General features: G+C 62.9%; 46 protein-coding genes and 1 pseudogene (1 of these 47 only partly in view). 24 read left to right on the top strand and 23 right to left on the bottom strand.

The features are described from left to right. The coding region (locus FSO04_RS47225) for a hypothetical protein (protein WP_206753077.1) at positions 1-195 on the bottom strand (195 nt) is incomplete at its 3' end. 119 nt (positions 196-314) lie between these two features. Between FSO04_RS47225 and aepX the strand changes: the two genes are divergently transcribed. The 3 genes from aepX to FSO04_RS12965 are packed head-to-tail and all read left to right on the top strand — an operon-like array spanning position 315 to position 4,279. Next, positions 315-2,036 (top strand): phosphoenolpyruvate mutase, encoded by a 1,722-nt coding sequence (gene aepX, locus FSO04_RS12975; RefSeq protein WP_154560064.1) that lies wholly within the window; start codon positions 315-317, stop codon positions 2,034-2,036. Beyond that, positions 2,033-3,199 (top strand): phosphonopyruvate decarboxylase, encoded by a 1,167-nt coding sequence (gene aepY, locus FSO04_RS12970; RefSeq protein ID WP_154560063.1) that lies wholly within the window; start codon positions 2,033-2,035, stop codon positions 3,197-3,199. The genes aepX and aepY overlap by 4 nt, the downstream gene beginning before the upstream one ends. A 12-nt stretch (positions 3,200-3,211) precedes the next feature. Then, complete coding sequence (locus FSO04_RS12965; RefSeq protein WP_154560062.1) at positions 3,212-4,279, top strand: 2-aminoethylphosphonate aminotransferase; 1,068 nt, start codon at positions 3,212-3,214, stop codon at positions 4,277-4,279. A gap of 66 nt (positions 4,280-4,345) precedes the next feature. Here FSO04_RS12965 and FSO04_RS46325 read toward each other — a convergent pair whose 3' ends face one another. From FSO04_RS46325 to FSO04_RS47470, 4 genes and pseudogenes are all read right to left on the bottom strand, one after another. Beyond that, the gene (locus tag FSO04_RS46325) at positions 4,346-4,498 is read right to left on the bottom strand and encodes a hypothetical protein (RefSeq protein WP_166618176.1); all 153 of its coding nucleotides are present in this window, start codon (positions 4,496-4,498) and stop codon (positions 4,346-4,348) included. A 122-nt stretch (positions 4,499-4,620) separates the two neighbouring features. Continuing rightward, positions 4,621-5,325 carry a PIG-L family deacetylase gene (locus FSO04_RS12960; RefSeq protein WP_154560061.1) on the bottom strand — a complete coding sequence of 235 codons (705 nt, stop codon included), beginning with the start codon at positions 5,323-5,325 and terminating at the stop codon, positions 4,621-4,623. 185 nt (positions 5,326-5,510) lie between these two features. Next, positions 5,511-7,022 (bottom strand): UdgX family uracil-DNA binding protein, encoded by a 1,512-nt coding sequence (locus tag FSO04_RS12955; protein WP_154560060.1) that lies wholly within the window; start codon positions 7,020-7,022, stop codon positions 5,511-5,513. 198 nt (positions 7,023-7,220) lie between these two features. Then, positions 7,221-7,397 (bottom strand): annotated as a pseudogene (locus FSO04_RS47470) (3-oxoacyl-ACP reductase); the annotation flags it as partial. Between the two features lie 23 nt (positions 7,398-7,420). Between FSO04_RS47470 and FSO04_RS12945 the strand changes: the two are divergent. Then, positions 7,421-7,879: a LysR substrate-binding domain-containing protein gene (locus tag FSO04_RS12945; protein ID WP_199203027.1), complete on the top strand. Its 459-nt coding sequence runs from the start codon at positions 7,421-7,423 to the stop codon at positions 7,877-7,879. 70 nt (positions 7,880-7,949) lie between these two features. Here the strand turns inward: FSO04_RS12945 and FSO04_RS12940 are convergent, their stop codons facing one another. The 8 genes from FSO04_RS12940 to FSO04_RS12905 form a co-directional block, all read right to left on the bottom strand. Continuing rightward, positions 7,950-8,537: a nucleotidyltransferase family protein gene (locus FSO04_RS12940; protein ID WP_154560059.1), complete on the bottom strand. Its 588-nt coding sequence runs from the start codon at positions 8,535-8,537 to the stop codon at positions 7,950-7,952. Between the two features lie 77 nt (positions 8,538-8,614). Continuing rightward, positions 8,615-10,837: a xanthine dehydrogenase family protein molybdopterin-binding subunit gene (locus FSO04_RS12935; protein WP_154560058.1), complete on the bottom strand. Its 2,223-nt coding sequence runs from the start codon at positions 10,835-10,837 to the stop codon at positions 8,615-8,617. Continuing rightward, positions 10,834-11,847 (bottom strand): FAD binding domain-containing protein, encoded by a 1,014-nt coding sequence (locus tag FSO04_RS12930; RefSeq protein WP_154560057.1) that lies wholly within the window; start codon positions 11,845-11,847, stop codon positions 10,834-10,836. The genes FSO04_RS12935 and FSO04_RS12930 overlap by 4 nt, the downstream gene beginning before the upstream one ends. Positions 11,848-11,860: 13 nt before the next feature. Further along, complete coding sequence (locus tag FSO04_RS12925; protein ID WP_154560056.1) at positions 11,861-12,631, bottom strand: (2Fe-2S)-binding protein; 771 nt, start codon at positions 12,629-12,631, stop codon at positions 11,861-11,863. A 370-nt stretch (positions 12,632-13,001) separates the two neighbouring features. Beyond that, the gene (locus FSO04_RS12920; RefSeq protein WP_154560055.1) at positions 13,002-13,685 is read right to left on the bottom strand and encodes a Fe2+-dependent dioxygenase; all 684 of its coding nucleotides are present in this window, start codon (positions 13,683-13,685) and stop codon (positions 13,002-13,004) included. Further along, positions 13,682-14,443, bottom strand: coding sequence for a tetratricopeptide repeat protein (locus tag FSO04_RS12915; protein WP_154560054.1), 762 nt, complete (start codon positions 14,441-14,443; stop codon positions 13,682-13,684). The genes FSO04_RS12920 and FSO04_RS12915 overlap by 4 nt, the downstream gene beginning before the upstream one ends. Positions 14,444-14,451: 8 nt before the next feature. Then, complete coding sequence (locus tag FSO04_RS12910) at positions 14,452-16,701, bottom strand: TonB-dependent receptor (protein WP_154560053.1); 2,250 nt, start codon at positions 16,699-16,701, stop codon at positions 14,452-14,454. Between the two features lie 334 nt (positions 16,702-17,035). Beyond that, the gene (locus tag FSO04_RS12905; RefSeq protein ID WP_154560052.1) at positions 17,036-17,947 is read right to left on the bottom strand and encodes a LysR family transcriptional regulator; all 912 of its coding nucleotides are present in this window, start codon (positions 17,945-17,947) and stop codon (positions 17,036-17,038) included. A 90-nt stretch (positions 17,948-18,037) separates the two neighbouring features. Between FSO04_RS12905 and FSO04_RS12900 the strand changes: the two genes are divergently transcribed. Continuing rightward, entirely contained in the window at positions 18,038-19,126 is a 1,089-nt protein-coding gene (locus tag FSO04_RS12900; protein WP_154560051.1) for a zinc-binding dehydrogenase, read from the top strand. 138 nt (positions 19,127-19,264) lie between these two features. Here the strand turns inward: FSO04_RS12900 and FSO04_RS12895 are convergent, their stop codons facing one another. Together FSO04_RS12895 and FSO04_RS12890 are read right to left on the bottom strand one after the other, a co-directional pair. Next, the gene (locus FSO04_RS12895; protein ID WP_154560050.1) at positions 19,265-20,728 is read right to left on the bottom strand and encodes an amino acid permease; all 1,464 of its coding nucleotides are present in this window, start codon (positions 20,726-20,728) and stop codon (positions 19,265-19,267) included. Positions 20,729-20,965: 237 nt separating this feature from the next. Continuing rightward, a complete protein-coding gene (locus FSO04_RS12890; protein ID WP_054038849.1) occupies positions 20,966-22,258 on the bottom strand; it encodes an aspartate carbamoyltransferase in 1,293 nt (430 codons plus the stop codon). Between the two features lie 409 nt (positions 22,259-22,667). On the opposite strand from FSO04_RS12890, the gene dapA reads away from it, so the two are divergent. The 4 genes from dapA (at position 22,668) to FSO04_RS12870 (ending at position 25,836) form a co-directional block, all read left to right on the top strand. Then, complete coding sequence (dapA, locus tag FSO04_RS12885) at positions 22,668-23,597, top strand: 4-hydroxy-tetrahydrodipicolinate synthase (RefSeq protein ID WP_154560049.1); 930 nt, start codon at positions 22,668-22,670, stop codon at positions 23,595-23,597. Positions 23,598-23,858: 261 nt separating this feature from the next. After that, complete coding sequence (locus FSO04_RS12880; protein ID WP_154560048.1) at positions 23,859-24,833, top strand: M23 family metallopeptidase; 975 nt, start codon at positions 23,859-23,861, stop codon at positions 24,831-24,833. Then, positions 24,826-25,224: a hypothetical protein gene (locus tag FSO04_RS12875; RefSeq protein ID WP_154560047.1), complete on the top strand. Its 399-nt coding sequence runs from the start codon at positions 24,826-24,828 to the stop codon at positions 25,222-25,224. Before FSO04_RS12880 ends, FSO04_RS12875 begins: the two co-directional genes overlap by 8 nt. 177 nt (positions 25,225-25,401) lie before the next feature. Next, positions 25,402-25,836: a bactofilin family protein gene (locus FSO04_RS12870; RefSeq protein WP_154560046.1), complete on the top strand. Its 435-nt coding sequence runs from the start codon at positions 25,402-25,404 to the stop codon at positions 25,834-25,836. A gap of 16 nt (positions 25,837-25,852) precedes the next feature. Here FSO04_RS12870 and FSO04_RS12865 read toward each other — a convergent pair whose 3' ends face one another. The 3 genes from FSO04_RS12865 to FSO04_RS12855 form a co-directional block, all read right to left on the bottom strand. Then, entirely contained in the window at positions 25,853-26,659 is an 807-nt protein-coding gene (locus FSO04_RS12865; RefSeq protein ID WP_154560045.1) for a hypothetical protein, read from the bottom strand. Positions 26,660-26,781: 122 nt separating this feature from the next. Then, entirely contained in the window at positions 26,782-28,851 is a 2,070-nt protein-coding gene (locus tag FSO04_RS12860; RefSeq protein WP_154560044.1) for a putative bifunctional diguanylate cyclase/phosphodiesterase, read from the bottom strand. Positions 28,852-28,951: 100 nt separating this feature from the next. Beyond that, a complete protein-coding gene (locus tag FSO04_RS12855; RefSeq protein WP_154560043.1) occupies positions 28,952-29,383 on the bottom strand; it encodes a rhodanese-like domain-containing protein in 432 nt (143 codons plus the stop codon). 123 nt (positions 29,384-29,506) lie between these two features. Between FSO04_RS12855 and ftrA the strand changes: the two genes are divergently transcribed. The 12 genes from ftrA to FSO04_RS12795 all read left to right on the top strand — a co-directional run bounded on the left by ftrA (position 29,507) and on the right by FSO04_RS12795 (position 42,588). After that, the gene (ftrA, locus tag FSO04_RS12850) at positions 29,507-30,484 is read left to right on the top strand and encodes a transcriptional regulator FtrA (protein ID WP_154560042.1); all 978 of its coding nucleotides are present in this window, start codon (positions 29,507-29,509) and stop codon (positions 30,482-30,484) included. A gap of 371 nt (positions 30,485-30,855) precedes the next feature. Next, positions 30,856-31,806 carry a hypothetical protein gene (locus tag FSO04_RS12845; protein WP_199203026.1) on the top strand — a complete coding sequence of 317 codons (951 nt, stop codon included), beginning with the start codon at positions 30,856-30,858 and terminating at the stop codon, positions 31,804-31,806. A 152-nt stretch (positions 31,807-31,958) separates the two neighbouring features. After that, positions 31,959-32,726, top strand: a complete 768-nt coding sequence (locus FSO04_RS12840) for a bestrophin-like domain (RefSeq protein WP_154560040.1) — start codon at positions 31,959-31,961, stop codon at positions 32,724-32,726. 42 nt (positions 32,727-32,768) lie between these two features. Next, the gene (locus FSO04_RS12835; RefSeq protein WP_154560039.1) at positions 32,769-33,986 is read left to right on the top strand and encodes a DUF2252 domain-containing protein; all 1,218 of its coding nucleotides are present in this window, start codon (positions 32,769-32,771) and stop codon (positions 33,984-33,986) included. Positions 33,987-34,363: 377 nt separating this feature from the next. Then, a complete protein-coding gene (locus FSO04_RS12830; protein ID WP_154560038.1) occupies positions 34,364-34,807 on the top strand; it encodes a hypothetical protein in 444 nt (147 codons plus the stop codon). 17 nt (positions 34,808-34,824) lie between these two features. Beyond that, positions 34,825-35,250 carry a hypothetical protein gene (locus FSO04_RS12825; RefSeq protein WP_154560037.1) on the top strand — a complete coding sequence of 142 codons (426 nt, stop codon included), beginning with the start codon at positions 34,825-34,827 and terminating at the stop codon, positions 35,248-35,250. Positions 35,251-35,549: 299 nt separating this feature from the next. Beyond that, complete coding sequence (locus FSO04_RS12820; protein ID WP_168435664.1) at positions 35,550-36,965, top strand: GH1 family beta-glucosidase; 1,416 nt, start codon at positions 35,550-35,552, stop codon at positions 36,963-36,965. A gap of 165 nt (positions 36,966-37,130) precedes the next feature. Then, positions 37,131-38,372, top strand: a complete 1,242-nt coding sequence (locus FSO04_RS12815) for an ABC transporter substrate-binding protein (protein WP_154560036.1) — start codon at positions 37,131-37,133, stop codon at positions 38,370-38,372. A gap of 9 nt (positions 38,373-38,381) precedes the next feature. Next, positions 38,382-39,323: a carbohydrate ABC transporter permease gene (locus FSO04_RS12810; RefSeq protein ID WP_154560035.1), complete on the top strand. Its 942-nt coding sequence runs from the start codon at positions 38,382-38,384 to the stop codon at positions 39,321-39,323. After that, positions 39,323-40,234: a carbohydrate ABC transporter permease gene (locus FSO04_RS12805; protein WP_154560034.1), complete on the top strand. Its 912-nt coding sequence runs from the start codon at positions 39,323-39,325 to the stop codon at positions 40,232-40,234. The genes FSO04_RS12810 and FSO04_RS12805 overlap by 1 nt, the downstream gene beginning before the upstream one ends. Before the next feature lie 41 nt (positions 40,235-40,275). Further along, positions 40,276-41,484 (top strand): ABC transporter ATP-binding protein, encoded by a 1,209-nt coding sequence (locus FSO04_RS12800; protein ID WP_408383248.1) that lies wholly within the window; start codon positions 40,276-40,278, stop codon positions 41,482-41,484. A gap of 48 nt (positions 41,485-41,532) precedes the next feature. Next, positions 41,533-42,588 (top strand): LacI family DNA-binding transcriptional regulator, encoded by a 1,056-nt coding sequence (locus FSO04_RS12795; protein ID WP_168435663.1) that lies wholly within the window; start codon positions 41,533-41,535, stop codon positions 42,586-42,588. A 74-nt stretch (positions 42,589-42,662) separates the two neighbouring features. On the opposite strand, the gene FSO04_RS12790 is transcribed toward FSO04_RS12795, so the two are convergent. The 5 genes from FSO04_RS12790 to FSO04_RS12770 all read right to left on the bottom strand — a co-directional run bounded on the left by FSO04_RS12790 (position 42,663) and on the right by FSO04_RS12770 (position 46,139). Further along, entirely contained in the window at positions 42,663-43,520 is an 858-nt protein-coding gene (locus FSO04_RS12790) for a PA4780 family RIO1-like protein kinase (RefSeq protein ID WP_154560032.1), read from the bottom strand. A 177-nt stretch (positions 43,521-43,697) separates the two neighbouring features. After that, a complete protein-coding gene (locus FSO04_RS12785; protein ID WP_154560031.1) occupies positions 43,698-44,012 on the bottom strand; it encodes a HipA domain-containing protein in 315 nt (104 codons plus the stop codon). Further along, positions 43,928-44,665, bottom strand: a complete 738-nt coding sequence (locus FSO04_RS12780) for a HipA N-terminal domain-containing protein (protein WP_154560030.1) — start codon at positions 44,663-44,665, stop codon at positions 43,928-43,930. The genes FSO04_RS12785 and FSO04_RS12780 overlap by 85 nt, the downstream gene beginning before the upstream one ends. Beyond that, positions 44,652-45,035, bottom strand: coding sequence for a helix-turn-helix transcriptional regulator (locus FSO04_RS12775; RefSeq protein ID WP_154560029.1), 384 nt, complete (start codon positions 45,033-45,035; stop codon positions 44,652-44,654). Before FSO04_RS12775 ends, FSO04_RS12780 begins: the two co-directional genes overlap by 14 nt. A 195-nt stretch (positions 45,036-45,230) precedes the next feature. Further along, positions 45,231-46,139 carry a LysR family transcriptional regulator gene (locus FSO04_RS12770; protein WP_154560028.1) on the bottom strand — a complete coding sequence of 303 codons (909 nt, stop codon included), beginning with the start codon at positions 46,137-46,139 and terminating at the stop codon, positions 45,231-45,233. 124 nt (positions 46,140-46,263) lie between these two features. Here FSO04_RS12770 and FSO04_RS12765 point away from each other — a divergent pair, with 124 nt between their 5' ends. The 3 genes from FSO04_RS12765 to FSO04_RS12755 all read left to right on the top strand — a co-directional run. Continuing rightward, entirely contained in the window at positions 46,264-47,451 is a 1,188-nt protein-coding gene (locus FSO04_RS12765) for a M20 aminoacylase family protein (protein WP_154560027.1), read from the top strand. A gap of 121 nt (positions 47,452-47,572) precedes the next feature. After that, the gene (locus FSO04_RS12760) at positions 47,573-48,751 is read left to right on the top strand and encodes a porin (protein ID WP_154560026.1); all 1,179 of its coding nucleotides are present in this window, start codon (positions 47,573-47,575) and stop codon (positions 48,749-48,751) included. Between the two features lie 14 nt (positions 48,752-48,765). Continuing rightward, a protein-coding gene (locus tag FSO04_RS12755; RefSeq protein WP_154560025.1) for an MFS transporter crosses the window boundary here: on the top strand, positions 48,766-49,373 show its beginning. 700 nt of this gene lie beyond the right edge of the window; 608 of the gene's 1,308 nt are visible here — the first part of the coding sequence; its start codon is at positions 48,766-48,768; its stop codon lies off the right edge, out of view.

Below are 49,373 nucleotides of genomic sequence, written 5' to 3'. Positions count from 1 at the left end.
TAAAGAATCAGTATAAGCAAAGACAATATAAAAAATCAAAATCAAAATCAAATAAGAAAAACAAAAAAACCACCCCAAACCCCAAGCCCCGCAGGGCCCAATCACATTCCTCCACATAACGCCAAAAAAATCCAAACCCAAACGCCATTGCATGAAATGCAAAAAACAACACATTTCACCACTTAATAACAACATCAAAAACCCCCAATACCACCTCAACGCCGAATAAAAACGATTTCAGCTATAGTCGCCATTTTCCAGCACCAGCCGGGCAAAAAAGAGCCCCAATAAGCCCGCCAACAGGAGTCAAAAAAATGAACGCCCGCGAACCCGCTTTCATCTCCGCTTCGCGCAGCGCACGCCTGCGCCAGATGCTCATCAGCAACGAACTCGAATTCATGATGGAGGCCCACAACGGTCTCTCCGCCCGTATCGTCCGCGAAGCCGGCTTCAAGGCGATCTGGGGTTCGGGTCTCGCGATCTCCGCCCAATTCGGCGTGCGCGACAACAACGAAGCCAGTTGGACGCAAGTCGTCGACAACCTCGAATTCATGGCCGACGCTAGTGATCTGCCCATCCTCCTCGATGGCGACACCGGCTACGGTAACTTCAACAACGTGCGACGTCTCGTGCGCAAGCTCGAACAACGCGGCATCGCCGGCGTCTGCATCGAAGACAAACAATTCCCCAAGACCAATAGCTTCATCAACGGCGAAGCGCAGCCGCTCGCCGATATGGACGAGTTCTGCGGCAAGATCAAAGCCGGTAAAGACTCGCAGACGGATGAAAATTTCTCGATCGTCGCGCGCGTCGAAGCACTGATCGCCGGCTGGGGCATGGACGAGGCACTGCGTCGCGCGGAAGCCTATCGGCAAGCAGGCGCCGACGCGATCCTGATTCACAGCAAGCTCTCGCGTCCCGATGAAATCCTCGAGTTCGCGCGCGAGTGGGCCGGCCGCGGGCCGCTCGTCATCGTGCCGACCAAGTACTACAGCACGCCCACCGAAGTGTTCCGCGAAGCCGGCATCAGCACGGTTATCTGGGCAAATCATCTGATCCGCGCGGCGACCTCGGCCATGCAGGCCGTCGCCAAGGAAATTCATTCGAGCGAAACGCTCGTCAACGTCGAAGACAGCATCGCGGCCGTCAACGAAATCTTCCGTCTGCAAGACGCCGACGAATACTCGGAAGCCGAAGACCGCTATCTGTCGAGCGGACGCTCGGCGGGCTCCGCCATCGTGCTCGCGGCCAGCCGCGGCAAGGGCCTCGAAGCCGTCACTGAAGATCGTCCGAAAGTCATGCTGCCGATCGCGGGCAAGCCGCTGTTGCGCTGGCTCATCGATGCGTTCAAGAAGCAGAGCGTCAACGACATCACCGTGGTCGGCGGTTATCGCGCCGATGCGATCGATACGGCCGGCATCAAGCTGGTCGTCAACGAACGTCACGCGCAAACCGGCGAGCTGGCGTCGCTCGCCTGCGCCGTCGACAAGCTCGCGGGCGATACGGTCATCTCCTACGGCGATCTGCTGTTCCGCAGCTACATTCTGCGCGACCTGGTCGAGAGCGAAGCCGCGTTCAGCGTGGTGGTCGATTCGTCGCTGACCGATGCGGAAAACGCCAGCGTGCGCGACTTCGCATGGTGCTCGGCAGCCGACGATCGCGGGCTGTTCGGCAACAAGGTCACGCTGCATCATGTGTCGAGCGGGCAGGAGGCCGCGTCGGCCATCGCTTCGCAAACGCCGCATGGCCGCTGGGTCGGTCTGCTGAATGTGCGCGGCGAAGGGCGTGAGCGTTTGCAAGCGGTACTCGGCAAACTGCAGGCACGCCCGGATTTCGATTCGCTCGACATGCCTACGCTCCTGAACGCGCTGATCGAAGCGGGTGAATCGATCGAAGTGCAATACGTGCACGGCCACTGGCGCGGTGTGAACGATCTGGAAGATTTCCGTCGTGCCGGCGATTTCGCGCATGCACAAGCGCCGTTCGCGGCGGCGGCCGACAACCGCAAGGGCGCAGCCAGCGGAGCCGCGCAATGATCGAGGCAGCACAGTTCGTCGAGGCGGCGCGTGAACGCGGCTTCGATTGGTATGCAGGTGTACCGTGCTCGTATCTGACGCCGTTTATCAACTACGTGTTGCAGGATGAGTCGCTGCATTACGTCTCGGCCGCCAATGAAGGCGATGCGGTCGCGTTGATCGCGGGCGTCACGCTCGGCGCGCAGAACGGCCGGCGCGGCATCACGATGATGCAGAACTCCGGCCTCGGCAATGCCGTGAGTCCGTTGACCTCGCTCACGTGGACTTTCCGTCTGCCGCAGTTGCTGATCGTGACGTGGCGCGGGCAACTCGGCGTCGCGGACGAACCGCAGCACGCGCTGATGGGCCCGGTCACGCCCGCGATGCTCGATACGATGGAGATTCCGTGGGAGACCTTCCCGACCGAAGCCGACGCGATCGGCCCGGCGCTGGATCGCGCGATTGCTCATATGGATGAAACCGGCCGGCCGTACGCGCTCGTGATGCAAAAAGGCAGCGTGGCGCCGTACGAGTTGAAAGAGGGCGCCACGGGCGCTCGCCGCGTGCCGGTCGCGCCGCGTTCGCAATTCAAAAACATCGCGGCGAATGATTTGGCTTCACGTCACGACGCGCTGCAGAAAATCATCGCGCACACGCCGCTCGAATCGACGGTGGTGCTCGCGTCGACCGGCTTCTGCGGTCGCGAACTCTATGCCATCGACGACCGTCCCAACCAGTTGTACATGGTCGGCTCGATGGGTTGCGTGACGCCGTTCGCGCTGGGTCTGGCGCTTGCGCGCCCTGACCTGCACGTGGTCGCGCTCGACGGCGATGGCGCCGCGCTGATGCGCATGGGCGCATTCGCGACGCTCGGCGCGTACGGCCCGTCGAATCTCACGCACGTGCTGCTCGATAACGGCGCGCACGACTCGACTGGCGGCCAGGCGACGGTGTCGTCGCAAGTCTCGTTTGCGGGTGTGGCCGCGGCGTGTGGTTATGCGTCGGCGGTCGAAAGCGACGACGTCAACGTGATCGACGAGCTGTTCGAAACCGCGCCGTCGCCCCATGGTCCGCGCTTCGCGCGGCTGGCGATTCGCCGCGGCACGCCCGATGGCCTGCCGCGTCCCACTATCACCCCGCCCGATGTGAAGACGCGCCTGATGCGCCACATCGGCGCCGCTTAAGGAGTGTGCTCAATGCTGCTGCTCAATCCCGGCCCCGTGACGCTCACCGAACGCGTCCGCAACAGCCTGTTGCAAACGGATCTGTGCCACCGTGAAAGCGAGTTTTTCGACTTGCAGGAAGAGGCGCGCACGCGTCTGGTCGATCTGTATGGCCTCGACGCAGGCGAATGGCAAGCGGTGTTGATGACCGGTTCCGGCACGGCTGCTGTGGAAAGCATGACCGCCGCGCTGGTGCCGCAAAATGGCAAGCTGCTGGTCGTAGAAAACGGCGTGTACGGCGAGCGTATTTCGCAGATCGCCACGCAATACGGCATCGCGCATGAGTCGTTGAAACACGACTGGATGCAGGCGCCGGATCTCGCGAAGATCGCCGAACGCCTCGACGCGGACAAAGCGTTCACTCACGTGGCCGTGATTCATCACGAAACAACCACAGGCCGTCTGAACGATCTGCAAGCGCTCGGCGCGCTGTGCCGCGAACGCGATCTGCGTTTGCTGGTGGATGGCGTCAGCAGCTTCGGTGCGGAAGCGATCGATTTCGCCGACGCGAGTCTCGACGCCGTTGCGGCGACCGCGAACAAGTGTCTGCATGGCGTGCCGGGCGCGTCGTTCGTGCTGGTGCGGCGCGCGGCGCTCGCGCAGGCGGCGAGCCGCACGTATTACCTGGACCTCGGGCGCCTCGCGCGTTTGCAGGATCAGCGCAATACGCCGTTCACGCCGTCGGTCCATGCGTATTACGCGCTGGTCGAAGCGCTGCGCGAACTCGCCGACGAAGGCGGCTGGCAAGCGCGCCACGCACGTTACGCGGCGCTCGCCGAGCAGGCTCGCGCGGGCCTGGCGGAGCGGGGCATCGGCAGTGTGTTGCCGCCGGAGCAATCGTCGGTGGTGCTGCGCGCGTATCGCTTGCCGGACGGCGTGGCGTACCCGCAACTGCACGACGCACTGAAGGCGCGCGGCTTCGTCATCTATGCCGGTCAAGGCGGGCTGTCGGCCGAACTGTTCCGCATCTCGACGATGGGCAACATCCACGCCGCCGACATCGACCGTCTGCTGCAAGGTTTTAGCGAGCTGACGCGCTAAAGCACGCGATCAGTCGCGCGTGCTGTCATGGTCCGGTAGTGATCCGGTAATACGCGCGCAGTGCCGTCACACCGGGTCTTTGTCCGGCGGCCCATCGGGCCGCTGGGGCTCCTCGGCGTGATGACCCGGCGACGGCGGGACGAGCGGATCGGCTTCCGGGTCCCGGTTCGGATCGGCGTTCGGGTCGGGAATCGGGCTGGTATGCATGTCGTAGCTCATTGCATCACCTTTGGGTTGAGAGGCGAACGGAAAGCGGGGGCGGTACGGCCGCTGGCGGTCGAACTCACCTGCACGCCGGCCGTTTCCTTCTAGCGTAGGCGATCCAGCACGCCGCGCACCCCTTACTTTTTCCTGCGGCGCCCCACGCTCAATTGCCAGTAGTGTTCGGTGGCGAAAACGTCGTCGTAATTGCCTGCGCCGAAGGCGTGTAGCTGGCTTGCGTAAGCGTTCACCGCTTCGCGTTTGAGCTGCGTGCGGCGCTGAAGATCAATCGTGTGGCCGACGCTCGGATAGGCCGGCGTCGCGACGATGCCGCGTTGCGCGAGGTCGGCGAGCCGCGCCTGCACGACGCCGGGCGTGCGGCGGTGGATCGCGTCCTCATAGGCAAACCACGTGAGATGCGACAGGCGCGGCAGGATTTCGCAGCAGGCTTCGAATACCAGCACATGATCGTCGTGATGCAGGCCGAGCGGCATGAGCAGCGTGTTCGCGGTCGTGCGGTAGATGGTCTCTTCAAGCACGGCCGCCAATTTGCTAATCGACGGCGAGTCCATGTATTGGCCGCCGCGAAACGGCATGCGTAGCGGAATCGCGTCGAGCACTTCCAGCGCGAGGTTGTCTTCGAGCGTGCGGGCGTGGACGGCCTGATGGGCGCTCGCAAAACCCGATTTTTGATCCCATTCGGTATGCATTTCGTGCTCGGGCGAGGCGGCGAACACCGTGCAGACCGCGGCGTCAGGATGGGCGGCGAGTAATGCGCCGCAACTGAAGACGGCGTCGTCGAAATGGGGCGAGACGATGAAAAGGCGTGGACTGGTTTCGCTCATGGGACATGGGGTGGTTTCGAGACGCGCGGGCCGCATTCGAAGCTTCGATATTGCGCGCGACAAACTTGCTGGATTGGCGGCGTCACATCAGCTTAGGCGGAATCGGCGCGGTTTGTGTAACCGGTGTGGTCGACGCAAGCCGCATGCCTGAGCGGGCCGGTTCTGCCGTGGGCTCCCGCAGAGGCTCACCGTTGTGCAACTGGCCTATCCCGAACATGCTCACCTTCAGGTAGCGCGCTGTCTCCCGCCAGCGCCGCCGCGCGGCTGAACGCCGCCGCAATGGTCGCCACCATGTCGTCACGCAATGTGGCGTCGGCCATTCCTAGTGCATACGACGGGTGCCAGGTCGGCACGATCAGGCGCCCGTCGTGAGCGATGGTTTGACCGAGGTATTCGGACAGATTGACGTGCGGGCCGGTCAGTGTTTGCAACGCCGTCGCGCCGAGTGCGACGATGACGCGTGGCGCGACCCGCGCCAGTTCTTTTTCCAGCCAGTACTGGCAAGCCTCGACTTCGCGCCACACGGGCGTGCGATGGACGCGCTGCTGGTCGAGTGTTTCCCATTTGTAATGCTTGACGGCATACGTCAGATACAGCGCCTCGCGCTCCAGCCCGGCGCGCGCCAGCACGGTGTCCAGCAGTTGACCGGCCGGCCCGGTGAAGGGCTCGCCGTGCTGGTTCTCGTGCTCGCCCGGTTGCTCGCCAATCACCATGATCGCGGCAGGCGCGGGCCCGGCGCCCGCAACCGCCTGCTTCGCGTTGCGCCATAACGCGCAGCGCCGGCAGGTGGCGAGCGGGCCAGTGGGCTCCCGCAAAGGGGGCGTCACGGCCGAATACTCGATCGGTGGCATGGGCGGAACGGTGACGGCCGCGCTTTGCGCGCCGAGACGACTGCGTTCGCGCGCGAGGTGTGCGGGCAGCGGTGGACCCGCGGGCGGCCTTCTCCAGTAGCGCAGCGGCACCGGCGACGGCTGGGCATTGAAGGTACTGCAGTAGTACGCGAGCCAGAGCGCTTCCGTGGGGGTGCTTGTGATGGCTTCGCCGGTCATGGCGTTGACCTCCAATACAGGCGCGGCTTGCTCGCACTCCGCCACCAGTGGCCGGTCGATGCGCAGCAGCATGCCGTTCCAGAACACCGCGCCGTGCGGCGTGGCCAGCATCCACGTGGAATTGCCCGTGCGCTTGGCGAACCGCTCGGCGGCACGCTCCAGCAAGTCATGATGCGGCTCGTACCAGCCGACGAATTCGGGCGCCTCCATCGACGGATCACGCCGTCTGAACAAGGTGAGTGTCAGCAGATCCTCGGTTTCGCGCTCGATAGTCCGGATGCGTCGATCCAGCAGCGCGCCGTCGGGGTCGTCGAGATCGAGGACGTTGCGCTCGCCGCGCGTCCAGCGCCATAGGACGCGGTACAGCAGCGCCCAACGGTCCGGCGCACGGAAGCACGCCGCCGTTTTCAGCCAGGAGAGCAGTTCGCGGGGAATCGCAGGCGTGGCGAAGGCTGGGGGAGGGGCGATTCCTGTCTCGGAGGCGCCCGCCGTGGCGAAGGCGGACTCAGTAGCCAGCACGCCCGGCGCGCCGGCTTTACCTTCAGACTCAACCCACTCGATCTGCGAGGGCTCGACACCTTGCTGCAGCAGCACCCGCGCGGCGCGCCGCCATATGGCGAAAGACGGTTCGATCGAAATGCGTTTCATGCCGACGCGCCGTGGATGCGCGCATGGAGATGCGCGTACCTATGCGGCCAAAATACTGTATGGATATACAGTATGCGCTAAAACGCCGGCCTGGATCAAGTCAGCCGGATCAAGCCGATGCAACGGGCGCGCATCATTGCAACTGGGGAAGAGACATGTCCGCAATCAGACAGACAGGTATTCCCGTTACACGGCCCATCACCAGGGAACGACCCTTCCGAGGTAGTCAAGGTAATGCAGGCCGGCGCGCCCTTCATTAGCCTCGATCGTATTGACCAGGTTCGGAATGCTTTCCTCGATGGTCAAGCGCGCCGTTGGACCACCCATGTCTGTCTGGACCCATCCAGGCGCCATCAGCAGGAGGCTGCGCGGATCTCGAGATTGGTGTCCTGGAGGATATGGGGCCTGAAATTCGCGTCCAGGCATTGTTTCGAGACCGCTACCTCGGTGTTGTCAGAAAGGGGCATCCCCTGGACCTGAAACAGGACGTGACGATCGAGCAGTACGCAGCGTATGGTCACGTCGTCGCTCCGTACGGTCGCCAGACAATCGACTCTCTTGACGCTGCGATTGCCCTGTCTGGTTTGGAGCGAACGACCGTCGCGGTTGTGCCGAGCTTTCCGGCCGCGTTAGCGGTGGCACGAGCGTCCGATCTGGTAGCGCTCCTGCCTGCCTCTTTTGTGAACACTCAGCCCGCTGCAGCCGTCAGCGTCTACGCGTTTGAGCTTCCTGTGGCGACTGAGGGTTTTACGGTTTCTCAGATGTGGCATCCTCGTCTGGAGAATGACCCGGTTCATCGTTGGCTTAGGCAGCTCGTTCTCAGAATGTGCCGTCAGCAGGTGTCACTAGGTTTGTGATCAGCCTCTACGTTCGGTCCCACCCATTCAATTTCCGCGCCGGTTTGTCCACGGCACTGTCGCGCTCAAGCTAAACGTTGCGCAGATCTTCCGGCGTATCCACGTCGCGCAGAATCCCGGGATCGTCGACATCCAGCCGCATTACCCGCTGCGAGGTCAACAGCGCGCGTGCGCCGGTGTCGCCGTCGAGCGCGATCAATGCGTCCCGATGCTCGATGCCGAAGCCGACCGGATGGCCGCGCTGGCCCTGATAAAACGGCGCGACGATCGAAGCGCCGCCGTCGAGCGCACGCGCCACTTCTTCGATCGTCGGGGTGGCGATGCGCGGCATATCGGCAAGCGCGACGATCCAGCCCTCGGCGTCGTCGCTGGCTTCGATGCCGGCGGCGAGACTCGCACCCATGCCACGATTGGCGCTCTCGGCGAACACCACGTCGCAGCCGGCGTCGTTCAGGAGGCGCGCGAGGGCGTCCGAGCCCGGCCGCACCACGGCCAGCACGCGCGAGACAACCCGCAGCAGCCGGTGCGCCGCTTCGTGCGCGACGGGTGTGCCGTCGGGCATCTGCGCGAGCAGTTTGTTGTGCAGGCCGTCCGGGTCGAAGCGGGAGCCGAAGCCGGCGGCGAGCAGCACGCCAGTAGCGAGCGAGGCGTAGGCCATGGGCGGGCACCGATAGGAAGGATGTGCCCGATTGTGCGATGCAACGCATCGGCAGGCAAGCGGCAATGCATGGGCCGTTATGCGCGCGTCGTCCCCATCACCTTGTCGAGCGTCACCGGCAGATCGCGCACGCGCACGCCGGTCGCGTGATAAACCGCATTCGCGATGGCCGCCGGTACGCCGGTGATGCCGATCTCGCCGATGCCGCGCACGCCGAGCGAGTTGACGTACGGATCAGGCCGATCGATAAACGTGATGTCGAGCGAACCGATGTCGGCATTCACCGGCACGTGGTACTCGGCGAGATTCGCATTGGTGAAGCGGCCATAGCGCGTATCGAGCGAGGTATCTTCTTGGAGCGCCGCTCCCACGCCCCACACGATGCCGCCCAGCATCTGGCTGCGCGCGGTTTTCTGGTTTAGCACGCGACCCACGTCATAAACGCCGACCACGCGCGCCACGCGAATCGTGCCGAGGTCCGCATCGACATGGACTTCGGCAAAGACTGCGCCAAACGAGTGAAGCGAGTACTTCTGCCGTTCATCGCCGGGTTTGACCGTCGCGGTGGCTTCGATCGGCTTGCCGCCTGAGCGCGCGATGATCGCCGCTGCCGGATCGCGCTTCGCCGGTTGCGAGCGGCTCATGACCCAGCCGTTTTCCACCGTGATGTCGTCGGGCGCGATGTCGTGCACCGGCGAGGCTTCGTCGGCGAGTGCCAACGCGATCAACTGGCTGCGCGCCTGGCTTGCGGCCTCGCGCACGGCGGGCGAAACGCTCGCCGCCGATTGCGAGCCGCCCGACCCCGGCGCTCTCGGCAGCGACGAATCGCCGAGCGCGAAGTGAATGTTTTCCGGCGCGAAGCCTAGGGCGTCGGCGGCCACCTGGGTCATCACCGTATAGGTGCCGGTGCCGAGGTCCTGTGTGCCGGAGGCGACCATGGCGCTGCCGTCCGGCAGAATCCGCGCGATGGCTGCGGCTTCGCTGCGGTTGGCCGGATAGGTGGCCGTTGCCATGCCCATGCCGATCAGCGTGTTGCCGTTGCGCATCGAGCGTGGAGCGGCGGTGCGCCGCGACCAGCCGAATTTCTGCGCGCCGATCTGATAGCACTCGCGCAAGGACTTGCCTGACCACGGCTTGTTTTCCTGCGGATCGGCATCGGCGTAATTCTTCAGGCGCAGCGCTAGCGGGTCCATCTTCAACGCTACAGCGAGTTCGTCCATCGCCGATTCGAGCGCGAACGAGCCAGTTGTCTCGCCGGGCGCGCGCATGAAAGTCGGCGTGCCGAGATTCATCGGCACGATCCGGTGCGTCGTGATCTGATTGGGCACCGCGTACAACATGCGCGTGACCATGCAGCAGGTCTCGGTCCAGTCTTCGAACATCGACGTGTTCGAAACACTGCCATGGCGCATCGCGGTCAGTGTGCCGTCGTGCCGCGCGGCAAGTGTGAAATGCTGCTCGGTACGTGGCCGCGCGCCGACAGAGCCGAACATCTGCGGCCGTTCGAGCACGAGGCGCACCGGGCGCCCGGTCTGTTTCGCCGCCATCGCGCACAACGATACGTGCGACCACGACGAACCCTTGCAACCGAAGCCACCGCCGATAAACGGCGAAATCACGCGGACGTCGCCTGGCGACATGCCGAACGTCCTGGCGACCGCCTGCGCCGCATTGCTGACGCCTTGCGTCGAGTCGTAGAGCGTGAGTTGCGGGCCGTCCCAGTGCGCCATCGTGGCGTGCGGCTCCATCGGGTTGTGATGCTCGATCGGTGTCGTGTAAACGGCATCGACGTGGACTGGGCCGCTGCGCATACCGTCCTCGAAGTCGCCGCGTTGCGTGTCCGTGGTGCGGCCTTGCGGTTTGTCGGGCGCATGTCCGTTCGGCTTCGCTTGCGTGAAATCGAGTACCGCGGCGCTGCTCTGATAAGTGATGCGCAGTTGACGTGCGGCATCGGTGGCATGTTCGAGCGTATCGGCAACCACCACCGCGACCGGCTCGTTGTTGTAGTGAATCTGATTGTCCTGCAGCAGCGACAGGCGCCTGCCTGCCGGCGACGCCAACGCGGGCTTGCCGCCATTCGGCAGGCGCGGCGCGTTCTGATACGTCATCACCAGCAGCACGCCTGGCAGCGCTTGCGCGCGGCTCGCATCGATCGACGCAATCGTGCCGCTTGCAATCGTGCTGGTAACCAGCACCGCATGCGCGAGCCGCGCCTCGGGGAACTCGGCGGCGTAGCGTGCTTCGCCGCTGACTTTCAGCAGACCGTCGATGCGGTCGAGCGGTTGACCAATCAGATTCATGCGACACCTCTGGTGCGGCCCGCGGCCAGATTCACTGCGCGCACGATCGCGCGTTGCGCGAGCTGCACCTTGAACGCATTCTCGTGCTGTGGTCTGGCATCGTGTAGCGCGGCGGCTGCGGCCTCATGCAACCTCGCCTGCATGAGCGGCTGGCCGTTGAGCATCTGCTCGGCCGCGCTTGCGCGCCACGGCTTGTGCGCGACGCCGCCCAACGCGATGCGTGCGGTTCTCACGTGGTCGCCGTCCATCTGCAACGCGGCGGCCACCGAGACCAGCGCAAATGCGTAACTGGCCCGGTCACGCACCTTCAGATAGTGAGCGTTCGCGCTGAACAAAGGTGGCGGCAAATCGACGGCGGTAATCAACTCGCCCGCCTGCAAAGTCGTATCGATGTCGGGCCGGTCACCGGGAAGCCGATGAAAGTCAGCAAATGGAATCGTTCGCTCGCCTGCGGGTCCGCTTATGGGTCCGCTCACGCGCACGACGGCATCGAGCGCGGCGAGCGCCACGCTCATATCCGACGGGTTCACGGCGATGCATTGCGGACTCGCACCGAGAATCGCGTGCGTGCGATTGTGGCCTTCGAGCGCCGCGCAACCACTGCCTGGTATGCGCTTATTGCACTGCGTGAAGGCGGTGTCGCAAAAGTAGCCGCAGCGCGTGCGCTGTAACAGATTGCCGCCCACGGTCGCCATATTGCGCAGTTGTGACGACGCACCCGCCAGAAATGCTTGCGTCAGCAACGGGTATTGTTCGCGCACCAGCGCGTGATTGGCGGCATCGCTGTTGCGCACCAGGGCACCGATACGGATGCCGCCATTGGGCAGCGTGGTGACCGTATCGAGTCCGCTGATGTGCGTGATATCGATGAGCCGCAGCGGCCGCGCTACGCCGCCCTTCATCAGGTCGAGCAGATTGGTGCCGCCGCCGATGAACACCGCACCCGGTTGCTGCGCCGCGCGCACGGCGCCGGCGACGTCGCCGGCGCGTTCGTAAGAGATCGCATCCATGCTGGTCGCTCCGTCAGGCGTTGTGGCGGTTGTCGCTACCGCTGCTGGCGTTGCTGGCACTGCCACTCCCGTTTGCAACGTTCTGCCCACCGCCTTCATGCACGGCGCGCACCGCAGCGACGATATTCACGTACGCGCCGCAGCGACAAATATTGCCGCTCATGCGTTCGCGGATCTCGTCGTCGGAAAGTTGTGGAGGCCGGCTGCGGACATCGGCGGTCACGGTGCTAGCCGTGCCGTTACGGAATTCGTTCAGCAGGGCAGTCGCGGAACACAACTGCCCGGGCGTACAGTAGCCGCACTGGAACGCATCGTGTTCGATGAAGGCCCGCTGCAACGGACTCGGCACGCCGTTGCTGGCGAGTCCTTCCACCGTCGTGATGTTCTCGCCTTCATGCATCACGGCGAGCGTCAGGCAGGAATTGATGCGACGGCCGTCGGCGATCACCGTGCATGCGCCGCACTGTCCGCGGTCGCAGCCTTTCTTGGTACCCATCAGGCCCGCGTACTCGCGCAGCGCATCGAGCAAGGTCACGCGCGGTTCGAGTTGCAGCGTGTAAGCGCGGCCGTTGATCGTCAGCGTGACCGGACGGCCCGGCACAGGTGAACGGACCTCCGCAGGCAGCGCGGCCGGGGTGGGTGTTTGTGTTTGCGCGCGCAGATGCGGCGCCGCGCCGACCGTGGCGGCTGCGGCAGCCGACTGCAGAAAGCGGCGGCGCGACGGTTGGGATGGCGTGGTGGCGGGCGCGTCGCCCGAATCCTGACGTTCGTTCTTCGTGGACATGAAGGTCTGCTGGCTCCATTGAAAGGTCAATGCAGGCTGGCGACGTGCGGATGCCGACATGCGGGTAACCGACGCGCGGATACCCGCACGTTGGCATCCGAAGCGTCGTGGCCTAACCCATCGTTCTCAGCAATTTCGGTGCCGTTGCGAATGCAACGATATGCCGACGCGGCGCAACGGCGTCCGCTGCGACCCGGCTATCGAGTCACGGCGAATCGGATCGAATCCTTGCGAGCGCAACCAGAAACGTAGCGACGCGCGTCAACCACGGACGTTGCGCTTAACGAACGGGAAAGTAAATATGCGGAAGTGCCTTCTTTCTGCGTGCAAAAAGAAAGACTGTTTTGCGTCAGACGAGGAGTCCGCCAGATCAGGCGTCGGCCCAGCGGCGCAGCAGATTGTGATAGATGCCGGTGAGGCTTACCACGGTTGCATCGTTCGAACCTTTCTCGGCCGCCAGATGTTGCACGTCGTTGTCGAGTTGAAACAGCATGGCGCGTTCGCCGTCGTCGCGCACCATGCTCTGGATCCAGAAGAAAGACGCGACCCGCACGCCACGCGTCACCGGGCTCACGTGATGCAGGCTCGAAGCGGGGTAGAGCACCATGTCGCCGGCCGGTAGCTTCGCGCGATGCACGCCGTAGGTGTCTTCGACGCAGAGTTCGCCACCGTCGTAGGACTCCGGCTCGGCCAGAAAGAGCGTGGCCGACAGATCGCTGCGGATGCGGAAGTCGGTGCCGCGCAACTGGCGGATCGCGTTGTCCACGTGCGTGCCGAAACCATCGCCGCCTGCATAGCGGTTAAAGAGTGGCGGAAAGACTTTCAGCGGCAACGCGGCGGCAAAGAAGCGCGGATTGCGGCCGAGCGCGTCCTGAATCGCATCGCCAACCGCGCGCGCGGCGGGGGAGCCTTCGGGCAATTGCTGGTTGCGCTTGGCCTGCGCCGACTGCTCGCCGGAAGTCGCATTGCCGTCGATCCATGGTGCCGCGTCGAGGATTTCGCGGCATTGCGCGACTTGTTGTTTGCTGAGCACGCCTTGCAGATGCAGCATCATGCGCGCACCTCTTCGTTGATATCTTCATCGATCTCTTTGGCCAGCGCACGAAATGCGGCCACCGGCGAAGCGGCCAGCCACGCTTGCATTTTCTCGACGAACGCCGGTGTTGCGGTATGCGGCACACGCCGCAACCATTGCAGCGCGGCATCGATCTCGCCGCGTTCAGCCAGTAGCCGCGCATAGTTGAACTGGCCGCGGAAGTCGCCGCCCACCGCTGCACGACGGTAATAGTCGAGCGCGATGTTTGCGTCGGCCTTGACTTCCCAGCCGTCCTCGTAAAAGCTGCCGATAAAGTTGATCGACTTAACGTGACCTATTTCGGCGGCACGCCGGAACCACACCAACGCTTGCGCACGATCGCACGCCACACCATTGCCGAGCGCCAGCGCTGAAGCATAGTTGTACATCCCCCAGTCGAGTCCGGCCTGCGCTGCGAGGCGGTACCAGTAGACCGCTACCGGCGCGCACGCGGTGGTTCCCCAACCGTGTTCATAGCAACGGCCCAACATGTTCATCGCCATCGGATGATCCTGCCGGGCCGCGTGCTTGAACCAGGTTAACGCTTCCTCGGCGTTGCGTTCCACGCCATGGCCGTCGAGCAGATACTGCCCGTACACCGCCTGCGCTTCGACGATGCCGTTATGCGCGGCTGCCGCCACCCACGCGGCAGCGGTGTCCGGTGGCCCGGAGAGAATCGCGGCGAGTTCGTCATGCGACACGGTCGCCAGCGCCTTCAGCGTTACCTGTTCCGTCATGCCTGTGCTTAGTAATGCGCGTTGAGCGTCAGGAAGGCGGAACGGCCGGCTGCGATCGATGCGTAGTGCGCCGGATACGCCTGGTCGTAATACGTCCGGTTGAAGATGTTCTGCACGTTCAGTTGCAGATCGACCTTCTTGTTGATGCGGTACGTCGCCACGCCGTCGAAACGCCAGTACGACGGCACCGCACGTAGGTTCGCCGTATCGCCGTATACCTGCGACATGTAGAACGCGCCGCCGCCGATCGTGAACTTCGGCAGCACGTCGTAGTTGGTCCACAGGCTGATGCTGTTCTTCGGCGTATTCGGGAACTGGTGGCCGTTATCCGAGGTGGTCTTGCCGTTGTCGCGCAACTGGCTCTTCATGTACGTGTAGCCGCCGAACACCTGCCACTTGTTCGTCAACTGACCGGCCACACCGAATTCGAAACCTTGTACGCGCTTGTTGCCGACCATTGCGTATTCGTTGTTCGGCAGCGTGACGCGGGCGTTGGTCGTATCGATCTGAAACAGCGCGCCCGTCAGCGAGAGGTGGTTGTCCAGCACATTCCACTTGGTGCCGAGTTCAATGCTGCGGTTCTTTTCCGGGGCTAGCTGATCCGCGTTCGCACCGACACCGTTGCGACCCGGCGTCAACGATTGCGTTTCGCTGCCCTGGCCGAGCAGGGCGCCGGCCGGCGTCGACGAAGTCGCGATCGACGCATACACGCTGCCGTTCGAAGCCGGTTTGAAGACGAGCCCGAACTGGTAGTTGAACAGCGTGTCGTCGCGCGAGGTGCGCTTGCCGCCGTTGGCCACCGTGTTGCGGAAATCGGTGGAGTAATCGTCGACGCGCAAGCCGACGTTGGCCTGCCAGCGTTTGGTGAGTTCGATCGTATCGAACGCATACAGCGACTTGGTGGTGGTGCGCTGCTCGCTCGGATCGTTCGTTTGCTTGACCGAGCCGGCCCACGGGTCGTTCGGATTCGGTGACCACAGGCTCGTGCAGTTATAGCCCGACGCCGCGCCGATGCCCTTGGTCTTGCAGATCGCACCGGTGGCCGTTGCGACGGTGTACGAATCATTCACGCTGGTTTCGCGCGACAGTTCGAGGCCGGTGGTGAAGCTGTGTTTCAGGAAGCCCGTCTTGAACTCGCCGAACAGTTCGGTCTGGTTCGCGAGGCTGTAGACGTCGCTGGCGCGCGTATTCGCGCGGCGCCACACCATGCCGTTCACGACGTTGCCCTGGCTGTCGTCCGGCTGCGTCCAGATGTAGTCCTGAGTGGATTTCGTATAACGCGTGGTGTTGCGGATCGTCAGATTACTGTTGATGTCGTGCTCGATGCGCACGGTGCCGACGTCCGAAGTCGTCTTGCGGAAATCCCGGTCGATCAGGCCGTAAAAGTTATGCCGGTCCACGTTGGCCGGATAGATCGTATTGACGTTGGCCGGCTTGTTGGTGGTCGTGTAGAAGTACGGAATACCGCTGTCGGGCAGGTCGTCGGTGGAGAGGCGGTAGTAGCTCGCCGTGACGCGGGTCGGCGTGCCGAGACCATAGGTGAACGACGGCGCGATGCCCCAGCGCTCGTTGTTGACCGCGTCGCGGCCGGCCACGTCGTTGTTGTGGCTCATCACATTCAGGCGGAAGGCCGCGTGATCGGCCATCTGCCAGTTGCCGTCGGCAGTGAAGCGGCGGTAGCGGTCGGTGCCGAGGCCCGCGCTGCCGTCGGCGGAATTGCCCAGATGCGGAGTCTTGGTGATCAGGTTGATGCTGCCGCCCGCGCCGCCGCGGCCGCCATAGGCGCCGTCCGACCCCTTGGTCACTTCCACGCTTTCGATGTTGAACACTTCGCGAGTGGTCGCGCCGATGTCGCGCATGCCGTCGACGAAGGTGCTGCCCTGGGCGTCGTAGCCGCGAATGAACGGCCGGTCGCCGAGCGGGTTGCCGCCTTCGCCGGCGCCGAACGTGATGCCCGGCACCGTGCGCAGCGCTTCGGTCAGCGTCGAGGCGCCCGTGCTTTTGATCAACTCCTGCGGAATCACGGTCACCGACTTCGGCGTATCGACCAGCGGCGCGGTGAATTTGACCGACGCCGAGTGGTCGGTCTTGAAGCCGTCGTCCGCCTGGCCTTGCACGGCGATCGGCGCGAGCTGGCTTTCCTTGTCAGGCGGCGCCGTGCCGGCCGTGCCCTGCGCGAGCGCGGGACCTGCCGCCAGCATGCTGCACAGCGTCGTGCTGATTTTGCCGAGCTTCGGTTCGTCGGACCGCAACTTCATTTTTATCCCCGTCATGAGCGCTGGTGCCCGGGTGAACAACGCATTCCTTACCCAGATATTCCATGTTTATTACAAAATGTTTTCGGCGTGCATTCTATGCAATCTGGTTGTAATTGAGAAGCGTTCTCATCAAAAATCTTTGGTCGTGGAATTGGACGTGCGTGCCAATTCGTGAAATTGGCTGGCTGATCGACGAGGATGGCTGGGGAAGGAGTGGGTTTGACGACCGCGGCTGGCGCGGAGATGACTGACTGTGCGTCGGTCTTGCGAGCGGCGGTTGTAGCGCGTGATGCGCATTTTCTGATCGAACGGCGGACGGTGTCCGCCCGATTTCCTACTGTGCGGCCAACTCGGCCAGCATCTCCCGCAGCCACACGAGCGCCGGATCGGCCTGGTTACGCGGATGCCAGCCTGCGTACAACGTGAAGCCGCGCGCCTCGAAGGGCAGCGCAAAGGTGTCGAGCCGGTCGAGGTAGCGTGCTGCGAAGCGCAACGGCAGCGTCGAAACGTAGTCGGTTTTCGACAGCAACTCCGGCACCAGCGCGAAGTGCTGGAGCGACAGCGCGACGCGCCGTTCACGGCCGAGTTCGTCGAGATGCTCGTCCATGAAGCCGTGAAAACTGCCGCCGCTGGTCGACACCAGCACGTGATCGAGCTCGCAGTAGGTGTCGAGATCGAGTGGGGCGTCGCCGCGCGGGTGGCCCTTGCGCTGCACGAACACGAAATGCTCGTCGTAGAGCTTGCGGACTTTCATCGACGGCGGAATCATCCGGTCGGAACCGAGCAGCAGGTCGATCTCGCCGCTTTCGAGCCGGGACGCGGCGGTGGGCTGATCGCCAATCACGAACGCCACGCGCACGCCCGGCCCTGCCGACGCCGGCAAGCACTCCATCAGGCGCATGCCGAGTACCGCGGTGGCGTTGTCGTGCGCGGCAATCACGAAGCGCCGCGTATCGGTATGAGGATCGAAGGCCGGCTGGTGGCGCACCACCGCTTCGAGATTCTTCAACGCGGCATGAAGCGGCTCCATCAACTCCAGCGCCCTGGCCGTGCGCGTCATGCCGCGGCCGGTTTCGGCGGGCAGCAGCAGCGGATCGCCGAAGATCTGCCGCAAGCGCGAAAGCTGCGTGGAGACGGCCGGTTGCGTCAGATGCAGCCGCGCGGCCGCACGCGTGACGTTCGACTCGGCGAGCAACGCGTCGAGCGAAACCAGCAGATTCAAATCGATACCGCGGAGATCAATCATGTTGATAGGTCGCATATGAGTAATTGATTTCTAGAATACGTACCGCGCTACTACAGTTCAAGCACCGAAACGAACTGAAGGAAGCTCAACATGAAAGCCTGGATGCTCGACGAACCCGGCAAGCCGCTGGCCTTGCGCGACGTGAGCCAACCGCAACCGCGCAGGAACGCCGTGCTGGTGCGGATGGAGGCGGTGCCTCTGCTCAGTTACACGCGTGAATATGTCGAAGGGAAGTTGCCCTACGCGTATCCGCCGACGCCGTTTTCGCCCGGCACCAATGGTGTTGGCCGGGTCGTTGCGGTCGGCGAGGGCGTGGTGGCATTTCGCGCCGGTCAACGCGTTGCCGTGAATCCTTACTGGATCGCCGACGAAACGGTGCACGAGCCGGCGCAAGCGCTGTTAGGGCTTACCGCTATTAGCGCCGACAGCGCTGCGCTGCTGGCTGAGTTTCCGCACGGCACCTTACGCGAACTGGCCGAGTTCCCTGCGTCAACGCTGATTGCACTGGACGGTCTGGATGGAATCGATGCCGCACGCCTCGCGGTCCTGGCGAAGTTCGCGGTGCCCTTCGGTGGTTTGCGACGCGGCCGTCTGTCAGCGGGCGAGACGGTGGCGGTCAACGGCGCAAGCGGTTACTTCGGCTCGGCTGCCGTACTCGCTGCGCTGGCCCTCGGCGCGAGCAAGGTCGTCGCGCTCGGCCGGCGTCCGGAACCGCTGCAAGCGCTGGTCGAGCAAGGCCGCGGGCGGGTGGTCCCCGTCGTACTGAGCGGCGATGCCGCGCAAGACATAGCGGCGATTCGCGCCGCAAGCGGTGGCGGCGCGGACCTCGCGTTCGACATGGTCGGGCAGGCCACGGACGCAAACGCAACCCTGGTCGCATTGCGCAGCCTGAGCCGCGGCGGGCGACTCGTGCTGATGGGCAGCATGCAAGTGGACCTGCCGATTACCTACAGGGAGATGCTGCTGAACAACTGGGAATTGATCGGCCACTTCATGTACACGCGCGCTGACTATCTCGCGCTGGTTTCGCTCGTCACGTCCGGGCAGATTCCGCTCGCGGCGGTCGAGTTGAAGTCGTATCCGTTTGCTGAACTGGAGGCGGCCATCGACGCCGCCGGCCGTATGTCCGGTCTGCAATGCACGGTGGTGGACAGCACGTCGCCGCAAGCATGGAGTTGAGTGTGTAGCGGCTTAACCGCGGCGGCATAAAAAAGCGGCCTTGCTGATTCACAGCAAGGCCGCTTTATATATGGGCAAATCGTAATCGGTTAGTCAGTCGTTCAATCGATGCCGTGAAATACCGCATCGTCTGTGATATCAGTCGCGCTTGCGCTCCGGATAGCGAAGGCGCGAATGATTGCGACCGTAGATCCCATAGATGATGAGCCCGATCACGAGCCAGACGAAGAGCCGCAGCCACGTGACGAGCGGCAGCCCGGCCATCAGCAGCAGGCAAAACAGAATCCCGAGGATCGGGATCACCGGCACGCCCGGCGCGCGGAACGGCCTCGCGGCGTCTGCGTCGCTGCGGCGTAGATAGATCACGGCGCCGCAGACGAGAATGAACGCGAACAGGGTGCCGATGCTAACCATCTCGCCCAACACGTTGATCGGCGTAAACGCCGCCACAACCGCGACGATGGCACCGATCATCATCTGGCTCAAATGAGGTGTGTGCAGACGCGGATGAACTTGCGCGAATAGTTGCGGCAGCAGGCCGTCCTGTGACATCGTGAAGAAGATGCGGCTCTGGCCATACAGCAGCACGAGTATCACGGTCGTCAAGCCGGTCAGCGCACCGATCTTGATGAGCACGGAGAACCAGGTGACGCCGATCACATCGACACCTTTCGCGATCGGATCCGGGACGTTGAGCTCGGCATACGGAACGAGTCCGGTCAGCACGCCGGCGACCGCAATGTAGAGCAGCGTGCAGATCACCAGCGAGCCCAGAATGCCGATCGGCATGTCGATCTGCGGCTTGCGTGCCTCCTGGGCCGCGGTGGACACCGCATCGAAACCGATGAACGCGAAGAAGACGACGGCCGATCCGCGCAGAATGCCGCTCGCGCCGAAGTTGCCGAATTCGCCGGTATTCTGCGGAATGAACGGATGCCAGTTGGCCGGATGGACAAAGAAGGCGCCGATGACGATGAACGCGAACACCACAGTCAGTTTGATCGCCACCATGATGTTGTTGAGCCGCGCCGACTCCTTGGTGCCGAGCACGAGCATGGTGGTCAGCACGGCGATAATGAAGACCGCCGGCAAATTGACGATACCGGCCACCGTGCTGCCGTCGGCGAGCGTCACCGTTGTGCCGGGCGCAGCCGCCATGGTGGGCGGAATGTTGATCCCGACGTTGTGCAACAGGCTCACGATGTAGCCTGACCAGCCGACTGCAACGGTCGCCGCGCCCATCGCATACTCGAGGATCAAATCCCAGCCGATGACCCACGCGAATAATTCGCCGAGCGTGGCATAGGTGTAGGTATAACTGCTGCCGCAGACCGGCAGCATGGCAGCCAGCTCGGAGTAGCAGAGTCCGACAAAAGCGCAGGCAATCCCGCCGAGGACAAACGAAAGAATGATGCTCGGCCCCGCGTAATGGGCCGCGGCCGTGCCGGTCAGAACAAAGATGCCGGCGCCGATGATCGCGCCGATACCCATCGCCGTAATGCTGAGCGCGCCCAGCGATTTCGACAGGTGGCGTTCACCGCCCTCCGCGCTTGCGACAATATCCGCGACGGATTTGCGCGCCATATAACCCGTGTCAGCCATGATGAGTCGTCCTGTTCGTATGTGGGTGAATCCGGGATCGAATCGATCCGTGACGCACTGCAATAAGCGACTTCTTTAAAGGCGACTGACACGGTTGATGCTGCGGTTGAGGAGGGCACTGACGAATCCAGTCTAGTCCGGATTTAATCGGGTGGGTACTGAAGATCGGTGTTGCGCTTGCGGAAACGGCCTTGCGGTTGAGCCGCAAGGCCGTCTCTTTCAATCATCGAATCCTGATCAATCGATGCCGTGAAACACCGCATCGTCCGGACCGAGATAAACGGGCGGGCGCCACGCGGCGTCGCGCATCGAATGCTGGACCAGCTTTTCGACACCTAGCAGCACCGCGAAAATCGCCATCCGCACCGGGATGCCGTTATCGGTCTGGCGGAAAATCGCCAGGCGCGAATCGTGATTCAGGTCGACGCTCAGATCGTTCGCACCCGGCCGGCTGTCGCGCGGCAGCGGGTGCATGATCAGCGTGTCGGGGCCGCACACGCTGTCCATCAGCGCCTGATTGATCTGGAAGTCCGGTGTATAGCCTTCGAAGGATTCGTCGGTGAAGCGCTCTTTCTGGATGCGTGTGGCGTACACCACGTCTGCGCCGCGCAGCCCGGCGGGCAGATCGTGGGTCTGTTCGATCACGTGATCGTTGCGCGAAATCTGCTCGATGATGTAGCTCGGCATTTCGAGCATGGGCGGCGAAATCAGCGTGAACTTGATGCCGCGATACAGCGCCAGCAGCTTGACCAGCGAATGCACCGTGCGGCCATATTTCAGGTCGCCGACCAGCGCAATATGCGCACCGTCGACGATCTTGCCGAGCCGCGAGAACTCGCGCTGGATCGTGTACAGGTCGAGCAGCGCCTGGCTCGGGTGCTCGCCCGGGCCGTCGCCGCCGTTGATCACCGGCACGTTGGTGGCGCGCGCGAATTCGGCTACCGAGCCTTGCTCCGGATGGCGGATCACCAGCGCATCCACATAGCCGCTCATCACGCGGCTGGTGTCGTAGATCGACTCACCCTTGGCCATCGACGAAAACGTGAAGCCGGTGGTGTCGCACACCGAACCGCCGAGGCGGCAGAATGCCGCGCCGAAGCTCACGCGGGTCCGCGTACTGGCCTCGAAAAACAGATTGCCGAGCACCGCGCCTTCGAGCACGCGGGAGATTTTCCGGCGCCGCGCGATCGGCTGCATGATGTCGGCGACGCGAAACAGCGCCTCGACCGAGTCGCGCGAGAACTGATCGACCGACAGCAGCTGCGGCTTGCCCTCGAACAGCATCTGGCTCGCCAGCGACTGTGAGTCTACGCTTTGCGTATAGTTTTCACCGGGCTCGCCATGTACCACGATTTCCGACACGAAACGCTCCACGATCTCCGGCATGGCCCGCGATTCCTGCGAATCGTCCGGCAGCAGCCATGTGTCGAGCGCGCGGCGCGACACGCCAATACGGCTCGCGAACGTCTCGCGGGTCATGTTCATGCGACGCATCGCGTCGCGTAGGAAAGCTTGTTGTGGGACGCTCATGCGGGCACCTGTCGGGAAAGGGCTGCGTATCGGCTATGTACGCGGTGCGTATATTAGTTTCCCTGTCGCAGAAGTCAAGCAATTTTGCTGGTTTGGCAAACCCGTTTGCCAAACCAGCTTTGCAAACTCGCCCTAGACGCGGTTACACTGCGTTTCATGCATCCCGGCCAAACGCTCCGACTCCGTCCGTCAACCATCGCCCGTCTCGCTTTTGCGAGCGTCGTGGTTGCACGCGCGGGTTTCCCGAGCGTTAGCGCCAAAGCCAAAAAACAGCCGCTCATCTGACCGGAGCTGCTGTTCCGTCAGATGTTGCGACGGAACAGCCGGTCAACGCCCCCTGCGGCATTCCCTGTTTTTCCTCCCTCGCACCACTGATCGGAATCGATACGGTCGTCATCGAGGTAAAGACATGTCTATTTTTTCGGGTATCTGGGTTCCGCTCGTCACGCCATTCGCCGACGGCGAGGTGGATCACGCCGCGCTGCGTGCGCTGGTGCGCCGCTATGCCGACGCAGGCATCGCCGGGCTGGTCGCGCTCGGCACCACCGGCGAGCCGGCCGCGCTCGACGACGCCGAGCAGGACGCCGTGCTGGCGACGATTCTCGACGAAGCGCGAGCCGCCGCTCACGGCGCAGACGGCGCAGACGCACAGGCGCTGCCGGTGCTGGTCGGCGTGTCGGGCAATCACACGGCGAGCATGAAGGAGCGCATCGAGCAACTGAACGCACTGCCGATCGCCGGTGTGCTGATGGCCGCGCCGTATTACATCCGGCCTTCGCAAGCGGGCATCGTCGGGCATTTCATGGCGCTTGCCGATGCGAGCGACAAGCCCGTCGTGCTGTACGACATTCCTTATCGAACCGGCGTGCGGCTCGAACTCGACACGCTGCTGACGCTTGCCGCGCATCCGCGGATTCAAGCGGTGAAGGATTGCGCCGGTTCGCTCGACACCACGATCGCGCTGATTCGCGACGGGCGCTTGCAGGTGCTGACCGGCGAGGACATCACCATCTTCAACACTCTGTGTCTGGGTGGGAGCGGGGCGATCGCGGCCTCGGCGCATCTGCGGCCGGAACGGTTCGTCGCGCTGTATCGTGCGCTGTCAGCGGGACGGCTCGACGAAGGACGGCGTATTTTTCACGAGCTCGTGCCGCTGATCCACGCGCTGTTCGCCGAACCGAATCCGGCACCTGTGAAGGCCCTGCTCGCCGCGCAAGGCCTGATACGCGACGAATTACGCATGCCGATGACGCGTGCCGGCGATGCACTGGTTGCGCGGCTCAGGGAACTGGAAGGGCTTGATCGGATAGAGGCGCACGCGGCGGCGGCGCCGGCTTGAGTGCGGATTCGCTTGCGGCCATCTGTATTTGAGATGATGGTTCGTGATGCCAGGCGATAATCGGCGCCCTTTGTCCATTATCGCCGCCGGCATGTTGTCCGGCAGATGCCGCATGCCGTTAGCCTTGTCCGCCGATTTCCTCTCCCGCTTCAGCACGCTCAGTGCGTTCATTACGTTCAATAAGCCGAACACGATGAACGTGCCTTGTGCAGCCCGTGCGCAGTCTTGCGCGGGCCGCATGGCGCGCGCCGGGAACCGCTGATGTCCTCCGTGTTTCGCGCCGGCAGTCAGCTTTCCAGCGGATCGGTCAGCTTCGTCACACGCCGCACCGCGCTGACCATTGCGGTGGCCACGGCGTGCGGCGCAGCAGCGCTGGCGCTCGCCGCTGGCATCGCGATCGGCATGCATTGGCCGGCGCACGGCTCCGGCGATCAGACGGCGAACCGTGTCGAGCACGACTACGCGATCGATCAACTCGGCAAGCTGAATGCATCCGTGGCGCAGATCGAACCGCGCATCGCGCGCCTGACGGCGCAGGTCGGCGCCTTGCGCGATTTCGAGGCACGTCTGAATACACCTCGACCGGCGCCGCGCGCACCGGTTGCACCAGCTACCTCGGGCTCTGCCTCTGAACCGGACACTTCCGCTACCGATAGCGAAGGCGAGGGGGGCCCGTCATTACCGCCGCGTCGCTGTACGGACGTCATGCCGCAACCGGCCGGTCATGCCGATGCCACGCGCACCCGGCAACAACTGGATTGCATCGCCGCGACGCTGTCCGCGCTCGAGCAACAAACTGCCGACCACGCGATCGCGTACGCCGCCTTTCCCGGCCGCATGCCCGCCGACAGCGCGCGCTTCGGCTCGCCGTTCGGCAATCGCACCGATCCGTTCACGCAGCGTTTGAGTTTTCATCCGGGCCTCGACCTGGTCGCCAAAACCGGTACGCCGATTCTTGCGGCAGCGGGCGGCCGGGTGATCTTCGCCGGCGAAAAATCGGGCTATGGCAACGCGGTCGAAATCGATCATGGCAACGGCCTCGTGACCCGTTACGGCCACGCGTCGCGCATCGTCGTGCACGTCGGCGATCTGGTGCTGCCGCGCCAGTATGTCGCCGATGTCGGCTCGACCGGCCGCTCCACCGGCCCGCATCTGCATTTCGAAGTGCTGGTCAACGGCGCGCCGGTCGATCCGGCTGCCTACCTCGCGCTCTTCGCGCCCACGCCCCATGGTTGAACGACGTTTTTCCCGCGATGCGGGCAGTCTGACCCATCGCGCCTATACGTTGCAGCCCACGCGGCCGCTCGTTCTGCGCGTCGCCCTGTGGGGGCTGGTGTGCGCGCTCAGTGCGGCGGGTGGCGCGGCGTCCGTTGTGGTGTGGCAAGCGCAGCGCGCCGGCACACCGGCCGAACAATGCAACGCGGCGCCCGTCGATGTAGACAGCGAGCAGACGGAACTCGCCCGCGCGCGGCTTGCGCTGGCGCAGGAATCCGCGGCGCGCGCCGCGGTGCAGAAAACCGCGGACGCCGCCGCCGCCGACGTCGCGCGATTGAATGCCGAATTGCAGTTTCTACGCGGCCAAAGCAAGACGAAGCCACCGGCACAAACGGGGGCGCCGCGCCGCTAACCGTGGGTGAGCGCGGCACGGTATTCGGCTACTCTGCATCGAACTACAGCCAGCGCCGTACTAACCCGAGGCAGGTAACACCGCAACGCGGCAAGCGCAGCACCTGAGCAACCCACCTCCCGGCTCGTCGCCCGGAAAGCATCACGCGACGAACATTTTCATTTCCAGGAAATACTTATGTTCAGCAAGAAAAAACACGCGGGCATCCAGCAGACCAAGCTTGCCACCCTCATCGCACAGGACGTGCGGATCACGGGCGACCTCGTATTCAGCGACGGCCTGCGCATGGACGGCCACGTGAAAGGCAACGTCAGCGGCGAGTCCGGCACCCAGACGCTGCTGGTATTGAGCGACCGCGGCTCGATCGAGGGCAACGTGCATGGCTATGACGTGGTGGTCAATGGCCGGATCGTCGGCGACGTGATCGCCGATCACTTCGTCGAGCTGCAGAGCAATGCGCACGTGACCGGCAACATCTACTACCAGCAGTTGCGGATGGATTGTGGCGCCTCGGTGGATGGCAAGCTCACCAAGCGCGAAGCCGCGCAGGCGGCGACGCCGATTCTCGTGTCGGTGGCCGATTCCGCACGCGAGGCGCGCAAGGCCGGCTAGGCGGCCGCGCGCTGCGTCAAACCGGCCCCGGCAGCGACTGGCATTGCGCGGGCGTGTCGTGGCCGAGCGCATCGCAGTGCGGCGACCGCGATTCGCGCAGTCCGCGCATTTCCCGTGACTCGGCGAGACGCTCCAGCGCGCCGCGGTCGAGCGTGGCGAGCATGTCGCGTTCGACGATCAGATGGTGCAGGGCCAGCACGATCAGGCCGATGGTCAGCAGCAGATCGCCTGCAAACACGACGGCGTAAAGCGCCGAGGTGGTGCGAGGATTGCCGTACAGCAACGTCATGTTGGAGCGGTCGAGCAGCACCAGCACGAGCGGCACGATGGCATTGAGCGTCGCGATGCCGCTACCCACCGCCACCAGCATACGTGCCGCCCCAAGTTGCGGACGGCGCCGCCGGTAGACTTCATACAGCGTTGCCGCGCGGCATGGCGCGAAAAACAGCGCCAGCAAGCCGGCGCGGACCGCCAGCGGCGCATTCCACGCCAGCACGCTCCCATACAGCACGCAGAACACGGCAGTGACGACGAGGCCGGCGCGCCACGGCGCCGATTCACCGAACAGATCGCGCGTGCCGGTCCAGATCAGAATGCGGCTTTGCAACGCCAGCGTCGCGGTGGCCAGCAACAGCAGATCGCTGGGCCAGATCTTGTGCAACGCGAAGCATGCCGTGGCGGTGGCAAGCAGATAAAAGCCGACGGCCCAGAAGCGGAAGGCGCCCACCTGCGCAAACATCCGCGAAAGCGCTGTCGTGATGAGGGCGCTGCACAGGAACGTGATCAGCCACACCGTTTGGAACGTCGCTACGTCAATTTTCATGAAGTCTCCAGCAACCAATCTGTTTGTTCCTGCTTATAGGTAAAACGAGGCGACGCAGCGGGCGCGCCATGATAGGCGAACCGAGTCGCAAAGGTACACGTCTTTCAAACAGATTCGGATGCTCATGCCGACACCATTCTTGCCCGTAGCAGTTCGCCGAAGTCGTCGGCGGTGAGCGGCTTGCCTAGCAGGAAGCCTTGCATCTCGTCGCACATCATCGACTTGAGCATGTCGAGCTGCGATTCGGTTTCGACGCCTTCGGCCACCACGTCCATTTCCAGCGAGTGGGCGAGCGCAATGATCGCGGAAACGATCGCGCTGCCTTCCGGTCCGTGCTCGTCGAGTCCGTTGGTGAAGAAGCGGTCGATCTTCAACTGCTTGACCCGAAAACGTTGCAGATAGGCGAGGCTGGAATAGCCGGTGCCAAAATCGTCGATGGCGATTTCAAAGCCGCTTGCCCGGAACGCGCGGATCATTTCGATGGTTTTCGGCGCGTCCTGCATCGCGACGGTTTCGGTGATTTCGAACATGATCTGTTCGCATTGCACGCCTTCGGCTTGCACGATCTCGAGCATCGTCGCGACGAGGTTCGGTTGCGACAACTGGCGCGGCGACAGGTTGATCGCCACTTTCATCGAAGGCAGGCCTTGCTCGACCCAGCGGCGAATCTGCCGGCACGTCTCGCGCAGGACCCAGTAGCCGATCTGCACGATCTGGCCCGAGCGCTCGGCAATCGGAATGAACTCGAGCGGCACCAGTGCGCCGAGCTGCGGATGATGCAGGCGGATCAGCGCTTCGGCACCCGCCAGCGAGTCGCCGCTGCCGTGGAACTTCGGCTGAAAGTGCAGCGAGAAATGGCCGGCGGTGAGCGCTTCGTGCAGCGCACTTTGAATTTGCAGCGTGCGCGTCGCGGCTTCGTTCATGCTTTGTTCGAAGAAGCGATAGGTGCTGCGGCCCGCGCGCTTGGCTTCGTACATGGCTGCATCCGCATGCTTGAGCAGCGTCTCGACGGTATCGCCGTCGTAGGGAAAGAGCGCGATGCCGATGCTCGGCATCACCTGTAGCGGCTGCGAATCGGTCCATACGCCCTGGCGCATCCGGTCGAGCACGTCTTCGGCCATGGTGCCGGCGTCTTCGCGTGACGCCAGGTTCTCGGACAGCACCACGAACTCGTCGCCGCCGAGACGCGCGACGGTGTCGCTCGCGCGCACACACAGCAGAAGGCGCTGGGCGAACGCCGACAGCACTTCGTCGCCGGCCGAGTGGCCGAGTGAATCGTTGATGGTCTTGAAGCCGTCGAGATCCATGAACAGGATGGCGAACAGCGTACGCTGCCGGCGCGCGCTATGGATGGCGCGGTCGATGCGTTCGGTCAGCGTGCTGCGGTTGGGCAGGCCCGTCAGCGTGTCGAGCGTGGCGAGCCGCACGATCTGGCCGTTCAGCTTCGACACCGCGCCGACCAGAAAGCTGGTGCGCGCATCGAAACGCGACAGTATCAGCGTGACGATCAGAATCGCAAACGTGAACAGGATCACCGAAGTCGCGAGCCATGCGGCGTTCACGCCCTTGGCCGCGCCGCACACGGCGCCGGGCGGAAATTCGGCGGCCGCCATGCCGGCGTAGTGCATGCCGCTGATCGCGACGCCCATTACCAGCGCCGCGATGAAACGTTTGCGCAAGACGTAGCGCTCGTCGTCGTTACTGAGTGCGCGCGCCATCCACAGCGCGGCGGTCGAAGCGCCGATCGCGATCGCCAGCGAGCCTGCGAACCAGGCCGGCTGATAGTGGATGCCCGGCTCCATTTGCATCGCCGCCATGCCGGTGTAGTGCATGCCGGCAATGCCGAAGCCCATCAGTACGCCGCCGGCCACGAGCCGAAGCAGCGTGAGCCGCGCGTGGGTCGCCACGACCAGCGCCAGATACGACACGCCGATCGCGAGTCCAAGCGAATAAGCGGTTGTCGCGAAATCGTAGCCGAGCGGAATCGGCAGCGAGAAGGCGAGCATGGCGATGAAGTGCATCGACCAGATGCCGACACCGAGCGCGGCGGCGCCGCCGAGACGCCACGCGTGCCGCAAACCGGCCGACGCCAGCAGGAAGATGCGGCCCGTCAAATCGAGCGCCGTGTACGACGCCAGCGTCGCGACGACGAACGAGATTGCAACCAGCCAAAAATTGTATGAGCTCTGCATGTTAAGTCCAACCGCGAGAGGGAAGCGGCTGAACTTGTTATCGACAGTTGGTGGCGTTTATTTAATTGATTTTCAATATGTTAGTCATCGGATTCGAGCATCACGCGGCTGGCGTGGTGTGTACCAGGGTTAATCCTTCGTCGAGCCAGCCCGTAATGCCGCCGATCATCAGTTTGACGGGGCGTCCCAGTTGCGCGAGACGTAGTGCGCCGCGTGCGGCGCCGTTGCAGTGCGGGCCTGCGCAGTAGGTGACGAACAGCGTGTCCTGCGGGTACCCGGCGAGCTTCGATGCCACGATCTTGCGGTGCGGCAGGTTCAGCGCACCCGGCACGTGGCCCTGTTCGAACAGCGCCGGGCTGCGCACGTCGAGCAGCACGAAGCCGGGCGTGCCGCTCGCGAGTGCCGCGGACACGTCCGAGCAGTCGGTTTCGAATTGCAGCGACGCCTGGAAGTGAGCAAGGGCGGCGGCGCTATCGGCAGCAGGGATGGCGGTGACGGCGTTGTGGGCGGTGAGGGTGTTGAGCGTCGACATGGCGGGGTTCCGGTTGGACAGTGAGCGTGGTTGTGTGGCGAAGCGATTCTGGAGCCTTCATTGTCGCGACGCCGTAAGCGCCGGGTAAGTGGCGTAATCGTCAATCTCCGGTAACATTACGCCATGCTCAATCACCTTGTCGTCGCGCTGGCTTACGACCGGCTCTGTACATTCGAATTCGGCTGCGTGACCGAACTGTTCGCGCTCGAACGTCCTGAACTCGGCGTCGACTGGTATCGCTTCGCGGTATGCGCGAGCGAACCCGGTCCGATTCGCGCGGCCGGCGGCATCACCGTCGCCGCGCCGTACACGCTCAGGCTGCTCGATCGCGCTGACACGATCGTGATTCCCGGCTGGCGCGACGCCGACGAATTGCCGCCCGAGCCGCTCTTGAAAAAGATTCGCGCCGCCTACGAACGCGGCGCGCGCCTTTGCTCAATCTGCTCCGGCGTGTTCGTGCTGGCCGCGTCAGGTGTGCTCGACGGCAGGACCGTCACGACGCACTGGCGCTACGCCGACAAATTGCAGCAGCGCTATCCGCAATTGCGCGTGCAGCCGGATGCGTTATATGTCGACGAAGGACAGATCATCACCTCGGCGGGATCGGCGGCAGGGCTCGACATGCTGCTGCATCTGGTGCGGCGCGATCACGGCAGCGCGATCGCCAACCGGGTCGCACAGCGGCTCGTGGTGCCGCCGCATCGCGAGGGCGGTCAGGCGCAGTTCGTGCCGCGGCCGATGCCACAAGACGAAGGCGGGCGCCTCGCGAAACTGATGGACTGGGTGCGCCGCCATCCCGCGTTGCCGCACACCTTGCGCTCGCTGGCCGAACGGGCGGCGATGAGCCCGCGTACGCTGCAGCGGCAGTTCCACGACGCGACGGGCATGGCGCCCTACGAATGGCTGGTGCGTGAACGCGTGGCGATCGCGCGAGAACTGCTTGAGGCGCCGGCTCCTTTGCCGATGGCGCGCGTGGCTGAGCTGGCGGGCTTCGGTTCCGAAGAATCGCTGCGGCGGCATTTCCGGCGTATCGCGTTGACGAGCCCAGGCGCGTATCGTAAGAAGTTCGGGGTGCAGGCCGGGGTGCAGACACCCGGATAGAGGCGCGTCGCTTTTCGTTCTGCTGTTCCCTCATAGGGGAACAGTTTCAAACGAACGCTTGCCAATGCGCAAAATCATCTAGGGCTCGGGTATGACAGGCGACTTGATGCGTGCCGCATGACCGGTCGAATGCGTTTCATGCAAGCAACTGTGCATGCTCAAAAGTCACGGAATGCCGCGTGCCGGGCGTTGCGACCGAATCGCGCGATTGGCCGCCCGCTTCGCCGCCATGCAAGGGTTCGCGCAATCGCCGGTTTTCTGTCAGCATCACGGCCAGCGTCCGTGGCAACCCACGTCAACAAACGTGCGGTGCATACGGCTACTTGAAGCGCGTGTTCGAAACGCGTCATCGCCACCGTCCTCTCTTGCTCATGAACGTCAAAACCGCCGCTGCTGCCGTTGTCGTTTCTGCTGCAATTGCAGCGCTCATGCCCGCGCTCGTCGCGGCGCAAACGGGAGCCGCCGATTCGCGCGCCGAACTTTATCGCCGCAACCTGCTGGCGGGCAAGGACGTGCCGTGCCGCACGAACGCGTCGTGCGCGGCGTTGGGCGTGGCCGCGCTCGAAGCAGGGCGCCTCAAGGACGCGCAAACGCTGGTCGCGATGGAAGCCGCGCTCGCCGAGGCCACCGCCATGCAGGCGAACGAAGAGAACTCGCCGAAAGCGACCAGTTCTGCGCGGGCTCGCGTGGCAATGGCGCTGGTTCATCAGGGTGACGTGCAAGTGAGGCTGGGCGCGCTGCCGGACGCGCGCGCGTATTACCGCACCGCGGTGAGCCGCGGCAACGACTATCCCAACGACGCGCTGCTCGGTCGCGCGGTAGCGGCCGCGCGTCAACGTCTCGAAGCGATTGCTGACAAAGCGGTGGTGGCCGGTGTGCCGCCGAACGGCGCGCGCTTTGCCAGTTACATGTTTTTTGGCGCGTGGAACAGTATCGAGGTGAAGCCGGTGAAAGGGCGGCACGGCGTCTACCGGATCGATGGCGACTTCGTGTATCCGACAGTCGGCGCCGACGGTCAACCGAGCGCGAACATGGGCAGCCTGTCGGCCTACGTGCGGTTCTACGATGGCGTGGCGCGCGTGCCGGTGACTGATGACGGAGGCCGTGCGCCGCTCGACGCAACCGCGAGGATCACCAATCTCGCGCCTTATGACAAACATGAGGACAAGCCAACGGACAAACGTGCGGACAGATGCCTGATCGAGTTCAAACTCTCCGCACCGGAAACGCTCGATGTAGCGACGCACGGCTCGCTAACCGAATGCGGATTCGGCTTCAACGTCAGCGCGGACGGACGTTACTATTTGATGACAGGCTCCTGACAGTCGGCATGCTGCAGGTTGCGAGCCTGTCCGTCTGCCGCCTGCATGCTTTCCCATCCGCACTGCGTCTTTTATGATGCAGTGGCCGTGCACGTTTTACCGCTGTCCAAAGCGTTCCCGCCAACAAAACTCTGATAAAAAAAACGCTCGCCATGCAGAACCTCCTCGACTATCCGGCACTTGTCTTCATCATTTGCTTTGTTGCGATGTGGCTGTCGGCGCGCATCGGCGCGTCGCTGCTGCGGCGTTTCAGCAAGATCGACGAGGACGCACGCGACGACTTCAGCGTGATTCAGGCCGCCACGTTGACGCTGCTTGCGCTGATCATCGGTTTCACTTTTTCGATGGCGGTAGGCCGCTACGATCAACGCAAGAACTACGAGGAAGAAGAGGCGAATGCGATCGGCACCGAATACGTCCGCGCCGATCTGTTGCCCGCCGCCGATGCGGCGACCGTCCGCGGCTTGCTGAAAACCTATCTCGACGAACGGGTGCTGTTCTACACGACGCGCGACGCCGATGAACTCGCCAAAGTCAACGCCGAGACGTCGCGCCTGCAGGGCGCAATGTGGACTGCAGTGAAGAACGCCGCTGCCGCGCAGCCCACGCCAGTGGCCGCGCTCGCTGTCGCCGGAATGAACGACGTGCTCAATGCGCAGGGTTACACGCAGGCCGCGTGGTGGAATCGCATTCCTGTCGCGGCGTGGACACTGATGGTGCTGATCGCGGTGTGCGCCAATGTGCTGGTCGGCTACGGCGCACGTGGTTTGAAAGCGGGAGCCGGGTTGTTGCTGATCGTTCCGCTGATCGTGTCGCTATCGTTTATGCTGGTCGCCGATATCGACAGTCCGCGCGGCGGCGTGATTCGTGTGAAGCCACTCAATCTCCATGCGCTGGCGGATTCGTTCCGCTCGCGTTGAACCTGTACTGAACCCGCATCGAGTCGTATGAAGGAGAATCACATGTCCGATATCGCACAGACCATTGCCAGCTTCAATACCGGCCGCGATCCTGAACGGCTCGCGATGAAATACAAGCTCATGCGTGGCTCGCCGTTTGTGTTTCTGCGCGGCACCTGCCATCTGTTTTACGCGCGTCTGCCGCGCGACAAGGTGCTCGACGAAGCGCCCCCGGTGTGGATTTGCGGCGATATGCACGTGGAAAATTTCGGCAGTTACAAGGGCGACAACCGCCTCGTCTATTTCGACAACAACGATTTCGACGAAGCCTGCCTCGCGCCAAGTCTTTACGAACTGGTGCGGCTCCTCACGAGCGTGCTGGTCGGTGCGAGCGACCTCAAGCTGAGCCGCGCGCAGGCACTTGCGCTTTGTCATACCGCGGTCGATGCTTACAGCGCGGCGCTCGCCTTCGGCAAAGCGCGCTGGATCGAAGCGGAGACGTCGACCGGCATGGTGCGCGATCTGTTCGACGCACTGGCGACCCGCAAGCGCGCCGAGTATCTCGACCGGCGCACCACGCTCAAGGGCAAGATCCGCGTGTTGAAAGTGGACGGCAAGAAAGCGCTGCTGGTCAGCGACAAAGCGCGCGCTGCAGTCACGGAGTTCATGCGTCAGTTCGCCGCCGGTCAACCCAATCCGGACTTCTATCGGATCATCGACGTGACGCGACGGATTGCCGGCACCGGTAGTCTGGGGGTGGACCGCTACGCGATCCTCGTCGAAGGCAAGGGCTCACCGGACGGCAACTATCTGCTCGATCTGAAAGAGGCGCTGCCTTCTTCGGTAACGCCGCATGTACGCACACCACAGCCGAAGTGGCAGAGCGAGGCGCAGCGTGTGGTTGAAGTTCAGCGGCGCAATCAGGCGGTTTCGCAGGCGTTCCTGCATGCAGTCGATTTCAATCAGCGCTCGTATGTGCTGCGCAGCTTGCAGCCTTCGGAAGACCGTGTGACATTGAGCGACTGGGACGGCAAGCTACCGCGGCTCGAAGAAGTGGTCAACAGCATGGCCCAATTGAGCGCGTGGGCGCAGTTGCGCAGCGGCGGCCGGGAGAAGTCGTCGATTGCGGACGAGCTGATCGCGTTCGGCAATCGCAAGGATTGGCAATTGCCGTTGATTGAACTCGCGACGCAATGCGAGGCTCTCGTGAACGCCGACTGGAAAGCGTATTGCGAAGCTTATGATGGTGGTGCGTTTAATTTGCCGGCGCAGAAGCCTTAACGGCGCGTCACGCTGGGCACTTAACGCGGTGCCCGGCGCGTTGTATCGCTTCTTTGGGGCGGCTGCCGCCGCACCCCGTCTTTTTCCTTCTGGCTGTCTCTGACCGGACCCCTCGGTCCCCGTCCATCTTCATGCAGGTTTGTCTCGCGTCACTGGACCCGTGTGCGGCCCTTCCACGTCCGGCGTTCCGATTTTCGTCGCGGGGATGTGGCAAAGACTCACAGACTCTTGCGTGGTTCCTTACGGACCTTGATGTCCACGTTGAAAGTGCCTGTTGCGTAGGCGCATGGATATCGCAATTTTAGGAATTGTCGGATAGTTGGGGTGGAATGCTCCTTATAGGGTGCTTGGGATTCAAACAAGTACAACCGCTAATCATGCAACGGCCATTGGTAAGCCACGAGCGTCTGCTTCTGCAGTTTCTTCTTACAGCGAACGAATCTTTTTATGGCGCTTACGTACTAAGGTGGAAAAATCAGGTTGAACGGTGCACGGTCCATGAGGTCAATGTGCCCTACTGTCTGGCCATCAGCCACGATGAAATCAGACTTTCAGGAGGCGGCTTCATTACGCTCGCGCGCGAGCTGGTTTGCGTTGACGAGGGCGTACCAGTGCTGATTTATGCTTGCGCGGTGGAGACGCAGTCAGGTTATGTCCTCAACTCTTTCGACATCGATCGTCTCGATGGGGAGCCTCTTGTGGCTTATCCCGACCCAGGCGATGGCCTCATGATCATGGAAGCCGGTAAACGCATAGGTGGGGCAGATTTGCGACATGTGTACAAGGAGTCGGATCTGCCACCGCGCTTTAAGCTTCCCTGAGATCGCAGGGAATATTGATGCGACGAACTCTTAAACCTCAAGAACGCCAACTGCTTGAGTTTCTTATATCCGTCAATGCGCCGCTCTACAGGACCGACGTAGCTCGCTGGATGGAGCAGATTCGAACCTGTACGGTTCGCGAAGTCAACGTTCAGTATTGCCTGTCGATCAGTCACGACGAGAAAAGCTATGGGGGTTGGGAAAACTCCAAGACGCTGGCACATGAATTGATAGCCGTCGACGAGGGAGTGCCGGTGCTTATTTACGCAATCGTCCATAACACCCAGGCAGGTTTCGTTTTGCACTCATTCAACATTGATCGCCTCGATGGAGAACCGCTTGTTAACTATCCTGAGGCAGGCGACGGGTTAATGATTGTCGAGCGAAACAAGAGGGTCGGTGGGGCAGATTTGTGCCATCTATATGGCGGATCGGGTTCGTAACTTGCCCCGTCATGTGACCAGTCAGCGTAACACCTGACTGTCGCAGCACAATTCACTTTAAATCGCTGGGCAGCACCAACAGCCTGTTGATTTAGGTTCACGCAATACCCGTATGCGCGGCGCATCGCGGCGCCGCGCATGCCAGCAAGTCCTCCAGACAAACCCTGATTGCTGCGTTCAATCCGCCACTGCTATCGTTCGCTGGTCTTTGTGGAAGCGCTTCCACTTTAGCTGCCAGGCAGCATTCACATCGAGTTTTGCCGTACCCGGTTCAATGACCTCAGCGCAGGAGAGAATCCGTGGCAAACGACGCATCCGTTGTATCCGACACCCTATCCCCAGCAGTTTCCAAGGGCTCGCTCGCCGATCTCTTCACCCCACCGGCGGACTCTACGCTGTGGCGCAAGAACTTCCTGCTTGGCGCCGCCACCGCTTCGTATCAGATCGAAGGCGCGGTGAATGAAGACGGCCGCCTGCCGTCGATCTGGGACACCTTCTCGGCGACGCCCGGCAAGGTGCTGGCCGGCGACACCGGCGCCGTCGCCTGCGATCACTATCATCGCTGGGAAGCGGACGTCGAGATGTTGGTCTCGCTCGGTCTCGAAGGCTATCGGCTCTCGATTGCGTGGCCACGCGTGATGGACGCGGCAGGCGTGCCCAATCGCAAAGGGCTCGACTTCTACAAGCGCCTCCTGAACCGTCTGAAAGAGAAGGGCGTCACAACTTTCGCGACGCTCTATCACTGGGACCTTCCGCAGCATCTGGAAGATCGCGGCGGCTGGCTCAATCGCGAAACCGCTTACCGTTTCGCTGACTACGCCGACCTGATGAGCCGCGAACTGGCCGGCACGGTCGACGCATGGGCGACGCTCAACGAGCCGTGGTGCTCGGCGTATCTCGGCTACGGCAACGGCCACCACGCGCCGGGCCTCGCCGACGACCGCTTCGCGACGCAGGCGATGCATCACCTATTGCTCGCACACGGCCTCGCGGTGCCGGTATTGCGCGCCAACGATCCGGCTTCGCAGAAAGGTATCGTCGCCAACATCGGCCGCGGCACGCCCAATAGCGACAGCGCGGCGGATCAGCGCGCGGCGCATCTGTTCGAAGTCCAGCACAATGCGTGGATTCTCGATCCGTTGCTCAAGGGTTCGTATCCGCAAGACCTGTTCGAACTGTGGCCGGGCACCGAGCCGCTGGTGCTCGACGGCGACATGCAGACCATTTCCGCGCCGCTCGATTTCCTCGGCATCAACTATTACTTCCGCACCAACGTCGCGAGCGACGGTGCGCATGGATTCCGGGACGTGCCGCTCGAAGGCGTCGAGCGCACGCAGATGGGCTGGGAGGTGTATCCCGATGGCTTGCGCGATCTGCTGACCGGTTTCAAGAAGACTTATCACAACCTGCCGCCGATCTACATCACCGAAAACGGCATGGCCTCGGATGATCAAGTGACCGACGGTCATGTGGAGGATACGCAGCGCATCTCGTTCCTCAAGCGCCATCTCGCAGCGGTCGATCAGGCGATCAAGGCCGGTGTGGATATTCGCGGTTATTTTCTGTGGTCGCTGATGGATAACTTCGAGTGGGCGTTTGGGTATGAGCGTCGCTTTGGTGTCGTACATGTCGACTACAGTACGCAGAAGCGCACGATCAAACGTAGCGCGGAGTGGGTAGCGAAATTCCTGAAGGAGCGTAAAGCAAGGGCTTAACGGCAGGTGAAGCTGGTTGGTATGTCGACTTGGAACACGGGCGCAAAGCCGGCGCACTATCGTGCATGGGATCGGAGTAAGTGCTCTGCATGGGACTAGAGTAAGCGCTAAAGCGCCAACTCTAGTCGACAGCTAAAGCGCTAACTCCGATCGACAGGAGACGGAATGAACAGCAAAAAAATGGTCTTGCGAGGCGTGGTTGCGGCACTTGCGTTGTACGGCGTCATCGCGCATGCGGCTGAACCGTTGAAAGCCAACGTGATTCACTGGTGGACCTCAGGCGGCGAATCCGCCGCGATCCGCCAGTTCGCCGATGCGTACAACAGGGCCGGTGGCCAGTGGGTCGACAACGCGGTGGCCGGCGCCGATCAGGCCCGCTCCACGGCGATCAACCGGATCGTCGGCGGCGATCCACCCACCGCCGCGCAGTTCAATACCTCCAAGCAGTTTCACGACCTGATCGACCAGGGTCTGCTGAACAACGTCGATGACGTCGCCGCGAAAGAAAACTGGAACGGCGTGTTCCCGCAATCGATCATCGACAGCATCCGGGTGAAGGGTCACTACTACGCCGCGCCAGTCGATATTCACATGCCGGCCTGGTTCTTCTACTCGAAGCCGGTGTTCCAGAAGGCCGGCATTGCCGCCGAGCCGAAGAGCTATGACGAATTCCTCGCCGATCTCGGCAAGCTGAAAGCGGCGGGCGTGATCCCGCTCGCGCTCGGTGGTCAGCCCTGGCAGGAAAAGATCACGTTCGACGCGGTCTTCGCCGACGTCGGCGGTCCCGATCTTTATCTGAAGGTGTACCGCGATCGCGACATGAACGCGGTCAAGTCGGATGCGTTCAAGAAAGTGCTCGCATCGTTCAAGCGCTTGCATGATTTCGTCGATGCGGGCTCGCCTGGCCGCAACTGGAACGACGCCACCGCGCTGGTGATTTCCGGCAAGGCGGGCGTGCAGATCATGGGCGACTGGGCCAAGGGTGAATTCTCCGCGGCCAATCAGACGGCGGGCAAGGACTTCGGCTGCTTCCCGGGTTTCGGTCCGCACTCGCCGTATCTGGTCGCGGGGGACGTATTCGTATTCCCGAAAACCGACAACGCCAACGCGATCAAGGCGCAAAATCTGCTTGCCACGGTGATGACCTCGCCGGCCGCGCAAGTCGCATTCAGCGCGAAGAAAGGCTCGATTCCGATTCGCCCCGATGTGGACGCGAGCAGTCTCGACATCTGCGCGAAGGAGGGCATGGCGATCATGAAGGACAAGTCGCGTCAGTTGCCGAATCCGGAGATGCTGCTCTCGCCTGACACGCAGGGCGCGTTGATCGACGTCATCACGAACTTCTGGAACAAGAACCAGTCGGTCGACGATGCGCAGAAGGCGTTTGCCAGTGCATTGAAGAGCTAGGCGCTCGCCATGCACGCGCTCAAGCTGCCAGCCGCCGGCTCCAAGCCTCGCAAAGGGCCGCTGAAAAAGCCGCTAAAAAAGCGCTTGCCGATAGCGGCATGGCTAGCCTTGCTGCCGATGGTCCTGACCGTGGTGTTCGCGTATCTCGGCACGATGGTCTGGACCGCGCGCGTGTCCCTCAGCAACTCGCGTACGTTTCCTTCCGGCGACTTCGCGGGTCTCACGCAGTACACGCGGCTCTTCAATAACGACCGCTGGTTGCTGTCGCTGCAAAACATCGTGATCTACGGTGCGTGCTTTATTGTTGCGTGCATGGTGATCGGCTTGCTGCTGGCGATCTTCATCGACCAACGCGTCGTGGCCGAAGGCGCGTTGCGCACGGTGTTTCTCTATCCATATGCGATGTCGTTTGTCGCAACCGGTCTGGTCTGGCAGTGGATTCTGAATCCTGAGCTGGGTGCGCAGGCCGTGTTGCACAAGCTCGGTTTTGTACACGCGCGTTTCGACTGGATCGTCGATCAGGACTGGGTGATCTACACCATCGTCATTGCGACGGTGTGGCAGGCGTCCGGCCTCGTGATGGCGCTGCTGCTGGCCGGCTTGCGCGGTATCGACGACGAACTGTGGAAAGCCGCACGTATCGACGGCATTCCGCGTTGGCGGGTGTATGCGAGCATCGTCGTGCCGATGCTCGGGCCTTCCCTGTCCACTGCCTTTGTGCTGCTCTTCGTGATGGTCGTGAAGCTTTACGACGCCGTGGTTGCCATGACGCAAGGCGGCCCCGGCACCGCGAGCGAAGTGCCGGCGAAGTTCATCATGGATTACCTGTTCGGCCGGGCCAATATCGGCCTCGCGTCGGCCGCGTCGATCGTGCTGCTGGCCACGGTGCTGGCGATTCTCGCGCCGTTCTTCTATGCCCGCAGCCGCGCTGCGTTGCGCAAGGAGGTGTGATGAACACGCTCAGTCCGCCGCTCAAAAGCGGCACGCCGAGCCGTACACGCCGGCGCCGCCATGCGTTTACACCCGCACGACTCGGCGTCTACGCGTTTCTGCTCACAGCGGCGCTGTTCTTCCTGCTGCCGTTGTACGTGATGCTCGTCACATCCGTGAAGCCCATGAGCGAGATTCGCCTCGGCAATCTGCTCGCGTTCCCCGCGCATTTCACACGCGACGCATGGAGCGCCGCGTGGCAATCCGCCTGTACGGGGCTCGATTGCAACGGCATCCAGGTCGGCTTCTGGAATTCGGTGCGTATCGTCGTACCTAGCACGGTGTTGTCGATCATGATCGGCGCGGTGAACGGCTATGCGCTGTCGTTCTGGCGGCCGCGTGGGGCAGGGCTGCTGTTCGGCGTCTTGCTGATGGGCGCCTTCATTCCCGTGCAGGTGATGGTCTATCCGCTCGTGCGCGTGCTCGCGAGTGTGCATCTGTTCAGCTCGCTGCCGGGTATCGTGGTGATCCACACCATCTTCGGCATGCCGGTGATGACGCTGCTGTTTCGCAACTATTACGCGTCGATTCCGCAGGAGCTGTTCAAGGCGGCGCGCATCGACGGCGGCGGCTTCTGGCGCATCTTTTTGCAACTGATGCTGCCGATGTCCACGCCGATCATCGTCGTCGCGGTCATCATGCAGGTGACGGGCATCTGGAACGACTTCATTCTCGGCGTCGTGTTCGCCGGCACGAAAAACCTGCCGATGACGGTGCAATTGAACAACATCATCAATACGACGACTGGCGAGCGGCTCTATAACGTCAATATGGCGGCGACCATTCTGACCTCCATGGTGCCGCTCGCGGTCTACTTCATTTCGGGCCGCTGGTTTGTGCGCGGCATTGCGTCCGGCGCCGTCAAGGGATAGGGCGATAAAGCATGGCAAACCTGGCGAATGTGGAAAACGCGATGGCAAATGCGGCGGTAGGTGCGGCGGTAAATGCGGCAGACGTGGCTACCCCGGCAGATGCGGCGAATGTCGGCCACGTGGCGGACACCGCGGGTCTGTCGAATCCGGCCAACGTATCGGTGCGCAATCTGAAGATCCAGCTCGGCGCGAATACGGTGATCGAGAATCTCGATCTCGATGTGCGAGCGGGTGAGTTCGTGGTGCTCCTCGGCCCATCGGGCTGCGGCAAATCCACCTTGTTGCACAGCATCGCGGGCCTGATCGACGTGACCGACGGCAGCATCGAAATTGCGGGCGTTGACATGACCTGGGCCGACCCGAAAGATCGACGTATCGCGCTGGTGTTCCAGTCGTATGCGTTGTATCCGACCATGAGTGTCGAGCGCAATCTGTCGTTTGCGTTACGTATCAACGGCACGCCGAAGGCGGAAATCGAGCGGCGTGTGGCGCGGGCGTCCGACATGCTGCAACTCGGCCCGCTGCTCAAGCGCAAGCCCGCGCAACTCTCCGGCGGGCAGCGGCAGCGGGTGGCGATCGGCCGTGCGATCGTGCGCGAGGCCGATGTGTTCCTGTTCGACGAGCCGCTCTCGAATCTCGACGCCAAATTGCGCACCGAATTGCGTCGCGAACTCAAGCAACTGCACCAGCGTCTGGGCGCGACGATGATCTACGTGACCCATGATCAGGTCGAAGCGATGACGCTTGCCACGCGCATGGCGGTGATGCGCGGCGGCGTGATCCAGCAGTTCGGCACGCCCGCCGAAGTCTATGCGCGGCCGAACAATCTGTTTGTCGCGACGTTTTTGGGCTCGCCCGCAATGAATGTGCTCAAGGGCACACTTGAGCCGCGCGACGGCGCGCTACACTTTTGTACAGCGCATTTGCGGCTCGATGTGTCGCACTATCCTTTCAAGAACCTGCCGACGGATCGTCTGTCTTGCGTACTCGGCGTACGGGCCGAAGACGTGCACGTGGGCGAGGGCTCAAGCGGGTCAAGCGGTTCAAACACAAAAATGAGCGAGCGCGCGAACATTTCACTGATCGAGCCGATGGGCAACCACCGTGTCATCTGGCTCGACTATCATGGAGTGCAAATCGCGTCGATCGACCAGACGAAGACACCGGTGGCGATTGGGGATGCCGCGGCGTTTTCGTTCGATGGCGCACATATTTCGCTGTTCGAGGAAGAAGGCGGTGCGCGTCTGTAGTGACGGGACGCAGCGTCGTTGAATACAGCAAGCTTGACGGAGAACCGTGTGGCAACACTCAAGGATGTCGCGGCACTGGCCGGCGTCGGCATGTCGACTGCGTCGCGAGCCATTTCCGGTAAGGGACCCATTTCAGCCGATGCCGCCGCGCGCGTGAAGGCCGCTATCGAAGCGCTGAATTTCCGGCCGTCGTCCATCGGCCGGGCGATGGCGACGCAATCGCTCGGCATGATCGGCATTTTCGTGCCGACTTTCTTCGGCTCTTACTACGGCACGATTCTCAAGCAGACCGACACCGAACTGCGCGCGGTGCGCCGCCACGTGGTGGTGGCGACGGGTTGCGGAGAAGTGTCGCCGCGCGAGCAGGCCATCGAGGCGGTGCGTTTTCTGATCGGCCGTGATTGCGATGGCGTGGTGGTGATCAGCCACGATCTGCACGACGAAGATCTGGACATGCTGCATCGCATGCATCCAAAGATGGTGTTTCTGAATCGCGCGTTCGATCAGTTGCCGGAAGCGTCGTTTTGCGCGGATCATCGGCGCGGCGGTGAACTGGCAGCACGCACGCTGCTCGATTATGGGCATCGGGACATTGCGGTGATTTCCGGGCCGTTCAGCGCCTCGGACAATCACACCCGGCTCGAAGGCTTCTTTGCCGAATTGTCGCGTGAGGGCATTGCACGTGAAGACGTCACGCTGATCGAATCGGACTTCTCGCCGGAAGGCGGTTACGTTGCCGCGCAGAAGCTGCTCGATTCGAAGCGGCGCTTCACCGGCCTCTTTTGCGCGAACGACACGATGGCGGTGAGCGCGCTGGCGCGCTTCCACCAGGTGGGGATTTCCGTACCCGACGAAGTCTCGGTGATCGGCTACGACGATGATTATTCGGCCGCGTATGCCGCGCCTGGGCTCACCTCGGTGCATATCCCCACGGCGGAGTTGACGCAGAACGCCGTGCGCTGGCTGGTCAATCAGTGCTACCGGACCTCATGGGAGATCATCCGCGAGTTTCCGGTGAGCGTGACGATGCGGGAATCGGTGGGGCCGGCACCGGGGGCTTCGTCGACCAGGATCAAGGCGGCCAGCTGCCGCATCGCGTCGTAGCCTCTTCGCGAAGCGGCACGCAGGTGCCGCTGATTGGTCGCTTACGTGTTGCGTAGGGGCTGTTTTGGCCCCGCTTACGTCCCGCTGCGCAGCGACTGTTCGTAGCGCAGGCGCGCTTCTTCGTCGAGGCGCGTGTCTTCAAGTTCCTGTAGTACGGCTTCGAGATCGATCGGCGTAGTGTCGAGTTCGACACGGCCGGTCAATTTGGCATCCACGTGCAAGGCGCCTGCTTCGTACAGCGACCAGATTTCCTTGCCGTAGCTCGTATCGAGCAATGCGGGCGCGAACTGGCCAAAATACGTGGCGAGGTTATTCACGTCGCGCTCGAGCATGGCCGGCGCTTCCAAATTGCCGGCGGCATCCACGGCTTGCGGCAGGTCGATGATCACCGGGCCGTCTGCCGCGAGCAGGATGTTGTATTCGGACAGGTCGCCGTGAATCATGCCGGCGCACAGCATGCGCACCACCTGGTTGAGCAGCAGCGCGTGCAGTTCGAACGCGCGTGCTTCGGTCATCTCGACATCGTTCAGACGCGGCGCGACGTTGCCGTCCGCATCGGTCACCAATTCCATCAGCAACACGCCGTCGGTGCAGATAAAGGGCTGCGGCACGCGCACGCCGGCGTTGGCGAGCTGGAACAGCGCATCGACTTCCGCGTTCTGCCACGCCTGTTCCTGCACTTCGCGGCCATAGCGGCTGCCTTTTTCCATGGCGCGCTGCTGGCGGCTGTTCTTGACCTTGCGGCCCTGCTGATAGGACGCGGCCTGGCGGAAACTGCGCTGTTTGGCGTCCTTATAGACCTTCGCGCAGCGCGTGGACTCGCCGCTGCGGACCACGTAGACGGTGGCTTCTTTGCCGCTCATCAACTGCGAGATGACTTCGTCGATCAGGCCCTCTTCGACCAGCGGGAGCAGACGTTTGGGTGTTTTCATGCGGCCACCGGAGCGCGGTGGGGGGCTGATCGGCCATGTGCGGCCGATTGCGAGGGGAGGTGCGGGATTCGGATCATGCCGGATTATAAAGGGTATGGAGACATGTGCCGGAACGCGAGCGTCCAGGTGCCGGATGTGACTGGCACGGCTCGAACGTGTGGCCGCTATGCGCAGACATCACGCCTGAAATACAGACTCCATTCGTTGTATTTCGGGCCGGGACATATTCAGCGCGGTGGCTTCTTCCCGCCATGTGTTGACGGTGTCTTGAACTTCCGCAACGATGCGGCGCGCGTCTGCGTCGTCGAGTCGATAAAACTCAGCGGTGTCAAGCGCGGTTTCAAGATCCGGCAGGGCGCTCATGCCGTCCAGCGTGAGCGCGTGTTCCCGCTTGCCCGGGTTTGGATTCATATCGAACGCCGGCGAGAGCCGCCAGCCCGAAGGCTCGCGAATGAAGCCATGATTGCGCAGGTGATCGTCCCGGTTTCCCACGCGCCGATGTCATAACGGTCGTCTTTCGCGGGGAATTTGGCGATCCTGAGATCATTGCCCAGACTGGTGAAGTTGGCTTTCGGGCGAGCGCCGCCGAGCGAGGTGCCAGGGGCGATCAGCATCGCGAGCCACTGCTCGTACTCGGGCAGTTTTTCGATATCTGCCTCTTCAATGCGCAGGCTGATATAGGCCAGGGTCGCGAGGTCGGTGACCGGCGGCGCGGCATTCGCGCTGTTGTCGAGAAAATGTCCGTCCACGTCCTGAAACCGCAGCGCGCCGACTCGTGTCAGATCGTGCACACCCAGCAGGAAATCGATCTCCTGCAAATTACGCATGGGCCGGTCTTCGCGATCTGCCGCCGCGGCCTCGCGGCGCTCCATCAGCACGCGGCCCCAGCGATCCGGCGCCGAGTCCATGAAGACGCCGAATGCGGCGGACTTCGCGGGCGGATATTGCTCGTCGGTCCATAACTCGAGGCGCGGGTCGAGCATGAATGCGTTACGCCCATCTACCCAGTTCTTCGCATAGGTAAAGGATGCCGGCAAGTCAGTGCGTGCAGTCTGGCAATACAAGGGGCCGACTTGCTGCTGGTTGCTCAGTTCGGTTGCGTCGAGGAATACCTTGAACGCATCGCGAGGTTTATTGCTGACCATCAGATTTCTTCGGGGGTTTTTTTGCCGGTTGCCCGGTTTTGACAGGAGCGGCACCGGGCGTGTTCGTGCGCGGTTTGCGCTGACCCGGCAACTTGAGATCCTGCAGCTTGCGGCCGAGTTCGTCGTCGCGGGCGATGGCGTCCATGTCCTTGTCGAGACCCAACACGCGAAGCGCCCGCATATAGGTGCCGAGCGCAATATTCGGATCGCCTTTCTCGAGGCGGCTCAGCGTGTCGCGCGAAATGCCCAGCCTTTCAGCGAACAGAACGGTCGTGAGTTCACGTCGCAGGCGGGCGAGTTTCAGCCGTTCGCCGAGCGCACGCATCTGCTTCTCGACCGACGGAAAGGGACGTTGAAAGGTACGGGGCATGTCCGATAGATTAGGCAAATATGAAGAGTATGTCAAAAGTATCGGACAAATTTGCTGAACAAGGGGCTAGGTGTGTTGATCTGGTCCAAAATTTCTGAGATTCGTACGATACTTTAGGCAGTTAATTAATTTAGCCTGAAGTATCGTACAAAATAGGGCGGTCAATGGTCGGTGCAACCGCACCAAACCCGCTCCCTACGCCACTGGCCTCTTCAACAACGGCTCGATCGCCTGCTCGATGCAGTGGACGAAATATTCCGCCGGCCGCGTCAGTTGGGACTCCTGCGGCGACAGCAGATACAACTGCAACGGCGGCGGCGCGACCGGCAGCGCGAGACGCACGAAGCTCTGCCCGAGCGCGGTTTCTTCGAGCGAATGCGTGGTCCACGCGAAGATCGCGTCGGTGCTGATGGTCAGGCTGCAAAACAGCGCGTACGACGTGCAGCGCGTGATTCGCCGGGGTGGCGTGAGCCCGGCGCATTCGAACATCGCGCGGATAAAGCCCGGGTACTTGTCCGTCACGTCAGTGTGAATCCACTCGGCTTCCTGTACCGCCTCGAGCGACGCCGCGTCCGCATAGGGACTCTGCGCGCGCGTCACGAATACGGTTTCGAACGAGACCATCCGCTTTACGCTGCCCAGATCGCTCACCGGTCGCGCGAACGCGGCGAACGCCAGATCCAGCGTGCGATTGCGAAGTTGCTCATGCAACTGGTTGAAACCCAGCTCGCGAAACTCCAGCGTCACCATCGGCCAGCGTTTGCGAAATTCGACGAAGGCCTCGGCAAGTCCCGTGGTGCCGACAATCGGCGTGATGCCGATCACCAGGCTGCCGTCGCGCAGCCCCTTCAGATGCGCCATATCCTCCTCGGCGCGCTCCATCTCGCGCACCACGGTGCGCGCCCGGCTCACCAGCGCCGCGCCTTCGGCCGTGGGCACGACGCCCCACGGGTTGCGCTCCAGCAGCCGCACGCCGAATTCCGTTTCCAGTTCCCGCACCGCCTTCGTGATGGCCGGTTGCGTCACGAACAGCGCTTTGGCCGCGCCGTTGATGCTGCCGGTCGAGGCAATCGCAACCAGTGCTCGCAGATGATGGATTTTCATGATGCGGAATATAGCACTGGCAGTTATGCGCATCAAAATTTGTGCTTATTTGTTTTCGGGCCGGATCTTTACGCTTTGCTTCGACGGTTGCGAAACGACAGCCGGCTTAATCGGAGCACAACGAATGACGCAATCTTTTCCCCAGCTTCTCGCCGAACTGCGCGAGACCGAACACGAATTCATTGCGATTCGCCGCGACATCCACGCGCATCCTGAACTTGGTTTTGCTGAAACGCGCACCGCCGAACTGGTCGCACGCAAGCTCGCGGAGTGGGGCTATGAAGTGACAACGGGTGTCGGCGGCACGGGCGTGGTCGGCCAACTGCGGCGCGGCACGTCGAGCCGAACGCTCGGACTGCGCGCCGACATGGACGCGCTGCCGATCCAGGAAGCCACCGGCCTGCCGTACGCGAGCACCGTCGTACAGACCATGCATGCGTGCGGCCACGACGGCCACACCGCGATCCTGCTGGCCGCCGCGCACCGCGTCGCTAGCCGGGGCGAAATCGACGGCACGCTGAACGTGATCTTCCAGCCCGCGGAAGAGGGCCTGGGCGGCGCCTCGAAGATGATCGAGGACGGTCTTTTCGCGCGCTTTCCCTGCGACCAGATGTTCGCGCTGCACAACGCGCCCGGCCTGCCGGTCGGCCATTTCGCACTGCGCCACGGCTGCATGATGGCGTCGTCCGATTCGGTGACGATCACCGTGACCGGCAAAGGTACGCACGGCGCGATGCCTCAGTTGGGCTGCGATCCGATCGTCGCGGCGGCCAGCATCGTGCTGGCCTTGCAATCGATCGTCGCGCGCAACATCGAGCCGACCCGTGCGGCCGTGGTGACGGTCGGTGCGATCCACGCCGGCAGCGCACCCAACGTGATCCCCGAAACGGCGACGCTGAAACTCTCGGTGCGCGCGCTCGATTCGCAAACGCGCGACCTGGTCGAAGCGCGGATCCGCAGCATCGCGCAGTTACAGGCGCAAACCTACGGCGCCACGGCTGAAGTCGACTACCAGCAGATCTCCCGCCCGCTCGTCAATCATCGCGGCGCGGCCGACCTCGCGATCGAAACCATCGAGGCCCTGGCCGGCCCGGCGGGCTACACGCTCATGCCCGATGCGGTAATGGGCAGCGAAGACTTTTCGTGGATGACCGAAATGGTGCCGGGCTGTTACGTGGTGCTCGGCAACGGCGTCGACTCGAAGGGCGGCTGCGCGGTCCACAACCCGGCATACGACTTCAACGACGCGGCGATCAGTTGGGGGGCCGCTTACTTCGTCGGACTTGCCGAGCGCTGTTTGAGCATGCTCTGAGCGCTGCCTGAGCACGGTCCACTCGCCGGGTTTCGATCCGGCGTCCAGTACGCTGGAATCTTCAGTTCCGTCTTGCACTTCATTTCTAGACATCATTTGCACGCGAGGAGTAGGGAGACCCATGAAAAAATGCATCGCAATGAGCGCGGCACTGCTGACGCTCGGAACGGGGACAGCGGACGCCGAGCCGTATCAGATGACTTTGCTGAGCGCACTGCCTGAGTTCAACGGCAGCCTGCGCGAAGGCGTGGCGCTGTATGGGTCGGTCGATATGGGCATCAACTATCAGACCGTGGGCGGCAAGTCGCTGGTGCAGACCCAGAGCGGTGGCGAATGGACGTCGAAATTCGGCCTCTTCGGACGGGAAGATCTGGGCGGAGGCCTGCGTGCCGAATTCAATCTGGAAAGCGGCTTTCTCGCCAATAGCGGCGCCATGCAGGACAACACCTCGTTCCTCAATCGCCAGGCATGGGTGGGGCTGAACTCGTCGACTTATGGGCGAGTGCGTTTCGGCAAACAGATCGGCACGGGCTTGCCGCTCTTCGTCGACGTGTTCGGCACGGTGGGCACCAATTCGGCCTACACGTGGCTCGGCACCGCTGTCGTGCAAACGTCGAAGGGTTTCGGTTACAACAGCGACCTCGGCGCCGGCGCGACGCAACTGCCCGCGCGGGTGAATAACGCGATCACGTACCTGTCGCCGAGTTTTGCGGGCTTCAGCACGGAACTGATGTACGCGCCGAGCAATGTGGCCGGGCAGTCGCCGACAGCGGCGGCGCAGGGCGCGCTGCTGCAGTGGTATGACGGCACGACTTACGTGACGGGCACCTACAACCAGGTGTGGGGCGCGACCGGAACAGGCGGCACGAGCACCGTGCGTAACGATCTGTACGGTTTTGGCGTGGTGTATGACACCGGCAAGATCGTGCTGTCCGGCGCGTTCAACCAGTACGCGCCGAAGCTCGCCAACGACGGCATCGCGCGCGTCTATACGCTCGGCACGATCTGGCCGGTCGGGCGCAATGCGTTCCGCGCTTCGGTGGTGTATCGCGATACGTCCGGCGTGCATGACCCGGCAAATAATCCCGCGAAAGATTCGGCATTCGGCGTAATGCTCGGGTACGACTACACCCTCTCCAAACGCACAGGGCTCTACGCGCGCGCCGGCTTCATCCGTAACTACGGTATTTCCACCGTACTGCTGAACAATAATCCGCTGCCGACGCAAACCGGTAGCACCGCACCGGAACTCGGCACGACGCCGGTCACCGTGTCGCTGGGCATGTATCACAACTTCTAGGCGTGAGTCTCCCGATGAATGCAATCCAACACACCGCTAGTGCTGTCGCGACCGAGGCGACCGACGTGAAAGAGCGGCACGCGTCGCGCCGGACTGTCTTCGCCGCGGCGCTCGGCAACGGCCTGGAGTTCTTCGACTTCACGGTCTATAGCTTCTTCGCCGCGCTGATCGGCAAGCTGTTCTTTCCGGCCGGCGGCGACGTGGGCGCGCTGATGATGTCGCTCGCAACCTTCGGCGTCGGCTTCGTCGTGCGGCCGCTCGGCAGCATTGTGATCGGCGCGTATGCCGACCGCGCGGGCCGCAAGCAGGCCCTCGTGCTCACCGTTTCGCTGATGGCGCTCGGCACGGGCATGATCGGCCTTGCGCCGACTTACGCGACGATCGGTCTGGCGGCGCCGGCGATCATCGTGCTGGGCCGTTTGCTGCAAGGCTTTTCGGCGGGCGGAGAAGTGGGCGCGGCGACCACCTTGCTGATGGAGTCGGGCAGCGCGGGGCAGCGAGGTTCGCTGGTGAGCTGGCAGATGGCCTCGCAGGGCGGCGCGGCGCTTGCCGGCGCGCTGGTGGCGGCGACGCTCTCGCGCAGCCTCTCGCACGAGGCATTGCTTGCCTGGGGATGGCGTGT

Origin of the sequence: Paraburkholderia madseniana, from assembly GCF_009690905.1 — a bacterium.
Taxonomy (GTDB): domain Bacteria; phylum Pseudomonadota; class Gammaproteobacteria; order Burkholderiales; family Burkholderiaceae; genus Paraburkholderia; species Paraburkholderia madseniana.
The sequence above is the reverse complement of the archived record's forward strand: the minus strand, read 5'-3'. Positions and strand labels throughout refer to the sequence as shown.

Excerpts from the sequence above, each read along its gene's own strand:
- FSO04_RS12910 (WP_154560053.1), bottom strand. The coding sequence starts at position 16,701 with ATGAAGTTGCGGTCCGACGAACCGAAGCTCGGCAAAATCAGCACGACG.
- FSO04_RS12800 (WP_408383248.1), top strand. The coding sequence starts at position 40,276 with ATGGCAAATGCGGCGGTAGGTGCGGCGGTAAATGCGGCAGACGTGGCT.
- FSO04_RS12790 (WP_154560032.1), bottom strand. The coding sequence starts at position 43,520 with ATGAAAACACCCAAACGTCTGCTCCCGCTGGTCGAAGAGGGCCTGATC.
- FSO04_RS12880 (WP_154560048.1), top strand. The coding sequence starts at position 23,859 with ATGTCCTCCGTGTTTCGCGCCGGCAGTCAGCTTTCCAGCGGATCGGTC.
- FSO04_RS12780 (WP_154560030.1), bottom strand. The coding sequence starts at position 44,665 with ATGGTCAGCAATAAACCTCGCGATGCGTTCAAGGTATTCCTCGACGCA.
- dapA (WP_154560049.1), top strand. The coding sequence starts at position 22,668 with ATGTCTATTTTTTCGGGTATCTGGGTTCCGCTCGTCACGCCATTCGCC.
- FSO04_RS12775 (WP_154560029.1), bottom strand. The coding sequence starts at position 45,035 with ATGCCCCGTACCTTTCAACGTCCCTTTCCGTCGGTCGAGAAGCAGATG.
- FSO04_RS12945 (WP_199203027.1), top strand. The coding sequence starts at position 7,421 with ATGGGGCCTGAAATTCGCGTCCAGGCATTGTTTCGAGACCGCTACCTC.
- FSO04_RS12765 (WP_154560027.1), top strand. The coding sequence starts at position 46,264 with ATGACGCAATCTTTTCCCCAGCTTCTCGCCGAACTGCGCGAGACCGAA.
- FSO04_RS12890 (WP_054038849.1), bottom strand. The coding sequence starts at position 22,258 with ATGAGCGTCCCACAACAAGCTTTCCTACGCGACGCGATGCGTCGCATG.
- FSO04_RS12925 (WP_154560056.1), bottom strand. The coding sequence starts at position 12,631 with ATGTCCACGAAGAACGAACGTCAGGATTCGGGCGACGCGCCCGCCACC.
- FSO04_RS12960 (WP_154560061.1), bottom strand. The coding sequence starts at position 5,325 with ATGAGCGAAACCAGTCCACGCCTTTTCATCGTCTCGCCCCATTTCGAC.
- FSO04_RS12855 (WP_154560043.1), bottom strand. The coding sequence starts at position 29,383 with ATGTCGACGCTCAACACCCTCACCGCCCACAACGCCGTCACCGCCATC.
- FSO04_RS12900 (WP_154560051.1), top strand. The coding sequence starts at position 18,038 with ATGAAAGCCTGGATGCTCGACGAACCCGGCAAGCCGCTGGCCTTGCGC.
- FSO04_RS12870 (WP_154560046.1), top strand. The coding sequence starts at position 25,402 with ATGTTCAGCAAGAAAAAACACGCGGGCATCCAGCAGACCAAGCTTGCC.
- FSO04_RS12875 (WP_154560047.1), top strand. The coding sequence starts at position 24,826 with ATGGTTGAACGACGTTTTTCCCGCGATGCGGGCAGTCTGACCCATCGC.
- ftrA (WP_154560042.1), top strand. The coding sequence starts at position 29,507 with ATGCTCAATCACCTTGTCGTCGCGCTGGCTTACGACCGGCTCTGTACA.
- FSO04_RS12760 (WP_154560026.1), top strand. The coding sequence starts at position 47,573 with ATGAAAAAATGCATCGCAATGAGCGCGGCACTGCTGACGCTCGGAACG.
- FSO04_RS12905 (WP_154560052.1), bottom strand. The coding sequence starts at position 17,947 with ATGATTGATCTCCGCGGTATCGATTTGAATCTGCTGGTTTCGCTCGAC.
- FSO04_RS12940 (WP_154560059.1), bottom strand. The coding sequence starts at position 8,537 with ATGGCCTACGCCTCGCTCGCTACTGGCGTGCTGCTCGCCGCCGGCTTC.
- FSO04_RS12935 (WP_154560058.1), bottom strand. The coding sequence starts at position 10,837 with ATGAATCTGATTGGTCAACCGCTCGACCGCATCGACGGTCTGCTGAAA.
- FSO04_RS12895 (WP_154560050.1), bottom strand. The coding sequence starts at position 20,728 with ATGGCTGACACGGGTTATATGGCGCGCAAATCCGTCGCGGATATTGTC.
- FSO04_RS12930 (WP_154560057.1), bottom strand. The coding sequence starts at position 11,847 with ATGGATGCGATCTCTTACGAACGCGCCGGCGACGTCGCCGGCGCCGTG.
- aepX (WP_154560064.1), top strand. The coding sequence starts at position 315 with ATGAACGCCCGCGAACCCGCTTTCATCTCCGCTTCGCGCAGCGCACGC.
- FSO04_RS12810 (WP_154560035.1), top strand. The coding sequence starts at position 38,382 with ATGCACGCGCTCAAGCTGCCAGCCGCCGGCTCCAAGCCTCGCAAAGGG.
- FSO04_RS12965 (WP_154560062.1), top strand. The coding sequence starts at position 3,212 with ATGCTGCTGCTCAATCCCGGCCCCGTGACGCTCACCGAACGCGTCCGC.
- FSO04_RS46325 (WP_166618176.1), bottom strand. The coding sequence starts at position 4,498 with ATGAGCTACGACATGCATACCAGCCCGATTCCCGACCCGAACGCCGAT.
- FSO04_RS12815 (WP_154560036.1), top strand. The coding sequence starts at position 37,131 with ATGAACAGCAAAAAAATGGTCTTGCGAGGCGTGGTTGCGGCACTTGCG.
- FSO04_RS12920 (WP_154560055.1), bottom strand. The coding sequence starts at position 13,685 with ATGATGCTGCATCTGCAAGGCGTGCTCAGCAAACAACAAGTCGCGCAA.
- FSO04_RS12865 (WP_154560045.1), bottom strand. The coding sequence starts at position 26,659 with ATGAAAATTGACGTAGCGACGTTCCAAACGGTGTGGCTGATCACGTTC.
- FSO04_RS12830 (WP_154560038.1), top strand. The coding sequence starts at position 34,364 with ATGCAACGGCCATTGGTAAGCCACGAGCGTCTGCTTCTGCAGTTTCTT.
- FSO04_RS12770 (WP_154560028.1), bottom strand. The coding sequence starts at position 46,139 with ATGAAAATCCATCATCTGCGAGCACTGGTTGCGATTGCCTCGACCGGC.
- aepY (WP_154560063.1), top strand. The coding sequence starts at position 2,033 with ATGATCGAGGCAGCACAGTTCGTCGAGGCGGCGCGTGAACGCGGCTTC.
- FSO04_RS12805 (WP_154560034.1), top strand. The coding sequence starts at position 39,323 with ATGAACACGCTCAGTCCGCCGCTCAAAAGCGGCACGCCGAGCCGTACA.
- FSO04_RS12835 (WP_154560039.1), top strand. The coding sequence starts at position 32,769 with ATGTCCGATATCGCACAGACCATTGCCAGCTTCAATACCGGCCGCGAT.
- FSO04_RS12915 (WP_154560054.1), bottom strand. The coding sequence starts at position 14,443 with ATGACGGAACAGGTAACGCTGAAGGCGCTGGCGACCGTGTCGCATGAC.
- FSO04_RS12955 (WP_154560060.1), bottom strand. The coding sequence starts at position 7,022 with ATGAAACGCATTTCGATCGAACCGTCTTTCGCCATATGGCGGCGCGCC.
- FSO04_RS12825 (WP_154560037.1), top strand. The coding sequence starts at position 34,825 with ATGCGACGAACTCTTAAACCTCAAGAACGCCAACTGCTTGAGTTTCTT.
- FSO04_RS12845 (WP_199203026.1), top strand. The coding sequence starts at position 30,856 with ATGAACGTCAAAACCGCCGCTGCTGCCGTTGTCGTTTCTGCTGCAATT.
- FSO04_RS12840 (WP_154560040.1), top strand. The coding sequence starts at position 31,959 with ATGCAGAACCTCCTCGACTATCCGGCACTTGTCTTCATCATTTGCTTT.
- FSO04_RS12860 (WP_154560044.1), bottom strand. The coding sequence starts at position 28,851 with ATGCAGAGCTCATACAATTTTTGGCTGGTTGCAATCTCGTTCGTCGTC.